This is a genomic window from Kribbella sp. NPDC048837 (genome assembly GCF_055586945.1).
On sequence record NZ_JBVJHF010000013.1, the window covers coordinates 57,524 to 113,687 of the forward strand.

General features: G+C 69.4%; 52 protein-coding genes (2 of these 52 cut by a window edge). 33 read left to right on the plus strand and 19 right to left on the minus strand.

Annotation, left to right across the window (positions count from 1 at the left end):
• From resB to ACZ6O0_RS41215, 5 genes are all read left to right on the plus strand, one after another.
• Nucleotides 1-950, plus strand: partial view of a cytochrome c biogenesis protein ResB gene (resB, locus tag ACZ6O0_RS41195; protein ID WP_465770529.1) — the 3' portion only. 637 nt of this gene lie to the left of the window's left edge; the window shows 950 of its 1,587 coding nt (coding positions 638-1,587); its start codon lies beyond the left edge, outside the window; it ends in the stop codon at nt 948-950.
• Nucleotides 947-1,999 (plus strand): c-type cytochrome biogenesis protein CcsB, encoded by a 1,053-nt coding sequence (gene ccsB / locus ACZ6O0_RS41200; protein ID WP_465770530.1) that lies wholly within the window; start codon nt 947-949, stop codon nt 1,997-1,999. Before resB ends, ccsB begins: the two co-directional genes overlap by 4 nt.
• A 1-nt stretch (nt 2,000) precedes the next feature.
• Nucleotides 2,001-2,252 (plus strand): DUF4229 domain-containing protein, encoded by a 252-nt coding sequence (locus ACZ6O0_RS41205; RefSeq protein WP_465770531.1) that lies wholly within the window; start codon nt 2,001-2,003, stop codon nt 2,250-2,252.
• 205 nt (nt 2,253-2,457) lie between these two features.
• Nucleotides 2,458-3,069 carry a TetR-like C-terminal domain-containing protein gene (locus ACZ6O0_RS41210; RefSeq protein WP_465770591.1) on the plus strand — a complete coding sequence of 204 codons (612 nt, stop codon included), beginning with the start codon at nt 2,458-2,460 and terminating at the stop codon, nt 3,067-3,069.
• Between the two features lie 59 nt (nt 3,070-3,128).
• The gene (locus ACZ6O0_RS41215) at nt 3,129-4,697 is read left to right on the plus strand and encodes an MFS transporter (RefSeq protein ID WP_465770532.1); all 1,569 of its coding nucleotides are present in this window, start codon (nt 3,129-3,131) and stop codon (nt 4,695-4,697) included.
• A 63-nt stretch (nt 4,698-4,760) separates the two neighbouring features.
• Here ACZ6O0_RS41215 and ACZ6O0_RS41220 read toward each other — a convergent pair whose 3' ends face one another.
• Genes ACZ6O0_RS41220 through ACZ6O0_RS41230 form a run of 3 tightly spaced genes read right to left on the minus strand, consistent with a single transcriptional unit; the run spans nt 4,761 to nt 6,609 of the window.
• Nucleotides 4,761-5,243, minus strand: a complete 483-nt coding sequence (locus ACZ6O0_RS41220) for a GNAT family N-acetyltransferase (protein WP_465770533.1) — start codon at nt 5,241-5,243, stop codon at nt 4,761-4,763.
• Nucleotides 5,240-6,256 (minus strand): M48 family metallopeptidase, encoded by a 1,017-nt coding sequence (locus tag ACZ6O0_RS41225; RefSeq protein ID WP_465770534.1) that lies wholly within the window; start codon nt 6,254-6,256, stop codon nt 5,240-5,242. The genes ACZ6O0_RS41220 and ACZ6O0_RS41225 overlap by 4 nt, the downstream gene beginning before the upstream one ends.
• A complete protein-coding gene (locus ACZ6O0_RS41230; protein ID WP_465770535.1) occupies nt 6,253-6,609 on the minus strand; it encodes a hypothetical protein in 357 nt (118 codons plus the stop codon). The genes ACZ6O0_RS41225 and ACZ6O0_RS41230 overlap by 4 nt, the downstream gene beginning before the upstream one ends.
• Nucleotides 6,610-6,855: 246 nt before the next feature.
• On the opposite strand from ACZ6O0_RS41230, the gene cds1 reads away from it, so the two are divergent.
• The gene (cds1, locus tag ACZ6O0_RS41235) at nt 6,856-7,980 is read left to right on the plus strand and encodes an L-cysteine desulfhydrase Cds1 (RefSeq protein ID WP_465770536.1); all 1,125 of its coding nucleotides are present in this window, start codon (nt 6,856-6,858) and stop codon (nt 7,978-7,980) included.
• A 606-nt stretch (nt 7,981-8,586) separates the two neighbouring features.
• Here cds1 and ACZ6O0_RS41240 read toward each other — a convergent pair.
• Nucleotides 8,587-9,459: a 1,4-dihydroxy-2-naphthoate polyprenyltransferase gene (locus ACZ6O0_RS41240; RefSeq protein WP_465770537.1), complete on the minus strand. Its 873-nt coding sequence runs from the start codon at nt 9,457-9,459 to the stop codon at nt 8,587-8,589.
• Nucleotides 9,460-9,522: 63 nt separating this feature from the next.
• Here ACZ6O0_RS41240 and menE point away from each other — a divergent pair, with 63 nt between their 5' ends.
• The 3 genes from menE to menD are packed head-to-tail and all read left to right on the plus strand — an operon-like array spanning nt 9,523 to nt 13,180.
• The gene (gene menE, locus ACZ6O0_RS41245) at nt 9,523-10,614 is read left to right on the plus strand and encodes an o-succinylbenzoate--CoA ligase (protein WP_465770538.1); all 1,092 of its coding nucleotides are present in this window, start codon (nt 9,523-9,525) and stop codon (nt 10,612-10,614) included.
• On the plus strand, nt 10,611-11,543 hold the full coding sequence (locus ACZ6O0_RS41250; protein ID WP_465770539.1) for an o-succinylbenzoate synthase: 933 nt from the start codon (nt 10,611-10,613) through the stop codon (nt 11,541-11,543). Before menE ends, ACZ6O0_RS41250 begins: the two co-directional genes overlap by 4 nt.
• Nucleotides 11,540-13,180 (plus strand): 2-succinyl-5-enolpyruvyl-6-hydroxy-3-cyclohexene-1-carboxylic-acid synthase, encoded by a 1,641-nt coding sequence (gene menD / locus ACZ6O0_RS41255; protein ID WP_465770540.1) that lies wholly within the window; start codon nt 11,540-11,542, stop codon nt 13,178-13,180. The genes ACZ6O0_RS41250 and menD overlap by 4 nt, the downstream gene beginning before the upstream one ends.
• Here the strand turns inward: menD and mptB are convergent.
• The 4 genes from mptB to ACZ6O0_RS41275 all read right to left on the minus strand — a co-directional run bounded on the left by mptB (nt 13,167) and on the right by ACZ6O0_RS41275 (nt 17,887).
• On the minus strand, nt 13,167-14,606 hold the full coding sequence (gene mptB / locus ACZ6O0_RS41260) for a polyprenol phosphomannose-dependent alpha 1,6 mannosyltransferase MptB (RefSeq protein ID WP_465770541.1): 1,440 nt from the start codon (nt 14,604-14,606) through the stop codon (nt 13,167-13,169). The two genes, menD and mptB, sit on opposite strands and share 14 nt — an antisense overlap.
• Nucleotides 14,607-14,656: 50 nt before the next feature.
• The gene (locus ACZ6O0_RS41265; protein WP_465770542.1) at nt 14,657-15,457 is read right to left on the minus strand and encodes an ABC transporter permease; all 801 of its coding nucleotides are present in this window, start codon (nt 15,455-15,457) and stop codon (nt 14,657-14,659) included.
• The gene (locus ACZ6O0_RS41270; RefSeq protein WP_465770543.1) at nt 15,454-16,458 is read right to left on the minus strand and encodes an ATP-binding cassette domain-containing protein; all 1,005 of its coding nucleotides are present in this window, start codon (nt 16,456-16,458) and stop codon (nt 15,454-15,456) included. Before ACZ6O0_RS41270 ends, ACZ6O0_RS41265 begins: the two co-directional genes overlap by 4 nt.
• Before the next feature lie 799 nt (nt 16,459-17,257).
• The gene (locus ACZ6O0_RS41275) at nt 17,258-17,887 is read right to left on the minus strand and encodes a PadR family transcriptional regulator (protein ID WP_465770544.1); all 630 of its coding nucleotides are present in this window, start codon (nt 17,885-17,887) and stop codon (nt 17,258-17,260) included.
• A gap of 56 nt (nt 17,888-17,943) precedes the next feature.
• Here ACZ6O0_RS41275 and ACZ6O0_RS41280 point away from each other — a divergent pair, with 56 nt between their 5' ends.
• Complete coding sequence (locus ACZ6O0_RS41280) at nt 17,944-18,771, plus strand: GNAT family N-acetyltransferase (protein ID WP_465770545.1); 828 nt, start codon at nt 17,944-17,946, stop codon at nt 18,769-18,771.
• A gap of 21 nt (nt 18,772-18,792) precedes the next feature.
• On the opposite strand, the gene ACZ6O0_RS41285 is transcribed toward ACZ6O0_RS41280, so the two are convergent.
• On the minus strand, nt 18,793-21,537 hold the full coding sequence (locus tag ACZ6O0_RS41285; protein ID WP_465770546.1) for a helix-turn-helix transcriptional regulator: 2,745 nt from the start codon (nt 21,535-21,537) through the stop codon (nt 18,793-18,795).
• 135 nt (nt 21,538-21,672) lie between these two features.
• Between ACZ6O0_RS41285 and ACZ6O0_RS41290 the strand changes: the two genes are divergently transcribed.
• From ACZ6O0_RS41290 to ACZ6O0_RS41305, 4 genes are read left to right on the plus strand one after another with little or no spacing between them, the layout of a single operon-like run.
• Nucleotides 21,673-22,173, plus strand: a complete 501-nt coding sequence (locus ACZ6O0_RS41290) for a (2Fe-2S)-binding protein (RefSeq protein WP_465770547.1) — start codon at nt 21,673-21,675, stop codon at nt 22,171-22,173.
• On the plus strand, nt 22,170-23,162 hold the full coding sequence (locus ACZ6O0_RS41295; protein WP_465770548.1) for an FAD binding domain-containing protein: 993 nt from the start codon (nt 22,170-22,172) through the stop codon (nt 23,160-23,162). The genes ACZ6O0_RS41290 and ACZ6O0_RS41295 overlap by 4 nt, the downstream gene beginning before the upstream one ends.
• Nucleotides 23,159-25,408, plus strand: coding sequence for a xanthine dehydrogenase family protein molybdopterin-binding subunit (locus tag ACZ6O0_RS41300; RefSeq protein WP_465770549.1), 2,250 nt, complete (start codon nt 23,159-23,161; stop codon nt 25,406-25,408). The genes ACZ6O0_RS41295 and ACZ6O0_RS41300 overlap by 4 nt, the downstream gene beginning before the upstream one ends.
• On the plus strand, nt 25,405-26,541 hold the full coding sequence (locus ACZ6O0_RS41305) for a hypothetical protein (protein WP_465770550.1): 1,137 nt from the start codon (nt 25,405-25,407) through the stop codon (nt 26,539-26,541). Before ACZ6O0_RS41300 ends, ACZ6O0_RS41305 begins: the two co-directional genes overlap by 4 nt.
• 13 nt (nt 26,542-26,554) lie before the next feature.
• Here the strand turns inward: ACZ6O0_RS41305 and ACZ6O0_RS41310 are convergent, their stop codons facing one another.
• The gene (locus tag ACZ6O0_RS41310) at nt 26,555-27,172 is read right to left on the minus strand and encodes an MBL fold metallo-hydrolase (RefSeq protein WP_465682214.1); all 618 of its coding nucleotides are present in this window, start codon (nt 27,170-27,172) and stop codon (nt 26,555-26,557) included.
• 2 nt (nt 27,173-27,174) lie between these two features.
• Nucleotides 27,175-28,446 (minus strand): isochorismate synthase, encoded by a 1,272-nt coding sequence (locus ACZ6O0_RS41315; protein ID WP_465770551.1) that lies wholly within the window; start codon nt 28,444-28,446, stop codon nt 27,175-27,177.
• A gap of 142 nt (nt 28,447-28,588) precedes the next feature.
• On the opposite strand from ACZ6O0_RS41315, the gene ACZ6O0_RS41320 reads away from it, so the two are divergent.
• The 17 genes from ACZ6O0_RS41320 to ACZ6O0_RS41400 all read left to right on the plus strand — a co-directional run bounded on the left by ACZ6O0_RS41320 (nt 28,589) and on the right by ACZ6O0_RS41400 (nt 47,253).
• Nucleotides 28,589-29,287, plus strand: coding sequence for a demethylmenaquinone methyltransferase (locus tag ACZ6O0_RS41320; RefSeq protein ID WP_465770552.1), 699 nt, complete (start codon nt 28,589-28,591; stop codon nt 29,285-29,287).
• A gap of 150 nt (nt 29,288-29,437) precedes the next feature.
• Nucleotides 29,438-30,751, plus strand: a complete 1,314-nt coding sequence (locus ACZ6O0_RS41325; RefSeq protein WP_465770553.1) for a geranylgeranyl reductase family protein — start codon at nt 29,438-29,440, stop codon at nt 30,749-30,751.
• 108 nt (nt 30,752-30,859) lie between these two features.
• Nucleotides 30,860-31,219: an NADH-quinone oxidoreductase subunit A gene (locus ACZ6O0_RS41330; RefSeq protein WP_465770554.1), complete on the plus strand. Its 360-nt coding sequence runs from the start codon at nt 30,860-30,862 to the stop codon at nt 31,217-31,219.
• A 3-nt stretch (nt 31,220-31,222) separates the two neighbouring features.
• The gene (locus tag ACZ6O0_RS41335) at nt 31,223-31,777 is read left to right on the plus strand and encodes a NuoB/complex I 20 kDa subunit family protein (RefSeq protein ID WP_465770555.1); all 555 of its coding nucleotides are present in this window, start codon (nt 31,223-31,225) and stop codon (nt 31,775-31,777) included.
• Entirely contained in the window at nt 31,774-32,481 is a 708-nt protein-coding gene (locus ACZ6O0_RS41340; RefSeq protein WP_465770556.1) for an NADH-quinone oxidoreductase subunit C, read from the plus strand. The genes ACZ6O0_RS41335 and ACZ6O0_RS41340 overlap by 4 nt, the downstream gene beginning before the upstream one ends.
• Nucleotides 32,481-33,818: an NADH-quinone oxidoreductase subunit D gene (locus ACZ6O0_RS41345; RefSeq protein ID WP_465770557.1), complete on the plus strand. Its 1,338-nt coding sequence runs from the start codon at nt 32,481-32,483 to the stop codon at nt 33,816-33,818. The genes ACZ6O0_RS41340 and ACZ6O0_RS41345 overlap by 1 nt, the downstream gene beginning before the upstream one ends.
• Complete coding sequence (nuoE, locus tag ACZ6O0_RS41350; protein ID WP_465770558.1) at nt 33,819-34,550, plus strand: NADH-quinone oxidoreductase subunit NuoE; 732 nt, start codon at nt 33,819-33,821, stop codon at nt 34,548-34,550. It begins immediately after the preceding gene.
• A 2-nt stretch (nt 34,551-34,552) separates the two neighbouring features.
• On the plus strand, nt 34,553-35,854 hold the full coding sequence (gene nuoF, locus ACZ6O0_RS41355) for an NADH-quinone oxidoreductase subunit NuoF (RefSeq protein WP_465770559.1): 1,302 nt from the start codon (nt 34,553-34,555) through the stop codon (nt 35,852-35,854).
• A complete protein-coding gene (locus ACZ6O0_RS41360) occupies nt 35,851-38,283 on the plus strand; it encodes an NADH-quinone oxidoreductase subunit G (protein ID WP_465770560.1) in 2,433 nt (810 codons plus the stop codon). The genes nuoF and ACZ6O0_RS41360 overlap by 4 nt, the downstream gene beginning before the upstream one ends.
• Nucleotides 38,280-39,593: an NADH-quinone oxidoreductase subunit NuoH gene (gene nuoH / locus ACZ6O0_RS41365; RefSeq protein ID WP_465770562.1), complete on the plus strand. Its 1,314-nt coding sequence runs from the start codon at nt 38,280-38,282 to the stop codon at nt 39,591-39,593. Before ACZ6O0_RS41360 ends, nuoH begins: the two co-directional genes overlap by 4 nt.
• Nucleotides 39,577-40,143, plus strand: coding sequence for an NADH-quinone oxidoreductase subunit NuoI (gene nuoI / locus ACZ6O0_RS41370; protein ID WP_465770563.1), 567 nt, complete (start codon nt 39,577-39,579; stop codon nt 40,141-40,143). The genes nuoH and nuoI overlap by 17 nt, the downstream gene beginning before the upstream one ends.
• Nucleotides 40,143-40,949, plus strand: a complete 807-nt coding sequence (locus ACZ6O0_RS41375; protein ID WP_465770592.1) for an NADH-quinone oxidoreductase subunit J — start codon at nt 40,143-40,145, stop codon at nt 40,947-40,949. The genes nuoI and ACZ6O0_RS41375 overlap by 1 nt, the downstream gene beginning before the upstream one ends.
• Nucleotides 40,946-41,245, plus strand: a complete 300-nt coding sequence (nuoK, locus tag ACZ6O0_RS41380) for an NADH-quinone oxidoreductase subunit NuoK (RefSeq protein ID WP_130384807.1) — start codon at nt 40,946-40,948, stop codon at nt 41,243-41,245. The genes ACZ6O0_RS41375 and nuoK overlap by 4 nt, the downstream gene beginning before the upstream one ends.
• Before the next feature lie 11 nt (nt 41,246-41,256).
• Nucleotides 41,257-43,128 carry an NADH-quinone oxidoreductase subunit L gene (gene nuoL, locus ACZ6O0_RS41385; protein WP_465770564.1) on the plus strand — a complete coding sequence of 624 codons (1,872 nt, stop codon included), beginning with the start codon at nt 41,257-41,259 and terminating at the stop codon, nt 43,126-43,128.
• Complete coding sequence (locus tag ACZ6O0_RS41390) at nt 43,125-44,648, plus strand: NADH-quinone oxidoreductase subunit M (RefSeq protein ID WP_465770565.1); 1,524 nt, start codon at nt 43,125-43,127, stop codon at nt 44,646-44,648. Before nuoL ends, ACZ6O0_RS41390 begins: the two co-directional genes overlap by 4 nt.
• Nucleotides 44,648-46,234, plus strand: a complete 1,587-nt coding sequence (gene nuoN / locus ACZ6O0_RS41395) for an NADH-quinone oxidoreductase subunit NuoN (protein WP_465770593.1) — start codon at nt 44,648-44,650, stop codon at nt 46,232-46,234. Before ACZ6O0_RS41390 ends, nuoN begins: the two co-directional genes overlap by 1 nt.
• Before the next feature lie 26 nt (nt 46,235-46,260).
• Nucleotides 46,261-47,253 (plus strand): polyprenyl synthetase family protein, encoded by a 993-nt coding sequence (locus ACZ6O0_RS41400; RefSeq protein WP_465770594.1) that lies wholly within the window; start codon nt 46,261-46,263, stop codon nt 47,251-47,253.
• Between the two features lie 49 nt (nt 47,254-47,302).
• Here the strand turns inward: ACZ6O0_RS41400 and ACZ6O0_RS41405 are convergent, their stop codons facing one another.
• The 3 genes from ACZ6O0_RS41405 to rarD form a co-directional block, all read right to left on the minus strand.
• The gene (locus ACZ6O0_RS41405) at nt 47,303-47,782 is read right to left on the minus strand and encodes a cupin domain-containing protein (protein ID WP_465770566.1); all 480 of its coding nucleotides are present in this window, start codon (nt 47,780-47,782) and stop codon (nt 47,303-47,305) included.
• Nucleotides 47,783-47,821: 39 nt separating this feature from the next.
• The gene (locus tag ACZ6O0_RS41410; RefSeq protein ID WP_465770567.1) at nt 47,822-48,304 is read right to left on the minus strand and encodes an RrF2 family transcriptional regulator; all 483 of its coding nucleotides are present in this window, start codon (nt 48,302-48,304) and stop codon (nt 47,822-47,824) included.
• 63 nt (nt 48,305-48,367) lie between these two features.
• A complete protein-coding gene (rarD, locus tag ACZ6O0_RS41415) occupies nt 48,368-49,285 on the minus strand; it encodes an EamA family transporter RarD (RefSeq protein WP_465770568.1) in 918 nt (305 codons plus the stop codon).
• 108 nt (nt 49,286-49,393) lie between these two features.
• On the opposite strand from rarD, the gene ACZ6O0_RS41420 reads away from it, so the two are divergent.
• Complete coding sequence (locus tag ACZ6O0_RS41420; RefSeq protein WP_465770569.1) at nt 49,394-50,146, plus strand: sugar phosphate isomerase/epimerase family protein; 753 nt, start codon at nt 49,394-49,396, stop codon at nt 50,144-50,146.
• Between the two features lie 33 nt (nt 50,147-50,179).
• Here ACZ6O0_RS41420 and ACZ6O0_RS41425 read toward each other — a convergent pair whose 3' ends face one another.
• Nucleotides 50,180-51,598, minus strand: coding sequence for a hypothetical protein (locus tag ACZ6O0_RS41425; protein ID WP_465770570.1), 1,419 nt, complete (start codon nt 51,596-51,598; stop codon nt 50,180-50,182).
• Entirely contained in the window at nt 51,595-52,134 is a 540-nt protein-coding gene (locus ACZ6O0_RS41430) for a SigE family RNA polymerase sigma factor (RefSeq protein ID WP_465770571.1), read from the minus strand. The genes ACZ6O0_RS41425 and ACZ6O0_RS41430 overlap by 4 nt, the downstream gene beginning before the upstream one ends.
• Nucleotides 52,135-52,281: 147 nt before the next feature.
• Between ACZ6O0_RS41430 and ACZ6O0_RS41435 the strand changes: the two genes are divergently transcribed.
• Nucleotides 52,282-53,040 carry a D-Ala-D-Ala carboxypeptidase family metallohydrolase gene (locus ACZ6O0_RS41435; protein ID WP_465770572.1) on the plus strand — a complete coding sequence of 253 codons (759 nt, stop codon included), beginning with the start codon at nt 52,282-52,284 and terminating at the stop codon, nt 53,038-53,040.
• Here ACZ6O0_RS41435 and ACZ6O0_RS41440 read toward each other — a convergent pair.
• The 3 genes in view from ACZ6O0_RS41440 to ACZ6O0_RS41450 are tightly spaced (at most 35 nt apart) and all read right to left on the minus strand, a layout consistent with a single transcriptional unit that may run on beyond the window.
• Entirely contained in the window at nt 53,037-54,284 is a 1,248-nt protein-coding gene (locus ACZ6O0_RS41440) for a DUF445 domain-containing protein (RefSeq protein WP_465770573.1), read from the minus strand. The two genes, ACZ6O0_RS41435 and ACZ6O0_RS41440, sit on opposite strands and share 4 nt — an antisense overlap.
• A gap of 35 nt (nt 54,285-54,319) precedes the next feature.
• Nucleotides 54,320-55,516: an MFS transporter gene (locus tag ACZ6O0_RS41445; RefSeq protein WP_465770574.1), complete on the minus strand. Its 1,197-nt coding sequence runs from the start codon at nt 55,514-55,516 to the stop codon at nt 54,320-54,322.
• On the minus strand, nt 55,506-56,164 hold the 3' portion of the coding sequence (locus tag ACZ6O0_RS41450) for a hypothetical protein (protein WP_465770575.1). The gene runs 298 nt beyond the window's last position; 659 of the gene's 957 nt are visible here — the last part of the coding sequence; the start codon falls outside the window, past its right edge; its stop codon occupies nt 55,506-55,508. Before ACZ6O0_RS41450 ends, ACZ6O0_RS41445 begins: the two co-directional genes overlap by 11 nt.

Below are 56,164 nucleotides of genomic sequence, written 5' to 3' on the forward strand. Positions count from 1 at the left end.
TTGTCGTGGGCAACGGTTTCTCCAACTCGGTGGCGCAGTACGACGACTTCACGCCGGGGCGGGCGTTCAGCGGTGACGACGACCTGCCGCCGTTCTCGCTGACGGTGAAGGACTTCCAGGTGAAGTTCCAGGAGGACGGTCCGCAGCGCGGCGCTGCCCGTGAGTTCAAGGCGCAGCTGGCCTACCAGGAGACGCCGGACGCGCCGGAGAAGTCGTACGAGCTGCAGGTCAACCACCCGCTCAAGCTCGACGGCAGCAGCGTCTACCTGCTCGGCCACGGCTACGCGCCGCGGGTGACGGTGAAGGACGGCCAGGGCAATGTGGCGTTCTCCGGACCGGCGCCGTTCCTGCCGCAGGACGGCAACTTCTCGTCGTTCGGCGTGATCAAGGCGCCGGACGCGCGGCCGATGACGCTCGGCTTCGAGGGCTTCTTCCTGCCGACCGCTGTGATCGACCAGCGCGGCCCGGTCTCGGTGTTCCCCGACGACCTGAACCCGATGCTGGTGATGACCGGGTACTACGGTCGGCCGCAGCCGGAGACCGGGAAGCCGGAGTCGGTGTACCAGCTGGACAAGTCGAAGCTGACCCAGTTCCAGCAGAACGGTGACAAGCTGCGGTTCCAGCTCGCGCCCGGGCAGAGCATGACGCTGCCGGACAAGGCCGGGTCGATCACCTTCGACGGCTACAGCCGGTGGGTGAAGCTGCAGGTCAGCCACACACCCGGCACGGACCTCGCGCTGGCGGGCATCCTGCTGGCGATCCTCGGGCTGATGGGCTCGCTGTTCATCCACCCGCGGCGTACCTGGGTGCGGGTCCGGACCGAGGACGGGCGTACCGTGGTCGAGGTCGCGGGTCTGGACCGCGGACCCGAGCGCGGCCTCGGCGACGAGATCCAGGCCATCACCAAGAGTTTGCAACCCGCCGGATCAAACAACCAGGAGCAGCCATGACCCCGGAGACCTACGCGCAAGTCTCCAACCTGCTGATCCCGACCGCGACCGTCATCTACGCCCTCGCGATGGTCTCCCACGCCACGGAATGGGCGGTGGGCCGCGCGGTCGTCGCGAAGCCGGCCGAGGTCGAGGAAGAGGCCCAGGCCGAACTCCTGGTCGCCTCCGGCGCCTCGACCGACTCCATCTCCTCGACCGACTCCGTCTCCTCGGGCTCGGCGGCTGCCGCCGTGGAGAGCGGCTCGGCCGTCCCCTCCACCTCCGGCGCCGAAGGCGCCGCCTCCGAACGGATGGAGGCAGCCAGCCGGATCGGACTGTTGCTGACCTGGTTGGCGTTCGTGCTGCACCTGGGTGGCGTCGTCACGCGTGGACTCGCGGCCGGACGCGTGCCGTGGGGCAACATGTACGAGTTCTCGATCACGGCGTCCCTGGCGGTCGCGATCGTCTACCTGATCTTCGTGCAGCGGTACAAGCTCCAGTGGCTCGGTCTCGGCGTGACGCTCGTGATCGCCGCCGTACTCGGCCTGGCGACGCTGGCTCTCTACACCCCGGCCGGACCGCTCGTCCCGGCCCTGCACTCGTACTGGCTGGTCATCCACGTGTCCTCGGCCGCGATCTCCGGCGGCGCGTTCACCGTCGGCGGCCTCGTCTCGGTGCTGTACCTGATCAAGGCCCGCGCGGAGCGCAAGGTCCTGGCCGGCGGCACGATGTCGGCGTCGCTGCGCCGGCTCCCGAGTGCGGAGGCGATGGACGGTACGGCGTACAAGGTGCTGGCGTTCGCGTTCCCGCTGTGGACCTTCGGGGTGCTGGTGGCCGGTCCGATCTGGGCCGAGTACGCCTGGGGCCGGTACTGGGGCTGGGACCCCAAGGAAGTCTGGTCGCTGGTGACCTGGGTCGTGTACGCCGCCTACCTGCACGCGCGCGCGACCGCGGGCTGGCGGGGCCGCCGGGCCGCGACGATCGCGATCGTCGGCTGGTTCGTGTTCATCTTCAATTTTGTCGGAGTGAACCTGTTGGTCTCCGGTCTGCACTCCTACGCTGGGGTGTGAGATGAAGGAGTTCGCCATCTACACCGGCTTGCGGGCGGGATTGTTCGCCGTCTGCCTGGCCGTGCTGTGGTTCGCGCTGCACAGCTGGCTGAGCCTGTTCCCGCTGCTGCTGCTGGCTCTGATCGTGTCCTCGATCCTGTCCATCTTCGTACTCCGCGCCGCCCGCGACCGCCTGGCCGGGAAGATCGAGCACCGCGCCGAGAAGATCTCGCACCGGATCGAGCAGGCCCGCACGGCCGAAGACGACGACTGACGGGCAGCCGCCCGGTCCGTCCGCTCGCCCGATCGGGCAGCCACGCCTGAGAACGCCGTACCAGTGGTTCACTGGTACGGAGAGTGACCTATGCCACTTCGGAATTCCCGGAAAAATCGTTTGTGCCCCCCTTCACATGAGTCGTAGAGTGATGGATGAAACGAAACGGTTTCGTTCTATCGTGACTTGATACTTACGCAGGGTGATGATGGTGGTGGACACAGCCGGAGTGCGGCAGCGGCCGCGGGTCGAGGGTGGTCGCGAGGAGGAGATCCTCGATGCGACCGTCGCGGTGGTGGCCGAAATGGGCTACGACCGGCTGACCATGGACGCGGTGGCGACGGCGGCGAAGGCCAGCAAGGCGACGCTGTACCGGCGCTGGACCACCAAGGCCGAGCTGGTTGTCGACGCGATCAGCCGGGCCAAGGGCTGCCCGATCCCGGAGGACGTCGACACCGGCAGTCTCCGGGGTGACCTGATCTCGATGTCGTGTGGTGACGGCGGCTTCACCGACGAACTGCCGATGTCGGTGATCGCCGGTCTGCTCACCGCCCTGCACCGCGACCCGGAGCTGCAGAAGGCGTTCCAGGAGCGCTTCATCGCGCCCCGGCAGACCGTGGTCGCCACGGTCTACGCCCGGGCCGTCGAGCGCGGCGAGATCGCGCCGGACGTCGACATCGAGCTGCTCTCGGTGACGCTGCCGGCGGTCGTCATCCACCACGCGTACATCCTCGGCGTCGAGCCGACGGACGACCTGATCCTCCGAGTGATCGACAACGTGATCCTGCCTGCGGCGCGGGGGTCGCAGGTGAGCTGACCGGTGAGGGGCCGGTCCGCGACAAGCAAGACAGTCTGCCCAAGAGGGGAAGTTTTCTTATGTCCGAAGAAGTCATCAAGGCCGATCCGCCGGAGGATCGGCCGGTCGACTCGGTGACCGAGACCGAGAACGGCCACGGTCACCGCAATCTAGGCATCGCGCTCGCGCTGATCTGCATGGCGCAGCTGATGGTGGTGCTGGACGGCACCATCGTCAACATCGCGCTGCCGCACATCAAGGACGACCTGGGCTTCAGCAACGCGTCGCTGCCGTGGGTGGTCAACGCCTACGCGCTGGCGTTCGGCGGTCTGCTGCTGCTCGGCGGCCGGATCGGGGACATCCTCGGCCGCCGCAAGGTGTTCGTTTTCGGCGTCGTGCTGTTCGGCCTGGCGTCGTTCGTCGGCGGTATCGCCCAGAGCGAGAGCGTGCTGCTGGCCAGCCGGATCCTGCAGGGCGTCGCGGCCGCGGCGGCCGCGCCGAACGCGCTCGCACTGATCACCACCACCTTCCCGGCCGGCAAGGAGCGCAACCGCGCGATGGCCGTGTACGCCGCGATGTCCGGGGCCGGCGCGGCCGTCGGCCTGATCCTGGGTGGCGCGCTGACCGAGGCGTCCTGGCGCTGGACCTTCTTCATCAACACGCCGATCGGCCTGCTGGTGGCGGTGCTGGCGTTCCGGTTCCTGGGCGAGTCGGCCCGGCAGACCGGCAAGTTCGACCTGCCCGGTGCGATCACCGGCACACTCGGCCTGACCTCCCTGGTCTACGGCCTGACCCACGCGGCCACGAACGGCTGGGGTGACGCGGCGACGCTGACCTACATCTTCGGCGGCCTGGCCCTGATCGGGATCTTCCTCGGCATCGAGGCCCGGTCCCGGCACGCGCTGCTGCCGTTCCGGATCCTCGCGAACCGGACCCGTGGCGTCAGCTTCTTCGTGATGCTGATCGTCGGTGCGGCGATGTTCTCGATGTTCTACTTCCTGGGCATCTTCGTGCAGAGCATCATGGGCTACAGCGCGCTGAAGACCGGTATCTCGTTCCTGCCGTTCAGTGTTGGCATCGTGGTCGCGGCCCAGGTCGCGTCGACGCTGGTGGCGCGGATCGACCCGCGCTGGATCGCCGGTGCCGGTGGGGTGCTGGTGGCGGGCGGCATGTTCGGATTCAGTCAGCTCGAGGTCGACTCGACGTACTGGACGCACCTGCTGCCGTACATCCTGGTGCTGTCGTTCGGCATGGGCCTGATCTTCGTCCCGATGACGCTGACCGCGGTCAGCGGGGTCGCGAACGAGGACTCCGGTGTCGGTTCCGCGGTGCTGAACACGGTCCAGCAGATCGGTGGCGCGATCGGCCTGGCGCTGCTCGGCACGATCTCCACCAGCGCGATCAAGGACAAGTTCACCGAGCTGGCCCCGGGCCTGCAGAAGGCCGCCGAGGCCGGGCAGTCGCCGGACCAGATCAAGCAGTTGCAGGGCCAGTTCACCGCACTGGCGACGACGCACGGATTCACCCGCGCGTTCGTCTGGTCGGCGTTCCTGGCGCTGGGCGCGGCCGTGATCACGCTGATCGGCCTGTCGATCAAGCACAAGGATCTGGCCACCGACAACGCGAACGGACCCGTCCACGTGGGCTGACGCTCCGAATGCCCGAAGGGCCCGCTTCCCGGGAGGGGGGAAGCGGGCCCTTCGTCTGTCCGCTCAGAGCTGCTTGCGCATCACGAGTTCACGCCGTACGCCGTCCGGCATCAGGTCACCGAGCTCGTCGGTATCGGTGAAACCGTTGCGGAGATAGAGCTTGTGCGCCGGGTCGTTGCCATCCGCAACCGACAGCTTGAGGACCGTCGCGCCGGTGCCACGGGCCCAGGTCTCGACCGAGGTCATCAAGGCGTTGCCGATGCCCCGGCCGCGGCCAGACGGAGCGATCCACATCGACACGAGCTCGGTGACTCCCGGCTCGTCGGCGCGCAGTCCGCCGGCCATGCCGACCGGCGTACCGTCCAGCGACGCGATCACCTGGTAGGCGCCGGGCACGCTGAGCCGCTCACGCCAGCGCTCCTCGGGGGCGTCCACCCAGTCCACGAGCTGCGAGCCGAACGCGTACGGCGCTTCCTCGAGCGCGGCCAGCCGCAGCTCCCGCCACACCTTCCAGTGGTCCGGCCCGACGTCGAGCAGATCGATCATCTCGGCGGGAACTTCGACGAGACCCAGTCGCGGACGCCGCCCAGGCCGTCGCTGAGGTCGCGGAGGAACTTGGCCAGCGGGTCCTGGGAGCGGGCGAAGGCGTCGGAGTACGACTTGGCGGCGTTCTTCGCCTCCTGCGACATGGACGCGGTGGCGTCGTCCTGGCGTTTCGGGTAGTCGCCGGAGACGATCGTCGTGTACTCGCCGTCGTTCACCCAGCGCCGCAGCTCGTGTGCGCGGATCACGGCCATCGGGTGCGTCTGCGCCTCGAGCAGCAGCAGCTTCAGCACGCTGTCGCGCAGGTCGCCGGCGCTCTCGTACTCCGTGCCCTGGGCGAGGAAGGTCGTGGTGTCGAGCTCGGCCAGCTGACCGCCGCTGGCCAGCTTCATCTGCACGCGGAGCGCGACCGCCGGGTCCTGGACCGCGAGCAGGCCGGCCCGGTCGCCGGACAGCTCGGCCTTGCGGGACCACTCGTGCAAGGCGGCGATGATCGCGCGGATGCCCAGCGCGCCGATCGGCATCCAGTTGATCGCGCCGGTCAGCCGCATCAGCCACAGCAGCAGCGACTGGTAGAGCGCGTGCCCGCTCTGGGCGTGGCCGAGCTCGTGACCGAGGATGAACCGCAGCTCCTCCTCGTCCAGGCCCTTCACCAGGGCGCTGTTCACCACGATGAACGGCCTGTCCATGCCGATCGTGACGGCGTTCCAGATCGGACTGTTGATCACGTACAACTCGGGCAGCTTCCGGACGTCGAGCGTCGTACCCGCCTCGGTGAAGAGCCGGTGCACGTCCGGGAACTGCCGCTCGTCGACCCGGATCGCCCCGCCGAGGAACTGCAGCCGGAAGGCCCGCTCGTTGATCATCCCGGACATCTTCCGCAGGACGTAGTCGAACCCCTTGAGCTGCCGCAGGGCCACCAGCGCACCGCGGTCCGCCGGATGCTCCCACGCCCGCGAACTGATGTCGGTCAGCGCGACCCGTTGCCGCGTCGGCCGGTCGTCGTTCTCGCTCATCGCTCCCCCTGCCCAGTCGTCATGTCCCCCCAACCTAGCTCGCCCCCGGGTCGCCGGTCCCGGGGATTGAGCGCCGAGGCGAGCAGCAGCGGAAGCGGCCAGCTGAGCGGGATCGACCACCACTCGAGGTGCAGATAGAGGAACGCCACCACGCTCCCCAGCGTGAGCGCGGTACCCCACAGCCAGTACCAGAACGCGTTCCACCCGCGGTGCAGCCGGCCCCGCCGGTGCCCGACCGCCGCGAGGGCGGCGGTGGCCGGCAGCGCCGTGAGTACGCCGAAGCCGACGACGACCACGCCGATCAGCACGACCTCACCGGCCGAGAAGTGCGGCTCGAACCCCAGGGGAACCATGCGCCTCATCCTGGTGGCCCCGCGAATGCTGACCGAGCGTAGGAATACTCAAATCGCTCCCAACGTCCTAGGGCATGCGGCCCCATCCTGTGCGTGCTGCGCGGCACTCGGTGGCGCACCTCGCTGCACCGGTGCAAAGGCCACGATGCTCCGCATCGAGCCCTTCGCCCCGGCACACCGAGCTACACCACCGAGCACCTGCTCGCGACTGCACAGGATGGGGCCGCATGCCCTAGCCTGGCCCGCATGAGTGAGGTTGGCGGGGTGTGTCGCGAGGTTGACCGGCGGGACGAGAAGGCCCGGGCCTGGGTGTCCGAGGCGATCCGGATCGTCGACGCCGACGCGAACCGGAGCGCGGACACCCATCTGCACGTGTTCCCGATGCCGGAAGGCACCGGCGTGGACCTGTACCTGAAGGACGAGTCCGTGCACCCGACCGGCTCGCTCAAGCACCGGCTGGCCCGGTCACTGTTCCTGTACGCGCTGTGCAACGGCTGGATCACCGAGGGCACCACGGTGATCGAGGCGTCCAGCGGCTCGACCGCGGTCAGCGAGGCGTACTTCGCCCGCCTCCTCGGCCTCCCGTTCGTCGCCGTGATGCCGCGCTCGACCAGCCCCGAGAAGGTCGAGCTGATCGAGTTCTACGGCGGCAGCTGCCACTTCGTCGAGCGCTCCGGCCAGATCTACGGCGAGGCCAAGCGGCTGGCCGAGGAGACCGGCGGCCACTACATGGACCAGTTCACCTACGCCGAGCGCGCCACCGACTGGCGCGGCAACAACAACATCGCCGAGTCGATCTTCGGCCAGCTCTCGCTCGAGCAGCACCCGATCCCGACCTGGATCGTCGTCGGCGCCGGCACCGGCGGTACGTCGGCCACCATCGGACGCTACGTCCGCTACCAGCGCTACGACACCTCGGTCGCCGTCGTCGACCCGGAGAACTCGGCCTTCTTCCCCGCCTTCGAAGCCGGCGACGACAACTACTCCACCGGCCGCCCGTCCCTGATCGAAGGCATCGGCCGCCCCCGCGTCGAGCCGTCGTTCGTCCTAGGTGTCGTCGACCGGATGATCTCCGTCCCCGACGCCGCGTCCATCGCCGCGATGCGCTTCTGCTCCCGGGTCACCGGCCGCCTCGTCGGCGGCTCGACCGGCACGAACCTGTGGGGCGCGCTGCGGCTGGCCGCGGAGATGCGCCGTACGGGCGCCCGGGGAAGCATCGTCACGCTGCTCTGCGACAGCGGCGAACGCTATGGGAACACGTATTACGACGACGCGTGGCTGCGGACGAGCGGGATCGACATCGCGCCGTACATGGCGACGCTGGAGGTCTTCGCGACGACTGGTCGGTGGACCGAGCCTGAGCACGTGTAAGCCCCCACGCGTGCTACGCGGCCGCTCCTTCGTCGCCGCCGCTACGCGCGCTCCCACCCGCCCCCCGGCTTGTCGCCGGTGCGTCCCTTGCGGGCTGCCGCCTGCGGTTTGCGGGCTGCCGCCCGCGGTCGACTGCTTGGTCGGCGCTTGCCCGGGGAGCAGCCGTCCGTGACGTAGGCCGGGTTGGCCCACGCGTGCTACATCGCCGCTCCAGCGCCGGCCGCTGGCTGGCAGGTCGGCCCACAACTGCACGCCGTTCGTCGAGTCGTGCAGTGAGGTTCTCTCGCTGGCGGAGGCCCGTCGCCGAGTCGTGGATCCGGGTGCTAGTCCACGGCGTGTCGGGAACCACGATCCACGAATCGAGGCTGGCCGGCCGAGCTCAGCTGCCCGGGGAGGAGTTGTCTCATCGGAAGACGGCAGCCGACCCACACGCGGGGCGGCAGCCCCGCACCTCGCGGGGCGCTAGCCCCGCACAACGCGGGCGTTAGCCCCCGCGCACCGCCGGCGGTAGCCGGCAAGGATGCGCCGGCGATGAGCCGGAGGGCGGGTGGGAGCGCGCGTAGCGGGCGCGACGAAGGAGTGGTCGCGTAGCACGCGTGGGAAGGACTACCCCCCGAGTGCAAGGCCGATGGCGAGGCCTACGGCGTACAGGAGTTCGGTGAGGCCGGTGTCTTTGAGGACGGGGATCAGGGCTGGGCCTACGGCGTCGCTCAGGACGACTCGGACTGCTTTGACTGCGAGTGGCAGGGCGATGAAGGCCAGCAGGGTCCATGGGGTCGCGAAGACGGAGAGTGTCGCGAGGATGAAGGCCAGGGCGATGAGGACGGTGTACAGCTTGCGGGAGCGGGACGCGCCTAGGACGACGGCTAGCGTGCGTTTGCCGGTGGTGGTGTCGGTGGGGATGTCGCGGAGGTTGTTGGCGACGAGGAGGGCGCAGGCGATGGAGCCGACGGAGACTGCGCCGGCTACGGCGGTCCAGCTCAGGGTTTCGGCCTGGACGTAGGTGGTGCCGAGTACGGCGACCAGTCCGAAGAAGAGGAAGACGCTGACTTCGCCGAGGGCCCGGTAGCCGTACGGGCGCTTGCCGCCGGTGTAGAACCACGCACCGACGAGTGACGCGGCGCCGGCGACCAGCAGCCACCAGTTGGAGGTGGCGCAGAGGATCACGCCCAGGACGGCGCCTACGCCGAAGCAGGTGAAGGCTGCGGTCTTCACCTGTCCCGGCGTGGCGACCTTGGAGCCGACCAGGCGCAGTGGGCCGACGCGGTTCTCGTCGGTGCCGCGGATGCCGTCGCTGTAGTCGTTGGCGTAGTTGACGCCGATCTGGAGCGCCAGGGCCACGCCGAGGGCGAGCAGGGCCTTCCACCAGACGAAGCCGTCCAGGTACGCCGCCGCACCGGTTCCGACGAGGACTGGGGAGATCGCAGCGGGCAGTGTGCGCGGGCGGGCGCCTTCGATCCACTGGGCAGGGGTGGCCATGACCGTCGATTCTGTCAGCCACTCGGCAGGTGGTCGCAACGAGGGCCGTACGCTCGGACTGACATGTCTACCTTGCGCCTGGTCCCCGGTACGCCGGATGCCGTGCTGTCCGCGCTCACCGGCGTACTGGACGGCAGCGGTACGCCGTTCGCCCCGGTGCCGTCCGATCCGGCAGCAGCCGCCCGGGTCCGGCAGGCGGCCGCACCGGATGAGCCACTCGAGGACGACTGCGCGGTGGTGCTGACCACCTCCGGGTCATCCGGTGAGCCGAAGGGCGTCCTGCTGTCCCGCGAAGCCCTGCTCGCGTCCGCGGCCGCTACCCACGACCGGCTCGGCGGACCGGGCCAATGGCTGCTCCCGATGAAGCCGTACTTCGTCGGCGGCCTGCAGATCCTCACCCGGTCAGTAGTGGCCGGTCTGGCACCGGTGATCGCCCAGGACAGCTTCACTGCGGCCGCAGCGTCGATGACCGGTCCGCGGCGGTACACCGCGATGGTGCCGACCCAGTTGGCGCGCTATCTGGAGACTGACCTCGACGCATTGCGATCGTTCGACGCGATCATCATCGGGGGTGCGGCCACGCCGGCGCCGCTGAAGGCCCGCGCGGCCGAGGCCGGCGTCACCGCGATTCCGGCGTACGGGATGACCGAGACGGGCAGTGGCTGTGTGTACGCCGGTGTGCCGCTGGACGGGACGTCGATCGACCTGGATGACGGGCGGATCCTGATCAAGGGCAGCACGCTGTTCTCCGGGTACCGGCTGCGGCCGGAGCTCACGGCGGAGGTGCTGAAGGACGGCTGGTTCCGGACGCAGGACCGGGGCGAGCTCGTGGACGGCCGGCTGCGGGTGATCGGCCGGGTCGACGACGTGGTGATCTCCGGTGGGGTGAATGTCACGCTGACCACGGTGCAGGCGCGGCTGCTCGAGCATCCGGAGGTGAAGGACGCTGTGGTGCTGGGCGTGCCTGATGCTGAATGGGGGACGCGAGTCGTGGCGTTCGTGGTCGGTGAACCTCCGCGGAACGAGTTGCGCGACTGGGTCGGCGAGACGTTGCCGCGGACCTGGGCGCCGCGGGACGTGGTCCGGCTGGACGCGTTGCCGATGCTTGCCTCGGGCAAGGTTGATCGCCAGGCGCTGCTGGAGGGCGTGCGGTGATCACGTACTCCATCGGCCTGAAGAACAAGTTCCGTGGCATCACCGTGCGCGAAGGCATGCTCTTCGAAGGACCGGCGGGATGGGCGGAGTGGAGTCCGTTCCTGGACTACGACGACGCGACCTGTGTGTCCTGGCTCCGGGCCGCGCGCGAGGCAGCTGTCGACGGCTGGCCTACACCGATCAGGGACGTCGTACCTGTGAACTGCACTGTGCCGGCGGTCGGGCCGTCCAAGGCCGCCGAGATCGTCAGGGCGTCAGGCTGCGGTACGGCGAAGGTGAAGGTGGCCGAGCCGGGTCAGACGCTGGCCGACGACCTGGAGCGCGTCGAGGCCGTGCGGGACGCCATCGGTGCCGGCCGGGTGCGGATCGATGCCAACGGCGCGTGGTCGGTGGACGAGGCGGTGCGGTGCCTCAAAGAACTCAAGCGCTTCGACCTGGAGTACGTCGAGCAGCCGTGCGCGGCTGTGGAGGAGTTGGCCGAGGTCAGACGGCGCACCGACGTACTGGTCGCCGCGGACGAGTCGATCCGGCGAGCTGAGGATCCCTTGCTGGTGAAGAAGCTCGAGGCCGCGGACATCGCCGTGCTGAAGGTCCAGCCCATCGGTGGAGTCCGTGCGTGCCTGGAGATCGCCGAGCAGATCGGACTGCCCGTGGTGGTGTCGTCCGCCCTGGAGACTTCGGTAGGCATTGCTGCCGGCGTGGCCCTCGCCGCCGCGCTGCCGGAGCTGCCCTACGCCTGTGGACTCGCGACCGTGTCGATGTTCACCCAAGAGGTCGTCGCCGAGCCGTTGCTGCCGGTGGACGGCTTCCTGCCGGTGAAGCGGCTCCGACCCGACCCGGCGTTACTGGACGCGGCTCGGGCGGACGAGACCAGGACCGCGGTGTGGGAAGAGCGCATGACCCGAGTGCAGAAGAGGAGTGCCGGATGAACCCGTCCACGGCGTTCGCGACGGTAGTGGTCGACGAACTGATCCGGTGCGGTGTCCGCGAGGCCGTAGTGGCCCCGGGCTCCAGGAGCGCCCCACTGGCCCTGGCGCTCGCCGCAGCGGACCGCGACGGCCGGCTGCGGCTGCACGTCCGGATCGACGAGCGTACGGCGGGATTCCTGGCGATCGGGTTGATCCGGGGGACCGGACTGCCCGTGCCGGTGGTCACCACCTCCGGCACGGCGGTGGCCAACCTGCACCCGGCCGTGCTGGAGGCATCGCACAGCGGACTGCCGTTGATCGTGCTCAGCGCGGACCGGCCGCCGGCGTTGCGGGGGAGCGGGGCCAACCAGACCACGGACCAGATCAAGGTGTTCGGCTCCGCGGTCCGGCTGTTCCACGAGATGGGTACGCCGGTCCGCGAGGTCGGTCAGGTTGCGTACTGGCGCTCACAGGTCGCACGGGCCGTGGCCAACGCCACGGGTGCCCGTTCGTCCGATCCGGGTCCGGTGCAACTCAACTGCCCTTTGTCGGAGCCGCTAGTACCTACCGAAGGCGCGGAGTGGCCAGAGTCGTTGAATGGACGCAGTACCGGGCCGTGGACCGCTGTGCACGCCGCAGCCGGGCCGCCGTCGGCTGTGTCGCCAGGCCCCAAGACTGTGGTGGTTGCGGGCGACGGTGCGTCCCAGGCCGCGCGGTTGGTCGCCGAGGCGGGGCAGTGGCCGTTGTTCGCGGAGCCGTCCAGCCGGGCCCGGACGGGTCCGTCGGTGATCTCGGCGTACCGACTGTTGCTGCAGGCAAGTTCTTTGACGGACCAGATCGAGCGGGTACTGGTGTTCGGCCACCCGACGTTGTCGCGACCGATCTCGAAGCTGCTGGCGCGGCCGGACGTCGAGGTGATCGTGGTCTCGCCGACCGGGCCGTGGCCGGATCCGGCCCGCCGGGCGGCCGCCGTGGTGACCGGACTCGAGGTCACCGAGGCCGATGCGACCAACTGGCTGGACCGTTGGCAGCAGGCGGACCAATTGGCCCGTCCGGCGATCGACAAGGTGCTCTCCGACAGCCTGAGCGGACCGCGCGTCGCCGCGATCGTCGGCGAGGCGGCCGGCGCCGACGGCATGCTCGTGGTCGCGTCCTCGAACCCGGTCCGCGACCTCGACCTCGCCCCGGTCGTCCCGATCCGGACCATCGCCAACCGCGGCCTGGCCGGGATCGACGGCACCATCTCGACCGCGGTCGGCGCGGCGCTCGCGAACGCCGGCCCGACGTACGCGCTGATCGGCGACCTCGCCTTCCTGCACGACACCAACGGCCTCGTGATCGGTCCGGACGAAGCGCGGCCCGACCTGCGCATCGTGGTCGTCAACGACAACGGCGGTGGCATCTTCTCCACCCTCGAGCAAGGCGACCCGACCCACGCCACGCACTTCGAGCGTGTCTTCGGCACGCCGCACAACGTGGACCTCGCCGCACTCTGCGCCGCCACTAGTACGCCGTACCAGTTGGTGGAAACGCCTGACGCACTCCGGGCGGCTCTGGCGCCGACCGTCGCCGGACTGGACGTGGTGGAGGCGCGCATCCCGCGCACTGGTCACCGGCCGTTGAACGAGGCGTTGCTGGCTGCCCTCAGCCAGTCGTAACCGGACTGGGCGGCACCTCCACCTTTGCCGCCTTCCTCGCCGGGTGCAGCGTCCGCAGGTGGTTGAGCAGCGGCAGCACCGACGCGATGACCAGAGCGGTCGTGGTGAGGATCGGAATCGTCGCACCGCGCAGCGACGAGTTGAGTGGCGCGGCGATGGTGAAGATGAGGCTCACCGCCGTGATCGTGGTGATCAGTCGCCGGCCTGGTCGAGCGACAGCCAGGAACGGCAGACACCACAGGAAGTACCAGTCGTGCGCCGTCGGGCCGAGAAGCACCACAGCCAGCAGAGCGATGCCGACAGCCCGCGCCGCGTGATGGATCGACGACCGCAGACTCAGCACTGCGATCAGACTGACGGCCACGAGCATCCCGACCAGCCGGACGATCTGGAGCGCCTGCTGTGCTGCGGTGTCCTCGCCGAACCACGCGAGTACGCCGGACGCCGCCATGCCGATCAGATTCGCGATCGAGAACGGCGAGCGGACCAGTCCGGGGACGTCGAGGGCACTGAGCCATCCGGACCCCACGCCGGTCAGTTCGCCGATGGTGACCAGCGTGAGGACCGACACCGCTCCTGCGATGACCAGACTGGCGAACCGCAACGTCCGTCCGGCCAGAGGGCTCATCACTGCCGCGATGGCGATCACCACCAGTCCACCAGGGAGCTTCACCGCAGCCGCAGCACCTGCGACGACGGCCGCCGTACCCCATCGGCCGGTGAGAGCCAGAGCGAACGCACTGCAGGCCAGTCCGAGCATCAGTACGTCGTTGTGCGCCGCACCGATGCCATGCGTGATCAGCATCGGGTTCAGCACCACCAGCCAGGTGGTGAAGACCGGGTCCACCCGGCAAGCGGTCGCGAGCCGCGGCACGGCCCAGGCGATCAGCACGATGCCCAGTACGGCGAGCAACCGGTGGGCCAGCATCAGCACGTACGGGTCCATGGTCACGCGCGCGACCAGACCGCCGTACGCGAGTGGCAGCGGACCGTACGGAGCAGGGGTCTGCATCCACATCGGGTCGACCGCTTCGACGATGTGGCCGGACAGTACGCCGGGGCCGACGTCGTACGGGTTGTAGCCCTCGGCGACCAGTGCGCCCTGTGCCGCATAGCTCCAGGCGTCGCGGCTGAACAGTGGCGGGATCAGGAGCAGCGGTGCGCTCCAGTACGCCGTCATTCGCAGCAGTGGCGGCCGGAGCCCGGCCATCACCTGTCGGCCCACGGTCAGCCAGGCCCAGGCCATCAGCCCGAGCCCGGCGACCATGAACGTGAGTCCGACCATCCGGCCGGGCAAGGAGTGCCGCAGTTCGCCGGTGATCGGCAGGGTGGCGACCCACGAGGACGGCGGCACCACCGACGTCACCAGGCTCGCCACGGCGACTACGACGGAGCCGACGACTCCACGGACCATCGGCGAGCGCACAGCGGCACGCTAGGCCCGCTGTGCGACGTACCGATGAACAATGCCTTGCGTCAGGCGGATTCCTTGCGGAAGGTGCGGGCGCCGACCGCCAGGCCGATGACCGTCAGCAGCACCACCCAGAACAGCCCCCACAGCGACGAACTGCTTCCGATGTCGCCGCGGAACAGCGACCGTACACCGGTCACGACGTGCTTCAGCGGACTGATGTCTGACAACCGCTGCAGCCAGGTCGGGCCGATCTGCATCGGCAGCAGGATGCCGGACAGCAGCAGCAACGGCATGGCGATCCCGTTCAGCAGCGGGGCCAGCGCGTCCTCGCTCTTGGTGATCAGCGCGACCGAGTACGACAGTGAGGCGAACGTTGCGCCGAGCAGGGCGACGATCACCAGCGACAGCAGTACGCCGTCCCACGGAGCACGCAGGCCCAGCGGGATCGCGGCGAGCAGCAGCAGGATGGACTGGACCACGAGTACGACGACATCGCGCAGTACTCGCCCTGCCATCAGCGCGATCCGGGACGCCGGCGTGACCCGGTCGGCCTCGATCACGCCGGCCCGGTACTCCGCGATCAGGCCGAAGCCGACGAACATCGCGCCGAACATGCCGAGCTGGACGATCAGGCCGGGGATGAACACCTGGTACGCGTTGGTGGTCGCGCCCTGGCTGATCTGGGCGGTGATCGGCTTCAGCAGCGGGCCGAACAGGAACAGGTACATCAGCGGCTGGCTGAGCATCAGGATCGACCACATCGGGTTGCGCAGCGACAACCGCATGGCCCGGTGGAACACGATCCAGGTCTCCCGGAGCACGTTGCCGGGATAGTGGGGTCGGGTCAGGGTGTGCGCGGTCATGCCACGGCCTCCTTCTCGGCTTCCTTCTGCTCGGTCTCGGCCGGCGTCGCGCCCTCGTCGCGCAGGGAGCGGCCGGTCATGGTCAGGAACACGTCGTCGAGCGTCGGGCGGTGCACCTCGACGCCGTGCAGTTCGATGCCCTGGGCATCGATCGAACGGAGCAGACCAGGCAGCACCGAACCACCCTTCGGGATCCGGAACTCGACCACGTCACCGTCTGTCTCCACCTCGACCGCGCCCGGGAGCTCGGCCGCGATCTTGCTCACCATGGGTGCCTGGGTCGCGTCCGCCAGGCTGAGCCGGACCGCGTCGCCGGAGACCTGCTGCTTCAGCGTCTCCGGGGTGCCGGAGGCAACGATCCTGCCGTGGTCGATGACCAGGATCCGGTCGCAGAGCGCGTCCGCCTCGTCCAGGTAGTGAGTGGTGAGGAAGATCGTCGCGCCGCGGTCGCGGAGGCCGCGGATGTGCTCCCACAGGTTCGCCCGCGCCTGCGGGTCGAGGCCCGTGGTCGGCTCGTCCAGGAAGATCAGCTTCGGTTCGTGGATCAGCCCCATCACGATGTCCAGCCGGCGTCGCTGGCCGCCGGACAAGGTCTTGCACTGCCGCCGCCACAGGCCCGGCAGGTCGAGCTCCTCGAACAACCGCTGCCCGTCCGCGGCCGCCTTCGCCTTCGGTACGCCGTACAGCCGGGCGTGATCGACGACCTCGTCACCGGCCACCGCCTCCGGCAAGGTCGACCCGCTCTGCGGCACATAACCGATGCCGCGGCGGACGCCGACCGGGTCCTTCGCCAGATCACACCCCGCCACCGTCGCGGTCCCGCTGGTCGGCGTGATCAGAGTCGCCAGCATCCGCAACGTCGTGGTCTTGCCGGCCCCGTTCGGGCCGAGAAAGCCGACGATCTCCCCGTCGGCGACGTCCAGGTCTACCCCCTGCACGGCCTGCACCGGCCCGCGCTTGGTCTTGAAGGTGCGGACAAGTCCGCGAGCTTCGATCATCATCCGGTCAGTGTGGTAAATCAACCTTGAATAGTCAATGTTGATTAAACCGGTGGAAGGTCCGTCCCACGCGTGCTACGCGACCACTCCTTCGTCGCGCTCGCTACGCGCGCTCCCACCCACCCCCGGCTTGTCGCCGGTGCATCCCTTGTCGGCTACAGCCGGCGGTTTGCGGGGCTGCCGCCCCGCGTCGTGCGGTGCTGCCGCCCCGCGGATTTGCGGCTGTCGCCGCGGGTGTTGCGGGCTGTCCCCAGGTGTGCCGGGCTGCCGCCCGTGGTGCGTGGGGCCTGGCCGTCGGGTGTGCGGGGCTGCCGCCCCGCGGATTGCGGGCTGTCGCCGCGGATGGTGCGGGCTGCCGCCCGCGGTTGTGGGCTCCTTCGTCGCCCGCGGTTGACTGCTTGGTCGGCCGCAGCCGCAGGTCGGTCGTTGAGTCGTGCATCGAGGTCCGCCCGCCCGGTGGGTCCCGTCGCCGAGTCGTGGATCCGGTTGCGAATCCGCGGTGTGTCGGGAACCACCATCCACGAGTCAAGGCTGGCCGGCCGAGCTCGGTCGCCCCGGGACGAGTTGCCAGGACGAGTTGCCTCGCGGACCAACGGCAGCCGACGCACACGCGGGGCGGCAGCCCCGCAGATCGCGGGCGATAGCCCCGCAGATCGCGGGCGATAGCCCCGCACACCGCCGGCGGTAGCCGGCAAGAGACGAGCCGGCGACAAGCCGGAGGGTGGGTGGGCAGCGCGCGGAGCGGACGCGACGAAGGAGCGGCTGCGCAGCACGCGTGGGAACGAACACGCGTGGGAACGAATCAGTCAGCCGGTGGAGAAGCGATCTCGCCCCAGTGGGTGATCATGCCGGGATAGGGCGACCAGTCGGCGGGTTCGCCGGCGAAGGCGTAGGCGCCGTCCTCTAAGCGCTGGTGGAAGGACCGCGTCCACTCGAGCTCACCGACGTCGCGCGCCGTGGTGATGCGGAACATCTCGATCACGTGGTTCGGCGTGCCGGGGTCTTCCAGGATCTGGCGCTCGGTGAACGGCTCGGCCTTCTGGCGTTGCTCGAGTTGGACGATGCGGGCCTCGAGCGCGGCCAGGACCTCGTCGCGCCGCAGGGACCACAGGAAGCTGAGCGCGGCCTGCATCCGGTCCGGATGGAACCCGTCGACCGTCCACAGCATCTCCCGCAGCAGCGAGAAGTACTCCGTTTCGCCGTCGGTCGTCAGCTTGTACGACGTGCGCCCGGGCCGGTGTGCGCCGTCCTGCTCGATCTCCTGCAGGTACCCGTGTTTGGCCAGTGTCCGCAGCCCGGTGTAGATCGAGCCGGGGTTGATGTTGGCCCAGTCCTGCACGTTCCAGGTGAGCAGCTCGCGGCGCAGCTGGTACCCGTAGGCCGGCTGGAAGATCCGCACGACCCCGAGCAGCAGCAACCGCGTGGTGGACATGTTCGCAGTGTAAATCCGGCGACCCGAACCAGATCGGAGGCGTACTCTCCGGAGCCATGGATGTGCGTGTGACGAGTGACCCTCGGGCCTTCGAGCAGACGGTGTTTCCTTTCCTGCAACAGGATCCGGTGCTGCACACGATCATCATGAGCAACGTCCACGAGCGGGCGAACGGGACGGCTCGCGCCGAGGACGGGCCGTCGTACTTCGTCTCCGTCCACGACCCCGGCGTCGTCGGCGTGGCGATGCGGACTCCGGGGCGCGCGGTCTACCTCGGCGCGCTGCGGGCCGACCTCGCGGAGCTGGTCGCCGACGCGTACGCCGACGTACTGCCGGAGCTCGCTGGTGTCGCAGGTGACCAGCCGGCTGCCCAGCGGTTCGCGGACCGGTGGTGTGAGCGGCGCGGTGGGCAGGCGACCCAGACCAAGGGCACCCGGCTGCACAAGCTCGGCACGCTCACGCCGCTCCCCGCGGACGCGGGAACTCCGCGGCTGATGCGGGCCGACGAGGTCGAGCTCGTCAGCGCGTGGGGGTACGACGGTTTCGCGGAGGAGCTCGGCGGCGGATACCGCGAGTGGGCGGAAGGCAAGCTGCGACAGCAGACCCTGTGGATCTGGGAGGTCGACGGCGAGCCGGTGAGCATGGTCGGCTACCACCTCGCGCTCTTCGGAGTCTGCCGGGTCGGCCCGGTCTACACGCCGCCCGAGCGGCGCCGGCACGGGTACGCCGGTGCGCTGACCAGTCACGTCTCCGCCGAGATCCTTGCGCAGGGCAACCAAGCCTGCCTGTACACCGACTTGGCGAACCCGACCTCGAACAAGATCTACCACCAGGCCGGCTACCGCCCGGTGGCCGACTTCGTCGACGTGGAGTTCACCGCCTGATCCGCACCAACGACCCGGCCTTCAGGCGGGCGGATGGAGTCCGTGGCGTGAGGTGATGCCGAGCTTGGTGTAGATGTTGCCGAGGTGGTACTCGACGGTGCGGGGGCTGAGGAACAGCCGGCTGCCGATCTCGGGGTTGGAGAATCCGTCGCCGGCCAGGCGGGCGATCTGGCTCTCTCGGGCGGTGAGCTGGGTGGTGGTGGCCGGCGTGCGTTTGCGGGCGGTCTCGCCGGTGGCGAGGAGTTCCCGGCGGGCGCGTTCGGCGAAGGCTTCGGCGCCGATCTCGGTGAACAGGTCGTGGGCGGTGTGGAGCTGTTCGCGGGCGTCGTGGCGGCGGCGTCGCCGGCGGAGCCATTCGCCGTACAGGAGGACGGCACGGGCGAGGTCGGTGCGGACCCGGGTCCTGGCGAGCCGGTCGATCGCTTCCCGGTAGAGGGGTTCGGCCGTACCGTCGTCGCTGACCAGTGCGCGTGAGCGGGCCTCGATCCCGAGTGCCCAGTCGGTACCGCTCACGCTGGTCATCGCGGTGATCCAGCCCAGGGTCTCTTTCGCCGCCTCGATCTTCCCGTTGCGCACGGCCGCCTCGACGAACTCGGTCGCGGCCCAGTTCACCGCGCCCGGGGTCCGCACTTCGGGAGCGTTGACCCGGCCGAGTGCGCGGTGCGCGGCCGCCATCGCCTCGCGGTAGCGGCCGAGGCCGTTGTTGAGCACCGCGTTCGCCCGTTCGGCGACGACGACGCCGATGCCCTCGCCCCGGTGGGTCACGTCCGCGATGGTGGCTTCGATCCGGGTGGAGGCTTCAGCGCGTTCACCGCGGAGAGCGGCAACGGCGAGTGCGGCGTACGGCGCCGGGTTGCTTCCGGTCGCCTCGGTCACGGTCTGGATCTCGTCGACGAGTGCTCCCGCGGCGCCGAGATCGCCGCCGAACAGCAGCAGGTACGCGCGCATGCTGAGCGCCAGCGGGAGCTCACTCAAGGCGCCCGTCGTCCGGGCGAGCTCGAGGTACCGGGCGGACAGACCGTCCCAGCACTCGTCGGCCCACAGATGCAGGGCCGCGACGCAGGCCAGCCACGACCAGCGCAGCTCCTCCGCCGCGGACATGTCCTCGCCGAACGAGGTGACGGCTCGCCGCAGCAGCGGTACGCCGGCCGCGTAGCCCTCGGTGAAGTTGGCGGCCAGGCCGGCCAGGAGGAGATCCGGCGGGGTGGGCGCGAGCGGCCGCGGCGTCGTACTGGCAGCGCGTGCCACGGCCACCGAGTTGCCGTCCGCACCGGCCAGCCGGTCCGCGAACATGGCGGCCGTCAGTGCGTCCAGGTACGTCTCCCGGGACAGTGCGGTGTCGATCGGTTCGAGGCGCTTCGCGGCCTTGAGCAGCAGCGGCGCGGCGTCCCGGCCCCGGTTGGTGGCGAAGGCGACCTGGGCGCGGACGAGGTCGACGCGAGCCTGTTGCAGTTCGCTGAGCGGTCCGGCTTCGGCCATCACCAGCAGGTCCAGCGCCGCATCGAACGCTCCGGCCCGGCTCTTGGTCTGCGCCGCCGCCAGCGCCCGGGTGGCCCGCTGCGCCGGATCGACGGTCAACCGGGCCGAGCGTTCGAGGAACGCGGCGGCCGCAGCCAGTCCGCCGCGGGCCTGGGCGCGGCCGGCGGACTTCTCCAGTTCGGCGGCGACGGTGTCGTCGGGGCCACTTGCCGCGTGGGCGAGGTGCCACGCGCGACGGTCGGCGTCGCGCGCCGGATCGGTGACCTCGGCCAGCGCGCGGTGCGCCTCCCAGCGTTGCTCGGGCGTCGCCTCCCGGTGGATCGCCGAGCGCACCAGCGGATGCCGGAAGGTGATCCGCTCGTGGAACCGCACCAGGCCTTCGAACTCCGCCGGATCGACGGTGTCGATGGCGATGCCCAGTCGTTGCGCGGCACGACGTACCAGGGCCGCGTCCCCGGCCGGTTCGACCGCGGCGACCAGGAGCAGCCGGCGGGTGTCGGACGGCAACGGTGCGAGCCGGCGCTGGAACGTGTCCTCGATCCGATGGGTGAGTTGCTGGGCGTCGGGCAGGCCGAAGCCACCGGCGAGCTCGGCGTAGCTGAGGTCCTGGGGCAGTTCCAGCAGCGCGAGTGGGTTTCCGCGGGTCTCGGCGAGGATGCGGTCGCGGACCCGCTCGTCGATGGGTCCGGGGATCGCCGCGCTGAGGAGCTCTCGTGCGTGCTGTGGTGGGAGGCCGCCGACGTCGAGCCGGGGCACGCCGGCGAAGGGCTCGTCGTCGGCCGAGTCGCGGAGGGCGAAGACCAGGGCGACGGATTCGGCCAACAGCCGGCGGGCGACGAACGTGAGAGTTCGCGCGGAGGTGTCGTCGAGCCATTGCGCGTCGTCGACCGTGCAGAGCAGTGGTTCCTCGGCCGCTGCGTCGGCGACCAGGCTGAGGGCGGCCAGGCCGACCAGGAAGGGATCCGGTGGCGGACCGGTCCGCAGGCCGAACGCGGTGCCGAGCGCGTCGCGTTGTGGAGACGGAATGTGGTCGAGCCGGTCCAGCAGTGGTGAGCACAACTGGTGCAGACCGGCGAAGGCGAGTTCGGCCTCGGCCTGCACGCCCGCCGCGCGGATCACCCGGCAACCGGACGCCTCGGACACCAGGTACTCGAGCAACGCCGACTTGCCGATCCCCGCCTCCCCGCGGATCACCAGGGCCTGGCTCAGTCCGCTGCGGACGTGATCGAGGAGGTCGTCGAGCTGCCGGCGCTCGGCGTACCGATCAACCAGCCGATCAACCAGCATGGTCTGAAATTAACCCGGTTCGTTCCCCGGGACCATTGCCCCGGGCGCGGTAATCCGGCCGGGGACTCACGGATACGAACAGCGGTACGACGCGCGAGGCTTCGGCTCACCACCAGCTGGGAGGTACGTCGTGCCATGACGAGTGTCGAAGAAGCAGTGACGAGGGTCCCGGTGCCGCTCCGGATCAACGGCCGGCAGCACGTCGTCGACCTCGAGCCGCGCGTCAGTCTGCTGGACGCATTGCGTGAGCACCTGGATCTGACCGGTAGCAAGAAAGGGTGCGACCAAGGGACGTGCGGGTCGTGCACAGTGTGGATCGACGGCCGGCGGGTGCTCGCCTGCCTGACGCTGGCGGTCGCCGCCTCGGGGCACGAGATCGTCACGATCGAGGGTCTCGCCGACGGCGACCAGCTGCATCCGATGCAGCGGGCGTTCATCGAGTACGACGCCTTCCAGTGCGGCTACTGCACGTCCGGCCAGATCATGTCCGCGATCAAGGTGATCGAAGAGGGCCATGCCGGCACCGACGAGGACATCGGCGAGTTCATGAGCGGCAACATCTGCCGGTGTGCGGCCTATCCGAACATCCGGGCGGCGATCCGGCACGTCCGCGACGCAGCGGGAGGACGGTCATGAGGCCGCTGACCTACAGCCGGGCCGCGGACGTGCGGCACGCGATCGCGCTGGCGACGGCGAATCCGGCCAGCGCGTTCCTCGCCGGCGGAACCACCGAGGTGGATCTGATCCGGGCCGGCATCTCCCACTCCGAGCACCTCGTGGACATCAACGAGCTGCCGCTGCGCGGCGTCGAGGACCTGCCCGACGGCGGCCTGCACATCGGTGCCCTCGCGCGGATGAGCGACGTCGCGCGTACGCCGGGTGTCGTCGAGCGTTACCCGGCGATCTCCAGGGCTCTGCTGCTGGGCGCCTCGGAGCAACTGCGCAACATGGCGTCGATGGGAGGCAACCTCCGCCAGCGCACCCGATGTGCGTACCTGCGCGACGGCGTCTCGCCGTGCAACAAGCGCGAGCCGGGGTCCGGCTGCGCGGCGCTCGACGGGTTCAATCGCGGCCACGCGATCCTCGGCACGAGTGAGCACTGCATCGCCACGCATCCGTCCGATGTCGCCGTCGCGCTGGTGGCGTTCGACGCCGTCATCCGGACGGCCGGTCCGGACGGCGAGCGCACGATCCCGTTCGACGACTTCTTCCTCCTCCCCGGGGACACCCCTGAGCTCGAGCATCCGATCGCCCCGGGCGAGTTGATCGTCGGGATCGACGTACCCGGAGCGCCGATCGCCCGCGGCTCGGTCTATCTCAAGTTCCGCGACCGGCAGTCGTACGAGTTCGCCCTGGTCTCGGTCGCGGCCGCGCTCGAGGTGGACGGCGACACGGTCGCGGGCGCGCGCATCGCGATGGGCGGTGTCGGTACCAAGCCCTGGCGGGCGCGCCGGGCCGAGTCCGCGCTCGTCGGACATCCGGCGAACGAGACGTCGTTCCGGCAGGCGGCCGCGGCCGAACTGGCGGAGGCCGTCGTACGGGAGCACAACGCGTTCAAGGTCGAGCTCGCCCAGCGGGCGATGGTGCGCGGCCTCGTCCACTGCTTGAACGGGAGGCGGTCATGAGCGCCGTCGGTACGCCGGTCACCCGCGTGGACGGCCCGGCCAAAGTCACCGGCGCGGCGCGGTACTCCGCCGAGACCAACCTGCCCGGGATGACCTATCTGGCCGTGGTCGGCGCCACTGTCGCCAGCGGGCGGGTGACGGCGATCGACGCCGAGGCCGCGCGCGCCGCCGAGGGCGTGCTGGCCGTGCTCACCCAGGAGGATCTGCCGAAGATCGCCGCCGAGCCTCACCTGTTGCCGTCCCTGGTCGGCGGCCCGGCTCCGGGCGAGAGCTTCTTCCCGATGCAGGACGACGTCGTCCAGTACGCCGGACAGCCCGTCGCGCTCGTGATCGCGGAAGAGTATGAACAGGCGCACCACGCGGCGTCGTTGGTGCGGATCTCGTACGAACCGGCCACGTCGATCACCTCGATCCAGGAGGGCCGCGACCAGGCGTACGAAGCGCAGCGGCTCTTCGGCGGCCTGATGCCGGCACGCAACGAGCGCGGCGATGTCGAGGCCGGCCTGGCCGGAGCGGACGTGCGGGTCGAGGTCGCCTACAAGATGGCGGCCAACCATCACAACCCGATCGAGGCCCCGTCGACGGTCGCTACCTGGGACGGCGGCAACCTGACCCTGTACGAGTCGACCCAGGGCATCCGCGCCACCCAGCAGACGGTGGCCCAGCTGCTCGGTCTGCCGATCGCGCGCGTCCGGGTGATCACCCGGTTCGTCGGCGGCGGGTTCGGCGCCAAGGCGATGGTGTGGCCGAACGTGACGCTCACCGCGATGGCCGCGCGGTACGTCGGCCGCCCGGTGAAGCTGATGCTCACCCGGCCGCAGATGTTCACCTCCAACGGGCACCGGGAGGAGCAGGAGCAGCGGATCGCGCTCGGTGCCACGCGGGACGGACGGCTGACCGCGATCCGGCACGAGAAGCTGTCGATCACCTCGCCGTTCGACGACTGGGCCGAGCCGGCGACCGGTGTCTCGTCGCAGCTCTACGGCTGCGAGAACTTCCTCGGCATCCACCGGCTGATCAAGGGCAACACGATGACGCCGACGTTCACCCGTGGCCCGGGCGAGTCGCTCGGCGTGTTCACCCTCGAGACGGCGATGGACGAGCTCGCCTACCAGCTGGAGATCGACCCGGTCGAGCTGCGGCTGCGTAACCACACGCCGGTCGACCCGTTCGGCAATCCCTGGTCCAGCGATGGGCTGGTGGAGTGTCTTCGCCTCGGCGCCGAGCGGTTCGGGTGGTCCGGACGGAACCCCGCTCCGCGGACGACCCGCGACGGCGAGTGGCTGGTCGGCACCGGTGTCGCGGCCGCGGCGTACCCGATCGCGTTCTTCATGCCGCCGCAGCGGGCGCGGGCCCGGATCTTCGCCGACGGCAGCGCGATCGTGCAGACCTCGACGCAGGAGTTCGGCACAGGCGTCCTCACCATGGCCACCCAGGTCGGCGCCGACGCCCTCGGCGTCGCCCTCCGCGACATGGAGTTCCAGGCCGGCGACAGCGACCTGCCGAACAGTACGGCGGCCGTCGGCTCGGCCGGTGCCGGCATGGTCAGCTCCGCGGTCCACGCGGCCGGTACGGCGCTCCGCGAGCAGCTGATCGCCTTGGCCGTCAGCGACGAACAGTCGCCCCTGCACGGAGCCGGACCAGGCTCGGTGAAGGTGGCGGACGGGCACCTGACGTCTCCCGAACGTCCGGGCGCGGTCGACACCTACCGTGAGCTGTTGTCGCGCAATCACCTGTCCGACGCCGAGGCGCTCGGGACCTGGCGGCCGCCACCGCTGGACACCCCGCACGGGCTGCTCACGTTCGGCGCGCAGTTCGCCGAGGTCGCCGTCGACCCCGAGCTCGGCCTGATCCGCGTGCGCCGGCTGAACGGCGCGTTCGCGCCCGGGCGGGTGCTCAACCCGCTGCTGGCCCACAGCCAGCTGATGGGCGGCATGCTGTGGGGGATGAGCCAGGCGCTCCTCGAGGGCAACCACATGGATCCTCGCTACGGCCGGTGGGCGGAGACGAACCTGGCGGAGTACCTCGTGCCCGTCAACGCCGACGCCCCCGAGGTCCACGTCGACTTCGTCGCCGTGGACGACGAACTGGTCGGCCCGCTCGGCGCCAAGGGCGTCGGCGAGATCGGTCAGGTCGGGGTCGCGGCCGCGATCGCGAACGCGGTCTTCCACGCGACCGGCCGGCGGATCCGCAGCCTGCCGATGGCGCCGGAGCTCGTGATGGATCCGGCCGACGCCGGGCGATGAACACTGTCGGGCCGGCGGGTCCCCCCTCGCCCGCCGGCCGCTCCCGGCTCCCGGAACGACCGCCGCTCTCGCAACCACGCGGTACCGGCTCGCGATCGTCCCGGCAGCCCGCACTCGGGCTGCTCGGCCTGCTGCTCGTCGTCCCGGTCGCGGTGGCGCTGGCGATCGGTGCCGGCGGCGAAGGGTCGATTCGCGTCCTCGCGCCGCTGGTGACGTTCTCCCTGCCGCTGGTCGTGATGATCGCCTTCTGGTGGGAGGACTGGCCGGGCACCCGGCTGCGCAGTAGCTGGTCCGGCTGGGCCGACACCGTGCTGATCATTGCGGGTGCGATCGTCCTGAGCGCTGCCGGTCAGGCCCTGGCCGGTCGCCTCGATCCCGCGGCCCTGTTCGATCCCACACCCGGTCCGGGCCATGTACCGACGTTTCCGGCGACGATGCCGCTCGCCGGGTTGGCGTTCGTCGTCACGCTCCAGATCACGCTCGTCGGTGAGGGGTGGCCGCTGCGGCGCCTGCACCCGCTGGTCGCCGGTCCGATTGCGGTCGCGATCGCCTGGGCCATCGCGATCGCCGGCTACCTGACCGTCGTCGAGATCGAGTCGCCGGCCGGTTCGGGCGTGATCGCGCGGGACGGCCCGGTGCCAGGCGCCGTACTCGGCGCGACGCTGGTCCTGATCGGCGCCTGGCAGGTGCTCTTCTTTGTCGTCTGGCGCGGTTGGCCGTTCGCGACTGTCGCGAGTCGAGCGGCTCGCCTCACCATCGCCCACGTCACGGTGATCGGCGGCGGGATCGTCAGCTACCTCGTCCTGCGTGAACTGCTGGGGCTGGCTCCTGCGCGAATCACCGCGCTCAGCGGCTGCTTCATCGCCGCCGGCCTGCTGTTCGGCATGCTGTTCGAGGGCTGGTTCGGCAATCTCGGTCCCACCGTCGAACGCGTCGCCCTCCTGCTGGCCACCCTCGCCCTGGCAGCCCTGTTGGCAGTCGCATTGCAGGCAATCGCCAACAGGGCCATGCACCTGACGCACAACACCGCCGACGACTGGGTCGGCCACGCCGCCCTCAACGCCCTCGCCACCGCGACCATCCTCCACGTCGCGATCGGACGCCGCTGGCCTTTCCCGAACCCTGCCGAGTAGCGGCTGTTCAGGGTCAGTTGATGTCCAGGGTGTCGCCGGGGGCGAGGGCCTTGTAGGGGCGGTCGTCGGAGTTGAGGAAGCGGGGCATCATGCTGAGGCCGATCGGGCTGAGCAGGCCGTCGTGGATGCCGACGAGCTGCTCGGCCTTGACCGCGCGGGCGTAGTCGACGGCCGGCGGCAGCGCGAACCACGGACCGGAGATCGGCACCAGGTTGGTGTGGACGGCGCGGTCCGGCTGGGTGAACGAGTCACCCGGGTGGTACACGGCGTCGTCGATCAGGAAGCCGATGTTCTCGCAGGGCACGCCCCACTCGGGCAGGATCACCGCGTGGTCCTTGCCATAGGCACTGACCGAGAAACCAGCCGCCTCGAACGACTGCCCACCGGCCACCACGTGCACCTTGTCACCCAGCGCGGTCAGCTGCGCGGCGACACCGGCGTTCGTGTAGACGGGTACGTCGAGAGCGGCGACCCGCTCGATGTCCAGATGGTCCTGGTGCTCGTGCGTCACCAGGATCGCGTCCGCCTTCTCGAACGCCGCGTCCTCACTGAACGATCCCGGGTCGACGAGCAGCGTCTTCCCGTCCTTCTCCAGGCGGACACAGGCGTGCGCGAACTTCGTCAGCTTCACAGTCAGTCTCCCAGCGCGTCTCTCATCGGAACCAGTTTGGCGTTCGTCTCGGCCAGTTCGGCGACCGGATCGGAGCCGGCCACGATGCCCGCGCCGGCGAACAGCCGCATCCGGCGTGGGTCGTCCGGGTCGGCCTGGCCGCAGCGCAGCGCGATGCACCACTCGCCGTCCCCGGCCGCGTCCATCCATCCGACCGGTCCGCTGAACCGGCCGCGCCGCATCCCCTCGACCTCACCGATCAACGCCCGCGCGACGTCGGTCGGCGTACCGCAGATCGCCGCCGACGGGTGCAGGGCGGCGGCCAGGCCGAGGGCCGAGGCGCCGTTGTTGGCGACGCCGGCGACGTCGGTGGCCAGATGCATCACGTTCGGCAGGTGCAGCACGAACGGTGTCTCGGGCACGTTCATCGAGGTGCAATGCGGCTTCAGTGCTTCCGCCACCGAACGGACGGCGTACTCGTGCTCCTCGAGGTCCTTGCTCGACCGGGCCAGCGACGCGGCCAGCGCCAGGTCGTGCGCGTCGTCACCGGTCCGGCGGATGGTCCCGGCCAGTACGCGCGACGTGATCAGGCCCCGCTCCCGCCGGACCAGCAGCTCCGGGGTGGCGCCGATCAGTCCGTCGACGGAGAACGTCCAGCAGTTCGGGTACGCCGAGGCCAGCCGGCGCAACGGCCACCGGAGGTCGATCGGCTGCTCGGCGATCGCGATCAGGTCGCGGGCGAGCACCACCTTGTCGAGCTCGCCGGCGGTGATCCGCTGGACCGCGTCGGCGACGATGCTCGACCAGGCCGTGCCGGAGCGCGCGCCGTCGGCGAACGTCACGTCGTACACCGGGGAGGGCTCGTGGGTGACCAGCTCGGGCGGTGCGGCGATCGAGCTCGCCGGGGAGATCGTCGTCACCCAGGTGGTGCCGCCGCGGCGGCCGACGATCACCTCGGGAACCACCAGCTGGCTCGGGTCCTGGTCGGTGAAGCCGAACGATCCGAAGCAGACCAGGCCCGAGCCTGGTACGCCGACCTCGTCGCGGATCACCGCGGCCGCGGTCAGCTCCTGCCACCAGGCCACCGCCTCGTGGAAGCGGTTGCCACCGGCAACGTCGAGACGGGCGGCGACGCCCCAGCCGACGTGACCGTCGCCCCGCCGTACCCAGGCCAGGCCGCTGTCGGTCGGCAGATGGTCCATCAGCTGCGCCGACACGCCGTCGACGGGCACGCTGCGGATGACTAAGTGGGGGACGGGCTGATGACCGGATCGGACCGGGTCAGACAAGGCCACGACACCCCTCCTCGCTCGCGCTCCGGCCCCGGGTCACGATGGCCGGTCTGCTCCCTGGAGATGCACTCACGAGATGCAAGCGTATGCCTGCCCGATGTCCAGCGAATTTCGGTGCCACTCAGGCCCGTGATCAACTAGACACGTGACCCGCGCAGATCTCACCAAAGAGCCGAACGCCGTGGCGGCCATGTTCGACAACGTGGCCGAGGGGTACGACCGGACCAACGCGGTGGCGACGATGGGTCTGGAGAAGCTGCACTGGCGGCCGGCGACGCTGGCCGAGATCGCGCCGCGGAAGGGGATGAAGATCCTCGACCTGGCGGCCGGGACCGGTGCGTCCAGCATCAAGCTGCGCGAGGCCGGCGCCGAGGTGGTGTCGTGCGACTTCTCGGTCGGCATGCTCCGGGTCGGCAAGCGCCGCTACCCCGAGCTCGACCTGATCGCCGGGGACGCGCTCAAGCTCCCGTTCGCCGACGACACCTTCGACGTGGTGACGATCTCGTGGGCCCTGCGGAACGTGAACGACGTCACCGTCGCGCTGCGCGAGATGCTCCGGGTGACCCGGCCCGGCGGGCGCCTCGTCGTACTGGAGAACTCGCACCCGACCTGGAAGCCGTTCCGGGTCGCGTACCTGGAGTACATGATGCGGGCGGTTCCCGTGGTCGCGAAGGCCGTCTCCACCAACCCCGAGGCCTACGAGTACCTGGCCGAGTCCGTCCGCGCCTGGCCCGCCCAGGAACCCCTGGCCCGCACCATCGAGTCCACCGGCTGGACCCGGGTCCAGTGGCGCAACCTCACCGGCGGCCTGGTAGCCATCCACCGAGCCGTCAAGCCGGCGTAATTACGCAAGGAATTCCGCGCATAAATTGCTTGTGGGCAAGGGGAACCGGGCCGGTTTCGTGTCCGAGTCAGGCAGTCCTAGACTGTCGGGTGACCAGACCTCGTGAATCGCTTCACGAGTGAACAAGCCCAACTTCCAGGCCAGGATGAGATGAGCCAGAGCGCGTCGGCAGGGCAGCAGGCCGAGACCGCGGATGTGATCGTCGTAGGCGCGGGGCCCGCAGGGTCCGCGGCGGCGTACCACCTGGCCAATGCCGGGCTCGACGTGTTGCTGCTGGAGAAGACCGCGTTCCCGCGGGAGAAGGTCTGCGGGGACGGGCTGACGCCGCGGGGGACCAAGCAGCTCATCAACATGGGGATCGACATCTCCGAAGAGGCCGGCTGGATCCGGAACTACGGGCTGCGGATCCAGGGCGCCGGGCACCAGTTGCAGCTGGACTGGCCGGATCTGGCCAGCCACCCGAACTACGGCCTGACCCGGAACCGGATGGACTTCGACGACATGCTCGCCCGGCAGGCCGTGAAGGCCGGGGCGCGGCTGCGGGAGCGGACCAACGTGTCCGGCCCGATCCTCGACGACAAGGGCTTCATCGTCGGTGTCACCGCGAAGCCGGTCGACGACAACGGCCGCCGCGCCGGTGCCGACCTCGAGTTCCGGGCGCCCCTGGTGATGGCGGCCGACGGCAACTCGTCCCGGCTCAGCATCGCGATGGGCCTGCACAAGCGCGACGACCGCCCGATGGGTGTCGCCGTCCGGACGTACTTCACCAGCCCGCGCACCGACGACGACTACCTCGAGTCGTGGCTCGAGCTGTGGGCCGACGACCCGAAGCAGCCGGGCCAGAAGGTGCTGCTGCCGGGGTACGGCTGGATCTTCGGGATGGGTGACGGCACCGTCAACGTCGGCCTCGGCATCCTGAACACCTCCGACGCGTTCGGCAAGGTCGACTACGCCGACCTGCTGAAGCAGTGGCTGAAGAACACGCCGGCGGAGTGGCAGTTCCGCGACGAGTTCCAGACCATCCCGATCCGCGGGGCCGCGCTGCCGATGGGCTTCAACCGGCAGCCGCACTACACCCGCGGACTCATGCTGCTGGGTGATGCCGGCGGCATGGTCAACCCGTTCAATGGCGAAGGCATCCCGTACGCGATGGAGTCCGGGGCGTTCGCCGCCGAAGTCGCCGCCCAGGCACTGCGCCGGCAACCCAACCAGCGGGAGCGCGCGTTGACGGCGTACCCGAAGGCGCTGAAGCAGGAGTACGGCGGTTACTACACGCTCGGCCGGATCTTCGTGAAGCTGATCGGAAATCCGGAGGTGATGCGGCTGTGCACGAAGTACGGTCTGCCGCGCACCACGCTGATGAAGTTCACCTTGAAGTTGCTGGCCAACCTCACCGACCCGCGTGACGGGGACGTGATGGACAAGATCATCAACGGCCTCACGAAACTCGCACCGGCGGCCTGACCGGCGGGGCGAGTGAGCTGAGCCACAGCGGTACTGATAACACAGTGCTGTTCCGAAACAGACAGAAACAGACAGACCACCGGCTGAAGGAGAGGGAGCTCGAGACCGATGCACCCTTACGTACCGATTCTCGCCCTTGGTGTGCTCGCGGCGCTCTTCGTGGCGGGCAGCATCACAGTGAGCGCGCTGGTCGGCCCGAAGCGCTACAACCGGGCCAAGCTCGACTCGTACGAGTGCGGGATCGAGCCGACCCCGCAGCCGGTCGGCGGTGGCCGCTTCCCGGTGAAGTACTACATCACCGCGATGCTGTTCATCGTGTTCGACATCGAGATCATCTTCCTCTACCCGTGGGCGGTGGCCTTCGACCAGATGGCGCTGTTCGGGCTGATCGAGATGGTCATTTTTATCGTCACCGTCTTCATCGCGTACGCCTACGTGTGGCGTCGCGGTGGACTGGAGTGGGACTGAATCATGGGTCTTGAGGAACAGCTTCCCGCCGGCGTCTTGCTGACCACCGTCGAAGGCGTGCTCGGCTACATGCGCAAGGCATCGTTGTGGCCGGCAACCTTCGGCCTGGCCTGCTGCGCGATCGAGATGATGACCACCGGGGCGCCGCGGTACGACGCCGCCCGGTTCGGCATGGAGGTCTTCCGGGCCTCGCCGCGGCAGGCCGACCTGATGATCGTGGCCGGCCGGGTGAGCCAGAAGATGGCTCCGGTGCTGCGCCAGATCTACGACCAGATGCCGAACCCGAAGTGGGTGCTGGCGATGGGTGTCTGCGCGTCCTCCGGCGGCATGTTCAACAACTACGCGGTCGTCCAGGGCGTGGACCACGTCGTCCCGGTCGACATGTACCTGCCCGGCTGCCCGCCGCGGCCGGAGATGCTGCTGGACGCGTTCCTGAAGATCCACGACCAGATCCAGCACAGCAAGCTCGGCGCCCACAAGAAGGCGCTGCAGGCCGAGCAGGAGGCCGCGGCCCTGACCGCCGCGCCCACGATCGAGATGAAGGGTCTTCTCCGGTGAGCGACACGCAACCCGAGAACCTGCCGGCGACTTCGGCGCCCGGGGACGCTCAGACCCCGTCGGCGGAGGTCGTCGACCAGCGGGAGGGCATGTTCGGTGTCCGCGGCACCGGTGACACCTCCGGCTTCGGCGGCCTGCGCCGTCAGGTCGCCCTGCCCGGTGGTACGCCGAAGCCGTACGGCTCCTGGTTCGACGGCGCGACCGACCGGCTCGAGGGCCTGGCCGCCGACGGCGCGCTCGAGAAGGTCGTGGTCGACCGCAACGAGCTGACCCTGCACATCGCCCGGGAGCACCTGGTCGAGGTCTGCCGGCACCTGCGCGACGACGAGTCGCTGCGGTTCGAGTTCTGCTCCGGCGTCAGCGGGGTGCACTACCCGAACGAGACCGGCCGGGAGTTGCACGCCGTCTACCACCTGCTGTCGATCACGCACAACCGGCGGATCCGGCTCGAGGTCTCGGCGCCGGACGCCGACCCGCACATCCCGTCGATCGTCTCGATCTACCCGGCCAACGACTGGCACGAGCGGGAGACCTGGGACTTCTTCGGCATCGTCTTCGACGGACATCCGGCGCTGACCCGGATCCAGATGCCCGACGACTGGCCGGGTCACCCGCAACGCAAGGACTACCCGCTCGGCGGTATCGACGTCGAGTACAAGGGCGCTGTCATCCCACCGCCCGACACGCGGAGGTCGTACAACTGATGACCACTACAGATCCGTACGCGACGACCCGGGACACCACCGAGGGCAAGGTCTTCTCCGTCACCGGACAGGACTGGGACTCGGTGGTCGCCGGTCTCGGCGAGGAGCCGGAAGAGCGCGTCGTCGTCAACATGGGCCCGCAGCACCCGTCCACCCACGGCGTGCTCCGGCTGATCCTCGAGCTCGACGGCGAGACGGTGACCGAGGCCCGCTGCGGCATCGGCTACCTGCACACCGGTATCGAGAAGAACATGGAGTTCCGCTCCTGGACGCAGGGCGTCACGTTCTGCACCCGGATGGACTACCTGTCGCCGTTCTACAACGAGACGGCGTACTGCCTGGCGGTCGAGAAGCTGCTCGGGATCGAGGACCAGATCCCGGAGAAGGCCAACGTGATGCGGGTGCTCCTGATGGAGCTCAACCGGATCAGCAGCCACCTGGTCTGCATCGCCACCGGCGGTATGGAGATCGGCGCGCTGACCGTCATGACGATCGGCTTCCGTGAGCGCGAGATGACGCTCGACCTGTTCGAGCTGATCACCGGCCTGCGGATGAACCACGCGTTCATCCGGCCGGGCGGCGTCGCACAGGACCTGCCCCCGGGTGCGCTGGACAAGATCCGCGAGTACATCACCTGGATGAACAAGCACCTGCCGGAGTACGCCGACCTCTGCAACGCCAACCCGATCTTCAAGGCGCGGCTGCAGAACGTCGGCTACCTCGATCTGGCCGGCTGCATGGCGCTGGGCATCTCCGGCCCGCCGCTGCGCTCGACCGGATACGCGATGGATCTGCGCAAGTCCCAGCCCTACTGCGGGTACGAGACGTACGACTTCGACGTACCGACCTGGGACTCCTCGGACTCCTACGGGCGGTTCCGGGTCCGGCTGCAGGAGATGCACGAGTCCCTGAAGATCGTCGAGCAGTGCGCCGACCGGCTGGAGAAGATGGACGGCCAGCCGGTGATGGTGGCCGACAAGAAGATCGGCTGGCCGAGCCAGCTGGCCGTCGGCTCCGACGGGATGGGCAACTCCCTCGACCACATCAAGCACATCATGGGCGAGTCGATGGAAGCGCTGATCCATCACTTCAAGCTGGTCACCGAGGGCTTCCGGGTGCCGGCCGGCCAGGCCTACGTGGCGCTGGAGTCGCCGCGCGGCGAGCTCGGCTGCCACCTGGTCTCCGACGGCGGCACCAAGCCGTACCGGGCGCACTTCCGTGACCCGTCCTTCGCAAACCTGCAGGCGATGCCGATCATGTGCGAGGGCGCACAGGTCGCCGACGTGATCGTCGCCGTCGCCAGCCTTGACCCGGTGATGGGTGGAGTGGACCGATAGATGGCCGAGAACCACGCGACTGCGACCGACAAGCCGGTGCCGTACAGCACCGGTGACTCGAAGATCACCGACACCACGATCGCGGAGATGCGCGAGCTGGCCGCCCGGTACCCGGTCGGCCGGTCCGCGCTGCTGCCGATGCTGCACCTGGTGCAGTCGGTCGAGGGCCGGGTCACCCCGGAGGGCATCGAGGCGTGTGCCGAGGTGCTCGGGCTGACCGGTGCCGAGGTGTCCGCGGTGGCGACCTTCTACACGATGTACAAGCGCCGCCCGGTCGGCGACTACCACGTCGGGGTCTGCACCAACACCCTGTGCGCCGTGATGGGCGGCGACCTGATCTTCGAGCGGCTCAAGCAGCACCTCGACGTCGGCAACGACGAGACCACCGAGGACGGCAGGATCACCCTCGAGCACCTGGAGTGCAACGCCGCCTGCGACTACGCGCCGGTGATGATGGTGAACTGGGAGTTCTTCGACGACATGACGCCGGAGTCGGCGACCCAGCTGGTCGACGACCTGCGTGCGGGCAACGAGGTGAAGTCGCCGCGCGGTGCCACGATCTGCACCTGGCGCGAGGCCGAGCGGGTGCTGGCCGGCTTCCCCGACGGCCGGGCCGACGAGGGCCCGACCGGTGGCAAGGCGACGCTGGCCGGCCTCCGGCTCGCCCGCGAGCGCAACTGGACCGCGCCGGGGCAGCCGTCCCGGTCCGACCGGACCCAGAAGGAGGACTGACCATGCTGACCCCGGTACTGTCCGACAACTGGGACCAGATCCGTTCCTGGCAGCTCTCGTCGTACCAGCGTTCCGGCGGGTACGACGCGCTCCGGACGGCGCTGCAGATGCAGCCGGCCGACGTGGTCGCCGCCGTCAAGGACTCCGGTCTGCGCGGCCGTGGTGGCGCGGGCTTCCCGACCGGGATGAAGTGGTCGTTCATCCCGCAGGACAACCCGAAGCCGAAGTACCTGGTGGTGAACGCGGACGAGTCCGAGCCCGGCACCTGCAAGGACATCCCGCTGATGCTCGCCTCGCCGCACACGCTGGTCGAGGGTGTCATCATCGCGTCCTACGCGATCCGCGCGAGTGCCGCGTTCATCTACGTCCGCGGTGAGGTCCTGCACGTGGTCCGCCGGCTGCAGCAGGCGGTCGCCGAGGCCAAGGAGGCCGGGTTCATCGGGCAGAACATCCTCGGCAGCGGCTACGACCTGGACGTGATCGTGCACGCCGGTGCCGGCGCCTACATCTGCGGCGAGGAGACGGCGCTGCTGGACTCGCTGGAAGGACGTCGTGGTCAACCTCGGCTGCGTCCTCCGTTCCCGGCGGTGGCGGGTCTGTACGGCTCGCCCACTGTCATCAACAACGTCGAGTCGATCGCGTCGGTTCCCGTCATCATCAAGAACGGCGCGGACTGGTTCTCCTCGATGGGCACCGAGAAGTCCAAGGGCATGACGCTGTACTCGCTGTCCGGGCACGTCACCCGCCCGGGGCAGTACGAGGCCCCGATGGGCATCACGCTGCGGCAGCTGATCGACCTGGCCGGCGGTGTCCGGGCGGGCCACGAGCTGAAGTTCTGGACGCCGGGTGGTTCGTCCACGCCGCTGCTGACCGCCGAGCATCTCGACGTCCCGCTGGACTACGAGGGCGTCGGCTCGGTCGGCTCGATGCTGGGCACCAAGGCACTGCAGATCTTCGACGACACCACCTGCGTGGTGCGCGCCGTGCTGCGGTGGACCGAGTTCTACAAGCACGAGTCCTGTGGCAAGTGCACCCCGTGCCGCGAGGGCACGTGGTGGCTGGTGCAGATCCTTGAGCGGCTGGAGCACGGCAAGGGCACCGAGGAGGACCTGGTCACTCTGCTCGACCTGTGCGAGAACATCACCGGCCGCTCGTTCTGCGCGCTGGCCGACGGCGCGACCGCGCCGATCACCAGCTCGATCCAGCACTTCAAGGACGAGTACCTGGCGCACTTCGAGAACGGCGGCTGCCCGTTCGACCCGATGGCAAGCACTGTCTTCGCTACCGCTGGAGCAAGCGCATGACGATCCAAGCGAACCCGCCGGCCGGGTCGGAGGTGGCGCGCACCGACCTGGTGACGGTCACCATCGACGACATCGAGGTGAAGGTTCCCAAGAACACTCTGCTGATCCGGGCGGCGGAGCAGATCGGGATCCAGATCCCGCGGTTCTGCGACCACCCGCTGCTCGACCCGGTCGGCGCCTGCCGGCAGTGCCTGGTCGAGATCACCGACGCCGGGAACGGCCGGGGGATGCCCAAGCCGCAGGCCTCCTGCACGATCACCGTCGCCGACGGCATGGTGGTCCGGACCCAGGTGTCCTCGCCGGTGGCGGACAAGGCGCAGCACGGGAACATGGAGTTCCTGCTGATCAACCACCCGCTGGACTGCCCGGTCTGCGACAAGGGCGGCGAGTGCCCGCTGCAGAACCAGGCGATGACCAACGGTGGCGGCGAGAGCCGGTTCCACGAGATCAAGCGGACCTACCCCAAGCCGATCAACATCTCGGCCGAGGTGCTGCTGGACCGGGAGCGCTGCATCCTCTGCGCGCGCTGCACCCGGTTCTCCGAGCAGATCGCCGGTGACCCGTTCATCGCGCTGGTCGAGCGCGGTGCGCTGCAGCAGGTCGGCATCTACGAGAAGGAGCCGTTCGAGAGCTACTTCTCCGGCAACACGATCCAGATCTGCCCGGTCGGTGCGCTGACGAGTGCGGCGTACCGGTTCCGGTCCCGGCCGTTCGACCTGGTCTCGGTTCCGTCGGTGGCGGAGCACGACAGCTCCGGTGCCGCGATCCGGGTCGACTACCGGCGCGGCAAGGTGATGCGCCGGCTCGCCGGTGACGACCCGCAGGTCAACGAGGAGTGGATCTCCGACAAGGACCGGTTCGCGTTCAACTACGCGAGCACCGGTGACCGGCTGACCCACCCGCTGATCCGCGAGGACGGCGAGCTGCGGCCGGCGTCCTGGCCGGAGGCGCTGACCTTCGCGGCGGAGAAGCTGACCGCGGCCCGCGGCAACGCGGCCGTGCTGACCGGTGGCCGGCTGACCCTCGAGGACGCCTACGCGTACTCGAAGTTCGCCCGGGTCGCCCTCGGCACCAACGACATCGACTTCCGGGCTCGGCCGCACTCCGCGGAGGAGGCGGACTTCCTCGCCGCCGCGGTGGCCGGCACCGGTCTCGGTACGACGTTCGCCGACCTGGAGCAGGCCGGATCCGTGCTGCTCGCCGGGTTCGAGCCCGAGGAGGAAGCGCCGTCGGTGTTCCTCCGGCTCCGCAAGGGCGTCAAGACCCACGGGACCAAGGTCTTCACGCTCGCGGCGTACGGATCGCGCGGCGTCGAGAAGCTCAACGGTGTCGTCGTCCACACCTCGCCCGGCACGGAGGCCGCAGTACTGGCCGACCTCGGCAACGCGGGTGAGGCCGGAGCGGCTGCCCGCGCGGCGCTCGGCGCGGACTCGATCATCATCGTGGGCGAGCGGCTGGCGAGTGCCCCGGGTGGGTACTCGACCGCGCTGCGGCTGGCGCTCGACACGGGCGCGCAGCTGGCCTGGATCCCGCGGCGCGCGGGTGACCGCGGTGCGCTCGAGGCCGGGTGCCTGCCGACGCTGCTGCCCGGTGGCCGGCTGGTGTCCGACCCGCACGCGCGGGTCGACATGCAGGCCGCCTGGGGCGTGGACGGCCTGCCGGCGACCGTCGGCAAGGACCTGACCGAGATCGTCGCGACCGCGGGATCGCTGCGGGCGCTGGTGGTCGCGGGCGTCGAGATCGACGACCTGCCCGACCCGGCCGCGGCGCTGGCCGCGCTCGAGGCCGCGCCGTTCGTGGTCAGCTTCGAGGTCCGCAACTCGCAGGTGACCGAGCACGCCGACGTGATCTTCCCGGTGGTTCCGCCGGTGGAGAAGGACGGCACCTTCGTCAACTGGGAGGGTCGCGAGCGGCCGTTCCCGGTGGTGCTGAAGGTCCCGGCCGCGATGCCGGACGTCCGGGCGCTGGCCGCGCTGGCGCAGGAGATGGACCGCCCGCTCGGCTTCAGCACTCCGGCCGGGGCGAAGAAGGAGTTCGACGAGCTCGGCCGCTGGGACGGGGACCGCGCGCAGGAGCCGACGTACCAGGCCGGTCCGTCGCTCGGCGCGTTCGACTCCACCCGCCTGGCGACCTGGCGGATGCTGATCGACGAGAGCCGTGCGAACGACGGTGAGCCGCACCTGACCGCGACCGCGCGCAAGCCGGTCGCCCGGGTGTCGGTGACCACCGCGCGCCGGGTCGGTGTCGCCGCCGGGGACGAGCTGGTGGTGAGCACCGACGCCGGCTCGATCCGGCTGCCGGTGGTGGTCGTCACCCCGATGACCGACAACGTGGTCTGGCTGCCGGCCAACTCGGCCGACTCCCATGTCCGACGGTCCCTGCACGCAGACCATGGCTCGATCGTCACGATCGCCGGAGGGAACGCATGAGCCTCATCCCGCTCGCGGTGCCGGACGCCGGGGTCGGTCACGACCCCTGGTGGGTGATCCTCATCAAGGTGCTGTTCATCTTCGTCTTCCTGGTGGTGCTGACGCTCTTCAACATCTGGTGGGAGCGCCGGGTCGTGGCCCGGATGCAGCAGCGGATCGGCCCGAACGTGCACGGACCGCAGGGTCTGCTGCAGTCACTGGCCGACGGCGTCAAGCTGATGCTCAAGGAAGACCTGATGCCGAAGGGCGTCGACCGGCTCGTCTTCGTCCTGGCGCCGGCGATCGTCGCGATCCCGGCCTTCCTCACCTTCGCGGTGATCCCGTTCGGCCCGACGGTGAAGATCCCGTTCACCGACACCTACACCCGGCTCCAGCTCACCGACCTGCCGGTCTCGGTGCTGTACGTGATGGCGGTCGCCTCGATCGGCATCTACGGCATCGTGCTCGGTGGCTGGTCGTCGAACTCGACGTACTCGCTGCTCGGTGGTCTGCGGTCCAGCGCGCAGATGATCTCGTACGAGGTCGGCATGGGCCTGGCGCTGGTGACGGTGTTCCTGTTCGCCGGCTCGATGTCCACCTCGGAGATCGTCGCGGCGCAGTCGCACCAGACCGTGCACCTGTTCGGTGCGGCGATCCCGCTGCCCGGGTGGTACGCGTTCCTGCTCTTCCCGTCGTTCGTGATCTACGTGGTCTCGATGATCGGCGAGACGAACCGGGCGCCGTTCGACCTGCCGGAGGCCGAGGGCGAGCTGGTGGCCGGCTTCCTGACCGAGTACTCCTCGATCAAGTACGCGATGTTCTTCCTGGCCGAGTACATCAACATGGCCACCGTGTCGGCGCTCGCCACCACGCTGTTCCTGGGCGGCTGGCGGGCCCCGTGGCCGATCTCGATCTGGGACGGCGCGAACTCCGGCTACTGGCCGGTGCTGTGGTTCATGGGCAAGCTGATGGGCTTCATCTTCTTCTACATCTGGCTGCGCGGAACGCTGCCGCGACTGCGCTACGACCAGTTCATGAAGCTCGGGTGGAAGATCCTGATCCCGATCTCGCTGGCCTGGATCCTGCTGGTCGCGACCGTTCGCGCGGTCGGCCGGGAGACCACCTTCAGCCGCACCACCCTGCTGGTGGCCGCCGGTGTCGTGCTGCTGATCGCGGTCGTCAGCCTGTTCGTGCCGCAGAAGCCCAAGCCCGACCAGACCGAGGTCCCCGAGGGCGAGGACTTCGACGCCTTCGCCGGCGGCTTCCCGGTGCCACCACCGCAGGCCGTCCAGACTCCGAGCCGAAAAGAGGCGGATGTCAGCCGTGGCTGAGAAGAAGACAGTCAAAGAGTCCCTCTGGGATCCGGTAGCCGGGTTCGGGGTCACCTTCCGGACGATGTTCCGCAAGGTGTTCACCGAGCAGTACCCGTTCGAGAAGAAGCCGACCGCGCCCCGCTTCCACGGCCGGCACCAGCTGAACCGCTGGCCGGACGGTCTGGAGAAGTGCATCGGCTGTGAGCTGTGCGCGTGGGCCTGCCCCGCGGACGCGATCTACGTCGAGGGTGCGGACAACACCGACGGCGGCCGGTTCTCTCCTGGTGAGCGCTACGGTCGCGTCTACCAGATCAACTACCTGCGCTGCATCCTCTGCGGTCTGTGCATCGAGGCCTGCCCGACCCGGGCGCTCACGATGACCAACGAGTACGAGCTCGCCGACAGCACCCGTGCGTCCCTCATCTACGAGAAGAAGGACCTGCTGGCGCCGATGCTCCCGGGGATGCAGGAGCCGCCGCACGACATGCAGCTCGGCACCACCGAGAAGGACTACTACCTCGGTCTGACCGGTGCCGCCGTACCGGCTGAGAGTGGTGACGCCAAATGATGGTCCCCCTGGTCACCGGTGGGCAGTTCGCCTTCTGGTTGCTGGCGCCGGTGATGATCCTGGCCGCGATCGCGATGGTCCTGGTCCGGAAGGCGGTGCACTCGGCGCTGCTGCTCGCGACGGTGATGATCTGCCTCGCGGTGCAGTACGCCGCGCAGGAGGCGCCGTTCCTGTTCGCCGTCCAGATCATCGTCTACACCGGCGCGATCCTGATGCTGTTCCTGTTCGTGCTGATGCTGGTCGGCGTGGACGCGTCCGACTCCCTGGTCGAGACGATCCGCGGCCAGCGGCTGCTGGCCGGTATCGCGTTCCTCGGCTTCGGCGCCCTGCTGGTCGCCGCCGTCGGCAACGCGATCTACGGCAACCCGGTCGGGCTGGCCGACGCGCAGCCGGACGGGAACCCGAAGGGCATCGCGCAGCTGCTGTTCGGCAAGTACGTGTTCGCCTTCGAGGTCACCTCGGCGCTGCTGATCACCGCGGCGCTGGGCGCGATGATGCTGGCGCACCGCGAGCGGCTGACCAAGAAGCGGACGCAGCGCGACCACGCCGAGGAGCGGATCCGCAAGTACGCCGAGCACGGGATCCACCCGGGTCCGCTGCCGACTCCCGGCGTACTGGCGCGGCACAACGCCGTCGACACCCCGGCGCTGCTGCCCGACGGGTCGATCGCACCGACCTCGGTTTCGCGCGTGCTCCAGGCACGTGGCACCGTGTTCCCCGAAGCCGACGAGCGCTCGGACATCGAAGAGGTCCGCAAGCTCGACGCGGGCGACTCCGAAGACTCCGGTGAAGGAGAGAAGGCATGACGACCGAGCCGTACATCGTGCTCGCGGCGATCCTTTTCAGTATCGGTGCGTTGGGCGTGCTGGTACGCCGCAACGCGATCGTCGTCTTCATGTGTGTGGAGCTGATGCTGAACGCGACCAACCTCGCGTTCGTCAGCTTCGCCCGTCAGCACGGCAACCTCGACGGCCAGATCGCCGCCTTCTTCGTGATGGTGGTGGCCGCGGCCGAGGTCGTGATCGGGCTGGCGATCATCATGGCCATCTTCCGCACCCGTCGCTCGGCCTCGGTCGACGACGCCAACCTGCTCAAGTACTGAGGTAAGCACCGATGAGTCATGAGCTGACGTGGCTGCTGGTCGCGGTCCCGGCCGTGTCCGCGGCGATCCTGCTGCTGGGTGGCAAGGCCACCAACGCGTGGGGTCACCTGCTGGGGACGCTGGCACCGCTGATCTCCTTCGCCTTCGGCGTCGTCCTGTTCTTCCAGATGCAGGCCAAGGCCAGCGACCAGCGTGCCGAGACGATCAACCTGTTCGAGTGGTTCTCGGTCGGCAGCATCAAGGTGGAGTTCAGCCTGCTGATCGATCCGCTCTCGATCCTGTTCGTGCTGCTGATCACCGGTGTGGGATCGCTGATCCACATCTACTCGATCGGCTACATGGAGCACGACGCGCGGCGGCGCCGGTTCTTCGGCTACCTGAACCTGTTCATCGCGTCGATGCTGCTGCTGGTCCTCGCGGCCGATTACCTGCTGGTGTTCGTCGGCTGGGAGGGTGTCGGCCTGGCGTCGTACCTGCTGATCGGGTTCTGGCAGCACAAGAACTCGGCCGCGGTCGCCGCGAAGAAGGCGTTCGTGGTGAACCGGGTCGGTGACATCGGGCTGTCGCTCGCGGTGATGAGCATGTGGGCGCTGTTCGGCTCCTCGGCCTTCGCCACGGTGGACGCCGGCGCCGAGCACCTCTCGAGCACCTGGGCCACGCTGCTCGGCCTGATGCTGCTGCTGGCCGCCTGCGGCAAGTCCGCGCAGGTGCCGCTGCAGTCCTGGCTGCTGGACGCGATGGAGGGCCCGACCCCGGTGTCGGCCCTCATTCACGCGGCGACCATGGTCACCGCGGGCGTGTACCTGGTGGTCCGCTCGAACGCGATCTACGAGGTCACCGACACCGCGTCCACCGCGGTGGTGATCGTCGGGACGGTCACCGCGCTGGTCGGTGCGATCATCGGTTGCGCCAAGGACGACATCAAGAAGGCGCTGGCCGGTTCGACGATGAGCCAGATCGGCTACATGATGATTGCCGCGGGTCTCGGCCCGGTGGGTTACGCCTTCGCGATCTTCCACCTGCTCACGCACGGCTTCTTCAAGGCCAACATGTTCCTCGGCGCCGGCTCGGTCATGCACGGCATGAACGACGACGTGGACATGCGGCGGTACGGCGGCCTGGCGAAGTACATGAAGGTCACCTTCGTCACCTTCGCCTTCGGCTACCTGGCGATCCTGGGCATCCCGCCGTTCTCCGGCTTCTTCAGCAAGGACCACATCATCGAGGTCGCCTTCGCGGAGAACACCGTGGTCGGTCTGTGCGCGCTGCTCGGCGCCGGGATCACCGCGTTCTACATGACGCGGCTGATGATGATGACCTTCTTCGGCGAGAAGCGCTGGGAGAAGGACGTGCACCCGCACGAGTCGCCCAACGTGATGACCGGTCCGCTGATCATCCTGGCGATCCTCTCGCTGGTCGGCGGCGCGCTCTACTTCGTCGGCCACTGGATCGTCGACTGGCTGGAGCCGGTGACCGGCTTCGAGGAGGCCGAACCGGCGATCGGCGCGCTGGCGATGACGCTGATCATCCTCGCGGTGGTGATCGTCGGCGCCGCGATCGGAGTCGTGCTGTTCCGCCGGGACATCCCGCGCGAGGCGCCGGTCCGGGTCTCGCCGGTCACCACCTTCGCCCGCCGTGACCTGTACGGCGACGCGCTCAACGAGGCCGTCTTCATGCGCCCGGGGCAGTACCTCACCCGGACGCTGGTCTGGCTCGACAACCGCGGTGTGGACGGCCTGGTGAACGGGCTGGCCGCACTGTTCGGTGGGCTGTCCGGCCGGCTCCGCCGGTTCCAGACGGGCTTCGTCCGTTCCTACGCACTCAGCATGGTCTTCGGCGCCGCACTCGTGGTCGTCGCCCTCCTCGCGGTGAGGTTGTCGTGAACATCGGTTGGCTGACCCTGTTACTGCTCCTGCCGTTCGTGGGGGCGATAGCGACGATGCTGGTCCCCGGGGCGAAAGCCCTGCTGGCCAAGCAGGTCGCGCTCGGTTTCTCGCTCGTCACGCTGGTGCTGACCGCGATCGTCGCGATCGGCTACCAGCGCAACGGCCCCGAGGACTACGCCGAGACGTACACCTGGATCAAGGCCTTCGGCGCGCACTACGCGCTCGGCCTGGACGGTGTCGGCGTCGTCCTGGTGGTGCTGACCGCGCTGCTGACGCCGATCGTGCTGATCGCCTCCTGGAACGACGCGCAGAACGGCCGCTGGTCGGAGAAGTCCTTCTTCGCCTGGGTCCTCGGCCTGGAGGCCCTGTCGATCGGCGTGTTCAGCGCCACCGACGTGTTCCTCTTCTACGTGCTGTTCGAGGCCACGCTGATCCCGATGTACTTCCTGATCGGTGGCTTCGGCGGCCCGCAGCGCTCGTACGCCGCGGTGAAGTTCCTGCTCTACTCGCTGCTCGGCGGTCTGCTGATGCTGGCGTCGGTGGTCGGTCTGTACGTCGTCTCGGCCAAGCAGGGCGAGCCGTCGTACCTGCTGAGCGACATGATGAAGCTCGACATGAGCCAGAACACCGAGCGCTGGCTGTTCCTCGGTTTCATGTTCGCCTTTGCGGTGAAGGCGCCGATGGTGCCGTTCCACACCTGGCTGCCGGACGCCGCCGGCGAGGCGACGCCGGGAACGTCGGTCCTGCTGGTCGGCATCCTGGACAAGATCGGCACCTTCGGGATGATCCGGTACTGCCTGGGCCTGTTCCCGAACGCGTCCGAGTGGGCCACGCCGGTCGTCCTGGTGCTGGCACTGATCTCGGTCCTGTACGGCGCCCTGCTGGCGATCGGCCAGACCGACATCAAGCGCCTGATCGCGTACACCTCGATCTCGCACTTCGGCTTCATCGTGATGGGCGTCTTCGCGCTCACCTCGCAGGGCCTGACCGGATCGACGCTGTACATGTTCAACCACGGTCTCTCCACCGCCGCGCTGTTCCTCGTCGCCGGGTACCTGATCTCCCGGCGCGGGTCCGCGCGGATCGCCGACTACGGCGGGGTGGAGAAGGTGGCACCGGTGCTGGCCGGAACGTTCCTGTTCGCCGGCCTGTCCAGCCTGGCGCTGCCCGGCCTGTCGCCGTTCATCTCCGAGTTCATGGTGCTGGCCGGGACCTTCAGCCGGCACAAGACGATCGCGGTGATCGCGGTGCTCGGCATCGTGCTGGCCGCGCTGTACATCCTGCTGATGTACCAACGGACGATGACCGGACCGGTCCGGGACGGGATCGAGAAGCTCAAGGACCTGAACGGGCGTGAGATCCTCGCGATCGCTCCGCTGGTGGTCCTGATCGTCGGCCTCGGCATCTACCCGAAGCCGGTGGTCGACATCATCAAGCCCGCGGTCGACGCGACCATGCAGCGGGTGGGCGTGACCGACAAGGCTCCGCAGATCCCCGTGACGGAGGGACAGAAGTGATCGCGACGATTCTGCCGCTGGCGGACTTCACCGCGCCCAAGATCGAGTACAACGAGCTGGCTCCGCTGCTCGTCGTCTTCGGTGCGGCGTGTGTCGGCGTCCTGGTCGAGGCGTTCCTGCCCCGGCCGCTGCGGCACCTGGTGCAGCTGGCGATCGCCGTGGTCGCGCTGCTCGCCGCGGGGGTGCTGAGCGGCATCCTGATGGCCGACAAGAAGGAGCTGATCGCGGCCCAGGGTGAGATCTCGGTCGACGGACCGGCGCTGTTCACCTGGCTCCTCCTGCTGGCGCTGACGCTGATCAGCCTGCTGCTGTTCGCCGAACGGTCGGTCGACGGTGGACTGTCCGCGTTCGCCGGCCAGGCGGCCGCCGTACCGGGGTCCGAGGCCGAGCGTGAGGGTACGGCGGCCAAGGTCGAGCACACCGAGATCTTCCCGCTGACCCTGTTCGCGGTCTTCGGCATGATGCTGTTCGCGGCGTCGAACGACCTGCTGGTGCTGTTCGTCGCGCTCGAGGTGTTCTCGCTGCCGCTGTACCTGCTCTGCGGCCTGGCCCGCCGGCGCCGGCTGATCTCGCAGGAAGCCGCGATGAAGTACTTCCTGCTCGGTGCGTTCTCCTCGGCGTTCCTGCTGTTCGGGATCGCGCTGCTGTACGGGTTCGCCGGCACGATGTCGCTGGGCGGGATCTCGGACGCGCTGGCCACCCAGACCGGTGGCGACACGATCCTGCTGGCCGGCACCGGCCTGCTCGGGGTCGGGCTGCTGTTCAAGGTCGGCGCCGTACCGTTCCACTCGTGGACGCCGGACGTCTACCAGGGCGCGCCGACGCCGGTCACCGGGTTCATGGCGGCCTGCACCAAGATCGCCGCGTTCATCGGGCTGATGCGGGTCTTCTACGTCGCCCTCGGCGGGACTCGCTGGGACTGGGCGCCGATGATGTGGATCGTCGCGATCCTGACCATGGTGGTCGGCTCGGTCGTCGCGATCACCCAGACCGACGTGAAGCGGATGCTGGCGTACTCGTCGATCGCGCACGCGGGCTTCCTGCTGACCGCGTTCATCGGGCTCGCGCAGTCCGGCAACGGGATCACCACCGGCGTCACCTCGACCCAGGCGGTGCTGTTCTACCTGGTCACCTACGGCTTCCCGACCATTGGCGCGTTCGCCGTCGTCACGCTCGTGCGGGACGCCGGCGGCGAGGCGACCCACCTGTCCCGGTGGGCCGGGCTGGGCAAGAAGTCGCCGCTGCTGGCCGGCATCTTCGCGTTCTTCCTGCTGTCCTTCGCCGGCATCCCGCTGACCGCGGGCTTCACCGGCAAGTGGGCGGTCTTCAGCGCGGCCTGGAGCGGCGGCGCGTGGCCACTGGTCGTCGTCGCCGTCCTGTGCAGCCTGATCGCGGCGTTCTTCTACGTCCGCGTGATCGTGCTGATGTTCTTCTCCGACCTGCCGGCCGACGCGCCGGACGTGGCGCTGCCCGGCTGGCAGACCACCAGCGCGGTCGCACTCGGTCTCGCCGCCACGGTGGTGCTCGGCCTGGTCCCCGGACCGGTGCTCGACCTGGCGGCCCGAGCGGGTGAGTTCATCCGTTGAGTCCGACCCCGCTGCCGGCCGAGAGCCTGGGATTCGCGTTCGCCGACGAGGCGCTCGAATCCCGGGTTCGTGCTGGGCTGGAGACCGTCGAGCAGGCGCTGCACGACGCGACCGAGTCCGAGGCGCCGTTCGTCACCGCGGCGGCGCGGCACGTCATGGTTGCCGGCGGCAAGCGGTTCCGGCCGTTGCTGGTGCTGCTCGCGGCCGAGTTCGGGCCGGAGGCACTGGCCGACGACGTGGTGAAGGCGGCCGTGGTGGTCGAGCTCACCCACGTCGCGACCCTGCACCACGACGACGTGATGGACGAGGCCGCGCTCCGGCGGGGCTCGTCCACCGCGAACGCCCGCTGGGACAACTCGGTCGCCATCCTGGCCGGCGACTGGCTGTTCGCCCGGGCTTCCGACCTGGTCGCCGACCTCGGTCCGGAGGCGGTCCGGATCCAGGCCCGCACCTTCGGCCGGCTGGTCGAGGGCCAGATCCGCGAGACCCTCGGCGTCGGTGAGGGCCAGGACCCGCTGAAGCACTACCTGTCGGTGGTCGCCGACAAGACCGGCTCGCTGATCGCGACGTCCGCGCTCTTCGGTGCCCGGTACTCCGGAGCTTCCGACGAGATCCAGGAGTCGTTGCGGGCCTTCGGCGAGGAGATCGGTGTGGCCTTCCAGCTCGCCGACGACATCCTCGACATCGCCTCGGAGTCCGATCAGTCCGGCAAGACTCCCGGCACCGACCTGCGCGAAGGCGTCCCCACCCTGCCGGTGCTGATCTTCCGCGCCCAGGCCGACACGTCGGACCCCGTCGACGTACGCCTGCTCGAGCTGCTCGACTCGGACCTGTCCGACGACGCCCGCCTGGCCGAGACCCTCGACCTCCTCCGCGCTCACCCGGCGTTCCGGCAGGCCGAGGACGACGTACGCCGCCGCGCGTCCGACGCCCGCAAACTCCTCGCCACCCTCCCCGACGGCCCCGCCCGCCAGGCCCTCGACTCCCTCTGCGACCTGGTCGCCACCCGCTCGGTCTGAGAGGGATCCGAAAGCCCCTCGTGATGCGCTTGGGGCCTCTACGTCACCTTCAGGTGAGGCGGTTCTGCCAGGTGGGGCTTTCGACGTAGTGGTTGTCGTAGAGGTCGCTGGTCTTGGCGAGCTCGGCAGGGTTGGTGTCGCCTCGGTAGACGGACTCGAGGAGGCGGTAGTAGTCGAAGCGGGGCTTGGCGTGGGTGAGGACGAAGAGGACCTCGGTGGGCTCGTCGCCGGCGGCTTCGAAGGCGTGCGGGGTGTTCGGTGGGACGACGAGGAAGTCGCCCGGGTGCAGCGTGACGAGGTCGTCGCCGGTCAGGACGCGGAGGGTGCCCGTGAGGACGAAGAAGAGCTCGGACGCCTCGTGGTGCCGGTGCGGGGGAGCGCCCTCCTTGCCGGGCTGGAAGATCGAGCGGTGGCTGGTGAGGTGACCGCCGGTGTCGGGGACGTCGGCGAACAGCGTGACACCACTGGCGGACAGGACCTCGGCGTCCGCGGCGCGGACGAGAACGGGAGAGTTCTGGACATTGGACATCTTGAATCAGCTCCTAGGTCTGGATGGACGTGCGGGGTGTCAGGACTTGAGGTTGGCGAAGTGGGCGCGGGTGCCGTCCGGTGTCGCCGGGAACTGCTTCTCGACGCGGGCGGCGAGATCGGCGATCGTCGTACCGGCCAGTTCGCGGCGGTAGGTGAGCTCCGCGGCCCGCATCGCCTGTGAAACAAGGCAGATCTTGCGGTAGTCGGCCTTCTGGTCGGCGCCCGGGCCGGCCTTGAGGATCTCGGTGCACCGGAACGCGTCGTCGGCGCCGTCGATCGCGACGACGATGTCGAGCAGCGTGATGTTGCGCGGATCGCGGGCCAGCTGGAAGCCGCCCTTGGGCCCGGAGACCGACGACAGGATGCCGGCCCGGGTGAGCGCCTGCAGCTGCTTGTTGAGGTACGCCGTGGGAAGCTCGTAGAAGGCGGCGAGCCGCTTGGCGGTGACCGCCTCGCCGGGCAGCCAGGTGAGATTCACGCAGCTGTGCATCGCCCATTCGACGCCCTCGTTCATCTTCATAACCTGGATACTAAATGTCCTCAATAGCCGTGGTCAAGAGGTGAAAGTGTGTGGTGACAGCGATCAGACGGCGGAGGCGGTGAGTGCGGCGCGTTCGAGGGCGATCGTGCGGCGACGGCGGTTCATGCTGTCCCAGGTGAAGATCACCAGCGCGAGCCAGACCAGGCCGAACCCGGCCCACCGCATCGTCGACATCGCCTCGTGGAACACGAGCACCCCGACGCTGAACTGCATGATCGGCGCGATGTAGTTCAGCAGGCCCAGCGTCGTCATCGAGACCCGCGTCGCGGCCGCGCCGAAGAGCAGCAGCGGTACGGCGGTGATCGGCCCGGTCAGCAACACCAGCACCAGGTAGCCGGCCCCTTGGTGCGTGACGGTCGCGTCACCCTGCAGCCCGAGGACGACGATCGCCGCCAGCGCGAGCGGGACCACGGTGCCGGACTCGATCGCCATCCCCTCGATCGCCCCGGCGCCGGCCTGCTTCTTGGCCAGCCCGTACAGCCCGAACGAGAACGTCAGCGTGATCGCCACCCACGGCGGCCGCCCGTTCTCGATGGTCAGCCCGACGACCGCGACGAACGCGATCGCCAGCGCGGTCCACTGCGCCGGCCGCAGCCGCTCCTTCAGTACGACGACGCCGAGCAGCACCGTGAACAGCGGCGTGATGAAGTACCCCAGCGAGGTCTCCACCACCCGGCCGTGGTTCACGGCCCAGATGTACGTGCCCCAGTTCGCCGAGATCAGGAAGGCCGCCGCGATCAGCGGCCACCGCCGGCGCGGCTCCCGCAGGAGTTGCTTCACCTGGCCGAACTTCCGCAGTACGGCGACCAGGACCGCGATCGTCACCAGTGACCAGAGGACCCGGTGGGCGAGCAGCTCGATCGCGCCGGAGTGGTCCAGCAGCTTCCAGTACAGCGGGAAGAGGCCCCAGATCAGGTACGCGGTGAACCCGTAGGTGAATCCTCTTCGCTGTTCTGGCACCCCGTCAGACTAAGCCCGCGCGACAGTGGCATCCAACTACTTTGCTCATGACGTGAGACGGGCTGGTGCCATGCGGTTGGATAGAGAGGTGGATACGAGGAGGCACGCGTGGGTGTGAGGACCGGTCTGGTCTCGGTGACGTTCCGCCAGTTGCCGGCCGACGAGGTGGTGGAGGTGGCCGTGAAGGCCGGGCTCGAGGCGATCGAGTGGGGTGGTGACGTGCACGTCCCGCTGGGCAGTCTGGTCACCGCCAAGCGGGTGAAGGCGTTGTCCGAGGTCCACGGGTTGCAGATCGCGGCGTACGGCTCGTACCTGCGGGCCGGCAGCGTCGATCGCGAGGAGATGCGGTCCGCGGTCGCCACGGCGGTCGCGCTCGGCGCACCCCGGATCCGGGTCTGGGCCGGCAACGTCGGTACGGCGGAAGCCGGCGTCGGGGACCGGATGGCGGTGACCCGCGGGCTGGCCGAGCTGGCTGACGTGGCCGCCGCGTCGGGGATCGAGATCGCGCTGGAGTTCCACCGGAACACGCTCACCGACGAGGTCGACTCGACCATCACCCTGCTGCTCGACGTCGGCGCGCCGAACCTCAAGACCTACTGGCAGCCGCCGGTCGACCTCGACGACGCCCGGTGCCTCGAGCAACTCGAGGCCCTGATGCCGTGGCTCACCACTGTGCACGTCTTCTCCTGGTGGCCCTCCAACACCCGCCTCCCGCTCGCGGGACGGGCCTCCCTCTGGCGCCGGGTCCTCGACCGCCTCGCCGCCGAACCCCGCGAGATCAACGCCCTCCTCGAATTCGTCGCCGACGACTCCCCGGAGCAACTGGCCAAGGACGCCGCCGACCTGCACAGCTGGATCTAGTGTCCTGAGTCGCCGAACTTCCGACTCAGGACACTAGGCCGGCAAGTAGACCGCCAGGATCAGCGTGCCCTTGGTGGGTCTGCCCTGGGTCACGGTCAGCGTGGCCTGGCCGGCCGGCCCGGCCCCACGCCCGTCCCAGGCGATCCCCAAGGCGCCGCCGCTGCCCGGATCGGCGCCGAGCCCGCTGTCCTTGGTGCCGACGGTCAGGATCCCCTCGACCCGGCTCGAGGCACCGAGCGGCGAGGAGCCGTAGGCGATCAGGTGCGGCTGGTCCGCGGGGGTGCCGATCGAGACCTGTCCGGTCGGACCCGACGCCGTCTTCACGTCGGTGAGGCGGTACTCGTAGCCGGCGTACTCGGTCCGCTCCGGAAGTGAGACGCCGTCGACCACCCGCTGGGCGCCCTGGAAGTAGATGCCGAGCCCGAGCCGCGAACCCTCCGGGACCGCCGGCACGCTTGCCCGAGCCGGCACGATCCGGGCGACCGCGTCGACCCGCTGACCGGCTGGCGCCGGACTGGGCACCGTCAGGCTGCTGCGGGTCGCGGCATCCGTCGTACTCGCGTCACAGGTGGAGGTGTACGGCGGATGACTGCCGAGTTGCACGGACACCTGGTAGAGCACGGTGTCCGAGCCGCGGTTCGCCGTACAGAAGTTGTGCAGGACCAGGGGCGCGCCGGTCGCGGTGAAGCTGAAGCGGGTCTCGGTCGTGCCGACCGACGCGCCGGCCAGGGTGTCGCCGCCGACTTTCGCGCGGTAGGTGACTCCGTTCTCGGTGAAGTCGCCGGGCGCGGGTGGGACCACCCGGGTCGGGACGCCGGAATCCGGGTCGTGGTCGGGCAGTTGGGCGGAGTAGATGCCGATCGCGATCTGCCCGTTCTGGGCGCCCGGCTCCCGGGTCTCCAAGTCGATGATCTCGGCGCTGACCTCGACCGGCTTGCCGACGGGGGTGTCCAGCCAGAACGCGGCGTCCGGGGTCAGCAGGATCTCGTTCGACTTCCAGCCCTCTGGACCGTCGATACACCCGGCCTCGGTGACCCGCCAGTCGCCGATGTGGATCCGGACGCTCTTCATGCCGTTCCCTGCGGTGCAGGACGCGCTGATCGCGATCGAGTTCGTCGTCGGGGTCCAGGTGAACGAGGTCGTGTCCTGGCCGCGGCCGCCGATCCATGCCTTGAGCAACTTGTCGGAGCCGATCGTGCCGGGGACCGTCATCCCGTCCTTGGTGTAGTCCTGCGGCGTCTTGTCGGCCGGGTCCGGCGTACTGGTCCGCAGGGCGGGTACGACGCCGATCGCGAGGGCCGCGATCGCGGCGACGGCACCGAGGACGGTGGCGGCGCGGCGCCGGCGGGTGCGCCGGATCTTGGCGTGGACGCCCGGGAGCAGGTCGGTCGGACGGTCGTCGGCGGTGGCGGCCCGGGTGGTCAGCTCGTCGCGCAGGTTCTGGAGGTTCATCGCTGGGTCTCCCGGGCGGCGGGCGTGATGGCTGGGTCGAGGCGGAGCCTGGCGAGGCCCTTGGTGGTCTGGCTCTTCACGGTGCCGACGCTGGTGCCCATCAGGCGCGCGGTCTCGGCCTCGGTGAGGTCTTCGTAGAAGCGGAGCACCACGACGGCACGTTGACGGCGGGGGAGCCGGCCGATGGCGTCCCACAGGTCGAGGCGGTCCTCGCCGGGCGGCGTCACGGACTCCGGGAGTTCCTCGGTCGGGATCTCGCCGGTCCAGCGGCGGCGCCACCAGGAGGAGTACGTCGTGACGAGGATCCGGCGTACGTACGGCTCCGGGTTGTCCTCGCGGATCCGGGACCAGTGGAACCAGGCCTTCGTCAGCGCGGTCTGCACCAGGTCCTCGGCGAGCGCATGATCGCGGGTCAGCAGGTACGCCGTTCGCAGCAGAGCCCGCGACCGCGCCGCGACGAACGCGTCGAAGCTCTCCACGGTTCGCACTCGCACCCCCGTCTCGCGCGCAACCACGGCGCCGTTGTCGATGCTCACATCCTGCTCGACCGGCCGGGTCGCCCGAATGGTTGCCTCGCCCGTCGCCGGGCGTTGTCGGAAAGTTTCGCTGAGCACTGGCCAAACGGCGGATTGTGCCGGAATGCTGGTCCGGGACAGGTTCCTTCACCGCCCCGGAGGTGTCCGATGTCCATCACCAGACCCATGCTCAAGCCGTTGCCCCGGCTGCTCGCCGTCCTGCTGCTGTTCGCGGCGACGCTCACCACCAGTCAGGTCGTGACGACGATCGAAGCGCACGCGGACGGGTGTTACACCTGGGGCCGCACGCTCAGCCAGGGGATGACCGGCGAGGACGTGCGGCAGCTGCAGATCCGGGTCGCCGGGTATCCCGGGTACGGCGCTCACCTGGCCACCGACGGTGATTTCGGGCCGGCCACGAAGGCGGCGGTGCAGCGGTTCCAGTCGGCGTACGGGCTGGGCGCGGACGGGGTCGCCGGACCGGCCACGTTCACCAAGATCTACGCGCTGCAGGACGACGACTGCACGCCGATCCACTTCACGTACGCCGAGCTGGACGACGGCTGCGGCGGGTCAGGGTACGACGGCGGCCCGCTGTCCGAGGCGGCGACGAAGGCGAACGCGCTCCAGACCATGTGGCAGCTCGAGGCGATGCGGCACGCGCTCGGCGACCAGGCGCTCAACATCTCGAGTGGCTTCCGCAGCATCCCGTGCAACAACTCCGTCGGCGGCGCGAGCAACAGCCAGCACCTGTACGGGCGTTCCGCCGATCTGACCGGGGTCCACTCGTTCTGCACGCTCGCCAAGCAGGCCCGCAACCACGGCTTCGGCGGCATCTTCGGCCCCGGCTACCCCGGCCACGACGACCACACTCACGTCGACATCAGGACCTCGAACGCGTGGAGCGCGCCGAACTGCGGGATCTAGAGCAGCTGGCTGATCGTGTGGATGAGGAGTCCGACGAGGGCGCCGACGACGGTTCCGTTGATCCGGATGAACTGCAGGTCCCGGCCGACGTGCAGCTCGATCCGGGCGGAGGCCTCGCGGCCGTCCCAGCGCTCGATGGTGTCGGAGATGACCGAGACGATCTCGCTGCCGTAGGTGCGGACGACGTACCCGACGGCCTCGGCGGCGCGGTCGTCGACCTTCGACCGCAGTGACTCGTCGTTCTGGAGCCGTTTGCCCAGGTCCTGCAGGGCCGCCGTGGCGCGGACCTGCAGCGTGCTCGCCGGGTCGGCGATCGCGTCGATGAGCGCCGTGCGTACGGCGTCCCACACAGCGGTCAGGCTGGAACCCATGTCGGGATGGGTGAGCATCCGCGCCTTGAACGCCTCGAACCGGGCCATCATCTCGGGGTCGTGCTGCAGGTCGTCGGCGAGCTGGCCGAGCAGCCGGTCGACCGCCATCCGGGCCGGGTGCGACTGGTTGTCCCGTACGTCGCCCAGCCAGGCCAGCGCTTCCCGGTGGATCCGGTCGATCACCAGGCGGTCCACCCACTGCGGTGACCAGCGCGGCGCCCGCGGGCCGACCACGTCGGCGAGCAGGTCGCGGTTGTCGCGCAGCCAGTCGTACGCCTCGACCATGACCAGGTCGAACAGGGCGTGGTGGGCACCGTCCTCGACCACGCCCTGCAGGAAGTGCCCGGCAATCGGGCTCAGCGGCTCCTGCACGAACCGGGGCAGCAACGACCCGCGGACGAACGAGGTGACGTCGTCGTCGCCGAGCCTGGGCAGCGCCGCGCCGATCGTCCGGGCGCCCTCGGCCACGATCCGCTCGGCATGGGTACCGTCGGCCAGCCACTCACCGGCCCGGCGGCTCACCTCGGCGGTGCGCATCTTCTCCGCCACCACCTCCTCGGAGAGGAAGTTCTCGGTGACGAACTGCTCGAGGCTCTCGGCCAGGCTGTCCTTGCGGGTCGGCACGATCGCGGTGTGCGGGATCGGCAGCCCGAGCGGCCGCCGGAACAGCGCGGTGACCGCGAACCAGTCCGCCAGCGCACCGACCATCGCCGCCTCGGAGGCCGCGTTCAGATAGGCCCAGCCGCCGCTGCGATGCAAGGTGGCCACGTAGATCACGGCGGCCAGCACCAGCAGCGACAACGCCACCAGCCGCATCTGCCGCAGCCCACGCCGCCGGACCAGGTCAGCGGCGCCCAACGTCATTGTCGCCATACCCCGATCTAACCAAGTCGCCGGTGATCAGGAGGTCAGGCAAGCACCTGATTCGACCCTCGTCGTTCCATCGCGCCCGACATCAGCGCGAGGACCAGGCCCGCCACGGCCAGTGCGGCGCCGAGCCGGCTCGGCCATTCGTAGCCGAAGCCGGCGGCCAGGACGACGCCGCCGAGCCAGGCGCCGAGAGCGTTGGCGATGTTCAGGGTGGAGTGGTTGAGCGAGGCCGCCAGGGACTGGCCCTCATGGGCGACGTCCATCAAGCGGGTCTGCAGTGCCGGGACCAGGATGCTGGCCGAGAAGCCCATCGCGAACACCCCGATCAACGCCCCCGGCTTGGACTGCGCCAGCCACCCGAACGTGCCGAGGACGACGGCCACCGCGACGAGACCGCCGTACACGCTCGCCATCAGGGCGCGGTCGGCGAGCCGGCCGCCGACCACGGTGCCGCAGGTCATGCCCACCCCGTAAACGGCCAGCACGATGGTGACCGCCGCCTCGGAGAAACCGGCCAGTTCCGTCATCGTCGGGGTGATGTAGGAGTAGGTGGCGAACATGCCGCCGAAGCCGACCATCCCGACCAGCAGGGCCATCCACACCTGCGGCCGGGACAGCGCGCTCAGTTCGCTGCGGACGTTGACGTCGCTGCCGACCGACTGCGGCGCGACCCAGAACCAGACCGCCACCAGGGTGAGCAGCCCCAGTACGCCGACCGCGAGAAACGGCGCCTGCCACCCGAGCCGCTGGCCCATCAACGTGGTGACCGGTACGCCGACGATGTTGGCGACCGGGAGTCCGACCATCGTCATCGAGACCGCCCAGGCCCGCCGGTTGGCCGGCACCATCGAGGCGCCGACGACCGCGCCGATCCCGAAGAACGCGCCGTGCGGCAGTCCGGTCAGGAACCGGGCCGCCATCAGGAACTCGTAGCTGGAGGCAACGGCCGACAGCACGTTGCCGAGCACGAACACGGCCACCAGCCCGAGCAGCAGCCGCTTGCGCCCGGTCCGCGCACCCAGCGCCGCGATGACGGGGGCGCCGACCACGACGCCCAACGCGTACGCCGAGATGACGTGACCGGCGGTCGGGATCGAGATGTCCACCCCGTCGGCGATCTGCGGCAACAGCCCCATCGTGACGAACTCGGTGGTCCCGATCGCGAAACCACCGGTCGCCAGCGCGAACAAGGCCAGCCCGACGTGTCGCGAACTGATGCGAGTGTCAGGAGTCACCGAACTTTTCACGCCTGATTGTCGCATTCACCAGGAGCACCACCGCGAGGAGGGCGAAGACCGTGTTCCCGACCAGATCGACCGTGTGCGAGGCATCCATCACCGGCGCTTCCGGGAACGCGTGCCAGGCGTAGGTGAGCAGCGCACCACCCGCGACAGCGAGCGAGTGCCGCTGGGTCCAGCCGGTACGCCGGGACCAGCGCACGATCACGACCGCCCCGAGGATCTCGATCGCCGCCATCAGACTCGCCTGCAGCCAGCCGTTCTTCACCAGGTCGTTCACCAGCATGAACGCCGAGGTCAGCACCAGCCCGGTGACCCCGGCCAGCCACGCGTTCGGCGCCGTACCCGCGGTGTGGCGAGGGCTGCGGCCGCCGATCCAGGCGCCGAGGGCAACGAGTACGACGATGGCGACGCCGACGCCGGCGAACTGGGCCGGTGACGCGACGAACGAGTCACTGCTCATCCCGAAGGCGGTCGTCGCGACGATCCCGGCCAGGAAGATGGCGACGTACACGCTGAAGCCGATCTTGCCCAGCCAGGGCTCACGCGACCGGCGCGACATCGACTCCACGATCACGATCGGCACGGTGATGCTCCAGACCGTGTGCAGCGCCAGGACGAACACGGTCCACGGCGCACCCATGC

Bases quoted from the DNA above. Each gene is read 5' to 3' on its own strand.
- ACZ6O0_RS41405 (WP_465770566.1), bottom strand. From the start codon at position 47,782: ATGTCCAATGTCCAGAACTCTCCCGTTCTCGTCCGCGCCGCGGACGCC.
- ACZ6O0_RS41265 (WP_465770542.1), bottom strand. From the start codon at position 15,457: ATGACCGCGCACACCCTGACCCGACCCCACTATCCCGGCAACGTGCTC.
- ACZ6O0_RS41270 (WP_465770543.1), bottom strand. From the start codon at position 16,458: ATGATGATCGAAGCTCGCGGACTTGTCCGCACCTTCAAGACCAAGCGC.
- nuoE (WP_465770558.1), top strand. From the start codon at position 33,819: ATGGCCGAGAACCACGCGACTGCGACCGACAAGCCGGTGCCGTACAGC.
- ACZ6O0_RS41330 (WP_465770554.1), top strand. From the start codon at position 30,860: ATGCACCCTTACGTACCGATTCTCGCCCTTGGTGTGCTCGCGGCGCTC.
- ACZ6O0_RS41305 (WP_465770550.1), top strand. From the start codon at position 25,405: ATGAACACTGTCGGGCCGGCGGGTCCCCCCTCGCCCGCCGGCCGCTCC.
- menD (WP_465770540.1), top strand. From the start codon at position 11,540: ATGAACCCGTCCACGGCGTTCGCGACGGTAGTGGTCGACGAACTGATC.
- ACZ6O0_RS41230 (WP_465770535.1), bottom strand. From the start codon at position 6,609: ATGGTTCCCCTGGGGTTCGAGCCGCACTTCTCGGCCGGTGAGGTCGTG.
- ACZ6O0_RS41285 (WP_465770546.1), bottom strand. From the start codon at position 21,537: ATGCTGGTTGATCGGCTGGTTGATCGGTACGCCGAGCGCCGGCAGCTC.
- nuoI (WP_465770563.1), top strand. From the start codon at position 39,577: ATGTCAGCCGTGGCTGAGAAGAAGACAGTCAAAGAGTCCCTCTGGGAT.
- ACZ6O0_RS41215 (WP_465770532.1), top strand. From the start codon at position 3,129: ATGTCCGAAGAAGTCATCAAGGCCGATCCGCCGGAGGATCGGCCGGTC.
- ACZ6O0_RS41210 (WP_465770591.1), top strand. From the start codon at position 2,458: ATGATGGTGGTGGACACAGCCGGAGTGCGGCAGCGGCCGCGGGTCGAG.
- ACZ6O0_RS41300 (WP_465770549.1), top strand. From the start codon at position 23,159: ATGAGCGCCGTCGGTACGCCGGTCACCCGCGTGGACGGCCCGGCCAAA.
- ACZ6O0_RS41410 (WP_465770567.1), bottom strand. From the start codon at position 48,304: ATGAAGATGAACGAGGGCGTCGAATGGGCGATGCACAGCTGCGTGAAT.
- ACZ6O0_RS41275 (WP_465770544.1), bottom strand. From the start codon at position 17,887: ATGTCCACCACGCGGTTGCTGCTGCTCGGGGTCGTGCGGATCTTCCAG.
- ACZ6O0_RS41295 (WP_465770548.1), top strand. From the start codon at position 22,170: ATGAGGCCGCTGACCTACAGCCGGGCCGCGGACGTGCGGCACGCGATC.
- nuoK (WP_130384807.1), top strand. From the start codon at position 40,946: ATGACGACCGAGCCGTACATCGTGCTCGCGGCGATCCTTTTCAGTATC.
- ACZ6O0_RS41335 (WP_465770555.1), top strand. From the start codon at position 31,223: ATGGGTCTTGAGGAACAGCTTCCCGCCGGCGTCTTGCTGACCACCGTC.
- nuoL (WP_465770564.1), top strand. From the start codon at position 41,257: ATGAGTCATGAGCTGACGTGGCTGCTGGTCGCGGTCCCGGCCGTGTCC.
- menE (WP_465770538.1), top strand. From the start codon at position 9,523: ATGTCTACCTTGCGCCTGGTCCCCGGTACGCCGGATGCCGTGCTGTCC.
- ACZ6O0_RS41425 (WP_465770570.1), bottom strand. From the start codon at position 51,598: ATGAACCTCCAGAACCTGCGCGACGAGCTGACCACCCGGGCCGCCACC.
- ACZ6O0_RS41290 (WP_465770547.1), top strand. From the start codon at position 21,673: ATGACGAGTGTCGAAGAAGCAGTGACGAGGGTCCCGGTGCCGCTCCGG.
- ACZ6O0_RS41345 (WP_465770557.1), top strand. From the start codon at position 32,481: ATGACCACTACAGATCCGTACGCGACGACCCGGGACACCACCGAGGGC.
- ACZ6O0_RS41360 (WP_465770560.1), top strand. From the start codon at position 35,851: ATGACGATCCAAGCGAACCCGCCGGCCGGGTCGGAGGTGGCGCGCACC.
- ACZ6O0_RS41220 (WP_465770533.1), bottom strand. From the start codon at position 5,243: ATGATCGATCTGCTCGACGTCGGGCCGGACCACTGGAAGGTGTGGCGG.
- cds1 (WP_465770536.1), top strand. From the start codon at position 6,856: ATGAGTGAGGTTGGCGGGGTGTGTCGCGAGGTTGACCGGCGGGACGAG.
- ACZ6O0_RS41240 (WP_465770537.1), bottom strand. From the start codon at position 9,459: ATGGCCACCCCTGCCCAGTGGATCGAAGGCGCCCGCCCGCGCACACTG.
- ccsB (WP_465770530.1), top strand. From the start codon at position 947: ATGACCCCGGAGACCTACGCGCAAGTCTCCAACCTGCTGATCCCGACC.
- ACZ6O0_RS41225 (WP_465770534.1), bottom strand. From the start codon at position 6,256: ATGAGCGAGAACGACGACCGGCCGACGCGGCAACGGGTCGCGCTGACC.
- ACZ6O0_RS41435 (WP_465770572.1), top strand. From the start codon at position 52,282: ATGTCCATCACCAGACCCATGCTCAAGCCGTTGCCCCGGCTGCTCGCC.
- ACZ6O0_RS41440 (WP_465770573.1), bottom strand. From the start codon at position 54,284: ATGGCGACAATGACGTTGGGCGCCGCTGACCTGGTCCGGCGGCGTGGG.
- ACZ6O0_RS41325 (WP_465770553.1), top strand. From the start codon at position 29,438: ATGAGCCAGAGCGCGTCGGCAGGGCAGCAGGCCGAGACCGCGGATGTG.
- ACZ6O0_RS41280 (WP_465770545.1), top strand. From the start codon at position 17,944: ATGGATGTGCGTGTGACGAGTGACCCTCGGGCCTTCGAGCAGACGGTG.
- nuoH (WP_465770562.1), top strand. From the start codon at position 38,280: ATGAGCCTCATCCCGCTCGCGGTGCCGGACGCCGGGGTCGGTCACGAC.
- nuoF (WP_465770559.1), top strand. From the start codon at position 34,553: ATGCTGACCCCGGTACTGTCCGACAACTGGGACCAGATCCGTTCCTGG.
- ACZ6O0_RS41375 (WP_465770592.1), top strand. From the start codon at position 40,143: ATGGTCCCCCTGGTCACCGGTGGGCAGTTCGCCTTCTGGTTGCTGGCG.
- ACZ6O0_RS41205 (WP_465770531.1), top strand. From the start codon at position 2,001: ATGAAGGAGTTCGCCATCTACACCGGCTTGCGGGCGGGATTGTTCGCC.